We start from the raw sequence: 57,671 nt of genomic DNA on the forward strand, positions 1-57,671 counted from the left end.
CGCATCCCCACCGCCAACGGCCGCCAGATCAAGGGCACCTTCAACTCTGACCGCACCGCCTGGACGAGCGTCGAGCCCTTCGGGTTCGACCGCACCTACACGTTGTCGGCCGATGTCGCCGGCATCACCGGCACGTCGTCGACCAAGCTGTCGTTCACCACCCGGGCCCCCAACAACGTGACCGACACGTTCCTGTTGCCGGAGAACAACTCCACGGTGGGTATCGGTCAGCCTGTCGCCATCCGGTTCGACGAACCGATCACCGACAAGCTCACCGCCCAGCGCGCCATCAAGGTGACCACCAACCCGCCGGTCGAGGGTGCCTTCTACTGGCTCAGCGATTCGGAATTGCGTTGGCGCCCACAGAATTTCTGGAAGCCCGGCACCAAAGTGCACGTCGATGTCAACACCTACGGCATCGATCTCGGCGACGGTCTGTTCGGCGAGCAGAACAAAACGCTCGACTTCACCGTCGGCCGCTCGCTCATCGCCACCGCCGACGATCGCACCAAGCAGGTCGTGGTGAACATCAACGGCAAGACTGTGCGCAGCATGCCCACGTCCATGGGCAAGGACTCGACGCCGACCAACCGCGGCACCTACATCGTCGGTGACCGGGTCCCGAGCATCATCATGGATTCGTCGACCTACGGCGTGCCGGTCAACTCACCGGGCGGATACCGCGAGACCGTCTACTTCGACACCCAGATGTCGTGGAGCGGTATCTATCTGCACGCCGCACCGTGGTCGCTGTATGCCCAGGGCAACAGCAACGTCAGCAACGGGTGCCTGAACCTCAGCCCTGAGAACGCCGAGTGGTTCATGAACACCTCGCTGCGTGGGGACATCGTCATCGTCAAGAACACCGTCGGCGACATCCTGCCCGGCAACGACGGCCTCGGTGACTGGAACATCCCATGGGACGTGTGGAAGCGCGGTAACGCCGGCCGCGACTGATCGCGTCTGGAAACCCCGAGACCAGGGTATGTCGTCGAAGTGGGCGGTCGTGAAGTAAAGCTGCCATCCGACGGTGTTACGCTCGCTGATGTAATGGTCGGCTGTCGAGCCGATCTGCCGAGCACCAGAGAGGCCACCGTCGATGCCCACCACATCACCCTGGATCACCGATGAACTGTCCGACCTGCGAGACATGGCGCGCTCGTTCATGAGTCGAGACCTCGCGCCCAATGTCAGCAAATACCTCGATCAGCATCACGTGGACCGAGACCTCTGGAATCGTGCCGGTGAACTGGGATTGCTGTGCATGTCCATCCCCGAGGAATACGGCGGCGGCGGTGGCACCTTTGCCCACGAGGCTGTGTTGCTCGAGGAGCAGGCGGTCATCGGTGACTCGTCGTGGGGTGCGGCGGTGCACAACGGGATCATCGCCCACTACTTGCTGGCGTACGGCAGCGAGGAGCAGAAGTCGGCGTGGCTGCCGAAGATGGCATCGGGGGAGGTGGTCGGAGCCATCGCGATGACCGAGCCGGGTACCGGTTCGGATCTGCAGTCGATCACCACCCGCGCCGTCCGCGAGGGTGACGAGTACGTCATCGACGGCTCGAAGACGTTCATCACCAACGGTTCTCAGGCCGACCTGATCATCGTGGTGACCAAGACCGACAGCGCCGAAGGGGCCAAGGGGATCTCACTGATCCTGGTCGAGGCAGATCGGGCGGGGTTCCGGCGGGGCCGCATCCTCGACAAGATCGGCCAGCGCGGCCAGGACACCTCCGAGCTCTTCTTCGACAGCGTCCGGGTACCAGTGTCCAATCTGCTCGGTGCCGCTGAGGGGTTGGGTTTCATTCAACTGATGCAACAGCTTCCGCAGGAACGGCTCCTCATCGCGGTGGCCTCGGTGGCCGGTATGGAGTCGGCGGTGGCCCAGACCATCGCTTACACCAAACAGCGAGAAGCGTTCGGGCGCCAGGTGTTCGGCTTCCAAAACACCAAGTTCAAGCTCGCCGAGGCCGCCACCGAGACGAAGATCGCGAGGGTGTTCGTCGATGACTGCATCGTCAAACATCTCGCCGGCGAACTCGACATCCCCACCGTCGCGATGGCCAAGTGGTGGACCACCGAGCGGGCGATGGCCGTGCTCGACGAGTGCGTGCAGCTGTTCGGCGGCTACGGCTACATGAGTGAGTACACCGTTGGTCGGATGTGGGCGGACGCGCGCGTGCAGAAGATCTACGCGGGCACCAACGAGATCATGAAGGAGATCATCTCGCGCTCGCTCTGAGGCGTGAAAACCACGAATGCCCCTCCCGAACGGGAGGGGCATTCGTCGTCGGGGTGGATGACGGGACTCGAACCCGCGACAGCCAGGATCACAACCTGGTGCTCTACCAACTGAACTACATCCACCATCGGTCCCGGTGTCGCCGCGACCAGGACCACACTCTATCCGCTGCGTGCCACCGAATACCAATCGCACCGCTTCCGCCCAGTCGACACCGTACTTCCGCCCACTCGACGGGGTTTTGCGCCCAGTCGACACCGTACTTCCGCCCACTCGACGGGGTTTTGCGCCCAGTCGAGGTGTCAGGCCTGGCCCAAGTCGGTGACCACCTTCTCGATGGTGGCGGTGTCCGGGCCGGGTGGGGCGACGAAGGCGGTGGCCCGGTAGTACCGCAACTCGCGGATCGATTCGCGGATGTCGGCCAGCGCGCGATGGGCGAGGCCCTTTTCGGGCTGACCGAAGTAGATCCGCGGATACCAGCGTCGAGACAACTCCTTGATCGAGCTGACGTCGATCATCCGGTAGTGCAGGTAGCTGTCCAATGCGGTCATGTCGCGGGCGATGAACCCGCGGTCGGTGGCGATCGAGTTGCCCGCCAGCGGCGCTGCGCCAGAGGAGGTGACGTGCGTGCGCACGTAGTCCAGGACCATCTTCTCCGCCTCGGGCACGGTGACGGTGGACGCGCGCACCTCGTCGGTCAGACCAGACGCCGCGTGCATCTTCTTGACCACGTCGGGCATGGCGTCGAGGTCGGCGTCATCGGCGTGGATGACCACGTCCACCCCGTCGCCGAGGATGTTCAGGTCGCTGTCGGTGACCAGCGCGGCGATCTCGATCAGCTTGTCGCGCCGAAGGTCCAGCCCGGTCATCTCACAGTCGATCCATACGAGTTTGTCCTGCACCCGACAACCTTAGCCAACAGGACGATCGGAGATATTGTGTTGCCGGACGTGCGTCGTGGGGGCGCGCGGCGGCAGACGCCGACGACGGAGAGGTTCGACAGACGTGACCGAAGCGGGCAGCACACAACCACCGGCAACCCCGAGCGCCAGCGGACCGGCGCAGGAGATCGCCGCCGGCTACAACTTCGACGGTGCTGCCCTGGAACTCGGCGCGGTCAGTGTCGACGGGGTGATCGACGCGACCGCGCAGGTCCGCATCCCGCTGGCGATGATGAATCGTCACGGCCTGGTCGCTGGTGCCACCGGAACAGGAAAAACCAAGACGTTGCAGGTGATCGCCGAGCAACTGTCCACCGCGGGGGTCCCGGTGGTGATGGCCGACATCAAGAGCGACCTGTCCGGACTGAGTGCGCCCGGTGCGGCGAACGATCGGATCACCAAGCGTGCGAACGACATCGGCGACGCATGGCAGCCGAGCGCGTTCCCGTGTGAGTTCGTCTCGCTGGGGACCGAGGGGATTGGCGTACCGATTCGGGCCACCATCACCTCCTTCGGACCCATCTTGTTGAGCAAGGTGTTGGGACTCAACCCCACTCAGGAGTCCACCCTCGGGCTCATCTTCCACTGGGCCGACGCCCGCGGGCTGGCGCTGCTCGATTTGAAAGATCTGCGGTCGGTCATCACCCACCTCACCTCCGATGAGGGCAAGGAAGACCTGAAGTCGATCGGCGGCGTCTCCTCGGCCACCGCCGGAGTGATCCTGCGGGCCTTGACCAACCTCGAGGCCGACGGCGGCGACACGTTCTTCGGCGAGCCCGAGATCGAACCGGGCGACCTCATCCGGCTCGGTGCCGATGGCAAGGGCATCATCACCCTGTTCGAACTCGGCACCCAGGCAGCACGTCCTGCGCTGTTCTCCACGTTTCTCATGTGGATCCTGGCCGACCTGTTCGAGTTCCTGCCCGAGGCCGGTGACATCGACAAGCCCAAGCTGGTCTTCATCTTCGACGAGGCGCACCTGCTGTTCACCGACTCGTCGAAGGCGTTCGTCGAGCAGGTGGTGCAGACGGTCAAGCTCATCCGATCCAAGGGGGTCGGGGTGTTCTTCTGTTCGCAGCTGCCCACCGACATCCCCAACGAGGTCCTCTCGCAGCTGGGCGCGCGCATCCAGCACGCGTTGCGCGCGTTCACCCCCGATGACCAGAAAGCGTTGTCGCGCACGGTCAAGACCTATCCGACCTCCACCGCATATGACCTGGAGAAGGCGCTCACCTCGCTGGGCATCGGCGAGGCGATCGTGACCGTGCTCTCGGAGAAGGGTGCGCCGACCCCGGTGGCGTGGACGGTCATTCGTCCGCCGCGGTCGTTGATGGACACCATCGGCCACCCGGCGATCACTGCGGCGGCGACCGCGAGCCCGCTGCACCAGAAGTACGGCCAATCCATCGATCGCGAATCGGCCTACGAGAAGTTGAACGCCAAAGTGCTTGCCCCGGAACCGGATCCGGTCGCACCGCCGTCGGCTCCACCGGCACCTGCACCGGCACCCAAGCCGAAGAAGGAAGAGCCGGGGATGGTTCAGGAGGTACTGGGCAACCCTGCGGTCAAGAGCTTTCTGCGCTCAGCCGGCACCGCCCTGGGCCGGGAGATCACGCGGTCGCTGTTCGGGGCGGGGCGACGCAAGCGATGACGCTCATCCTCCTGTTCCTGTGCGCGATGGTCTTCGCCGCGGTGGTGGCAGGCGTGGTCGTAGTCGCGATCAAAGCGGCTGGCCGCAGCACCTCGAGCCATCCCCGGCCCGGTGTCGCAGTGTTGCCGGGCTGGCACCCCGACCCGCATGACCCCAGGCTGACGCGATGGCATGACGGCACCCGGTGGACAGAGCGCTCCAGGCCGATCGACTCACCGCGCGGCTGAGCAACCGCGCCGAGCGGCACACGCAACCATTGGTGACCGCGTCGAGTCGGTGATCAGTCGCCGAGTTTGCGGTAGAAGCTGCCGACGATCGGGGCGACGATCTTGCGCGGGGTGTACCCGCCGGCCACCGACATCGCCTTTGACAGGACGCCGGGTACAACGCGCATCTTGTTGCGCGCCAACGCATCCAGGCTCAGACGCGCGACCCCGGCACTGTCATCCCACAGGAACCCAGGGACCATCTTGTCGACGATGCTCGCCTCGTCGGGGGAGGGTTCCTCGGTGCGCACCGGCCCTGGTGCCAGCAACGTCACATGCACGCCGTGGGCGGCGACTTCCCCACGCAGTGATTCGCTGAACGTGTTGACGAACGCCTTCGATGCGGCATAGGTTGCGTTGTTGGGGATGGGCATGTTGCCCGCGGCCGACCCGACCATCAGGATGCCACCGGCCCGACGTGACACCATGCCCGGCAGCACGGCCAGGGTGAGGTCATGCACCGCAGTGGCGTTGAGCCGCAGCTGAGCCCGCTCGTACTCGGGGTCGAGATCGATCAGCGGACCGAAGGTGGCGATCCCGGCGTTGTTGCACAGGATCGACACCTCGCGGTCGGCTAGTTGCGCACACAACATCTCCAACGCACGGGTGTCGGAGAGGTCGGTGGCGCGCACCTCGACGGTGATGCCATGCGTGGCGCGCAGCTTCTCTGCGGTCGCCTCGAGGATGTCGCCGCGGCGCGCCACCAGGATCAGGGAGTGGCCGCGTCGGGCCAGTTCCCAGGCGAGGGCTTCGCCGATACCTGAGGAGGCTCCGGTGACGACAGCGCGAGCGGACGGGGTCGGAAGTGGTACCGGCATGGGCCCGATCGTATCGGCCCGGCCGCTGCGTCGATGACCGTGCCCGCAGGTCGGGCACCTCCCGCTGGTGCCGTGCGCGCGGCGTCAGAGTCCGGCGGCCACCTCGGTGCCCTGGCGGATCGCCCGCTTGGCGTCGAGTTCGGAGGCCACGTCGGCGCCGCCGATAACCGTGACCTGCACGCCGGCGGTGGTCAGCGGCGCGACGAGGTCGCGCACCGACTCTTGTCCGGCGCACACCACCACCGAGTCGACCGCCAGCACTCGAGCCGGGGTGTCGGAGTCAGGAAAGCTCAGGTGCAGACCTTCGTCATCGATGCGGTCGTAGCGAGCTCCCGAGATCTGTTCCACACCTTTCATCTTCACCCCGGCACGATGGATCCAGCCGGTGGTCTTTCCCAGTCCGCGTCCTTGGCCACCGGCCTTGCGCTGCACCAGGTAGACGGTGCGGGCCGCCGGTGCCGGTCGTGGTGTGGTGACGAAGCCGGGAACGGTGAGGTCTTCGGACACCCCCCACTCCTGCTCCCACTCCTTGAGGTCGAGAGTGGGCGAGTCCTCGACGGTCAGGAACTCGGTCACGTCGAATCCGATGCCACCCGCGCCGATCACCGCCACCCGCGCGCCCACCTCCCGATGGCCCAGCACCGCATCGGCGTAGGTGAGCACCGAAGGATGGTCGATGCCGGGGATGTCGGGGATACGCGGGGTGACGCCGGTGGCGACGATGACCTCGTCGAATGCTGCGGCGATCAGGTTCTCGGCGGTGGCGCGGGTGGACAGGTGGACCGTCACGCCGCGGACCTCGAGCTGCCGGGTGAAGTAGCGGATGGTCTCGGCGAACTCCTCTTTGCCGGGGATGCGGGCAGCGATCGCGAACTGGCCGCCGATCGCGGCACCTGCCTCGAACAGCTCCACCCGATGCCCGCGTTCAGCGGCCGACACCGCCGCGGCGAGCCCGGCTGGACCTGCCCCGATGACCGCGACCCGGCGGGCAATCCGGGTGGGGGACAACACCAGAGTGGTCTCACGACCTGCACGCGGGTTCAGCAGACACGACACCTTCTTGCCGACGAATGCGTGGTCCAGGCAGGCCTGGTTGCACCCGATGCAGGTGTTGATCTCGTCGGCGCGGCCGTGCTGGGCTTTGACGGGCAGTTCGGGATCGGCCAGCAGCGGGCGGGCCATGGAGATGGCGTCGACCCGCCCGCGGCGCAAGATCTCCTCGGCGACATCGGGAGCGTTGATCCGGTTGGAGGCGATCAGTGGGATGTCCACCTCGTCGCGCAGGCGCTCGGTGAACTTCACGAACGCAGCGCGCGGCACCGAGGTGGCGATGGTGGGCACGGTGGCTTCATGCCACCCGATGTCGGTGTTGATCGCGGTCACCCCGTGCGCCTGCAGAGCGCGTGCGAGGCCTGCGATCTCATCCCAGGTCTGACCGCCCTTGACCAGGTCGGCAATCGACTGGCGCACGATGATCGGGTAGTCGGGCCCCACCGCCGCGCGGATGGCGTCGATGATCTCGAGGACGATGCGCTGGCGGTTCTCCGTTGATCCGCCCCACCGGTCGGTGCGTTGGTTGGTGCGGGGACACAGGAAGGTGTTGAGCAGGTAGCCCTCACCGGCCATCACCTCCACCGCGTCGTAACCGGCGCGGCGCGCCAGTTCAGCGCTGCGTCCATAGCTGCGCACGATGTGGCGAATCATGAAGTCGTTCAGCTTGATCGGCTGAAACGGGTGAATCGGTGATTTGTCCCAGGAGACGTTGAACTTGAACGGGGTGTAGCCGTAGCGGCCGGCGTGCAGGATCTGCATGGCGATCAGGCCGCCCTCGGCGTGTACCGCGCGGGTGACGCGACGGTGTCGCCACGCGTCGAGGCGATTGGTCATCTTGGCGCCGAACGGCAACAGCAACCCGGTCCGCGACGGCGCGATCCCGCCGGTGATCATCAGCCCGGCGCCGCCGCGAGCACGCATGGCGAAATAGGCGGCCAGACGCCCGGTATCCCAGAATCGCTCTTCGAGTCCGGTGTGCATCGAGCCCATGACGATGCGGTTGCGCAGGGTGATCGGTCCCAGGTGCAACGGTTCGAACAACTCCGGGTGGTGGCCGGTCGGTTCGGTCATGAGGATGCCCTTTCGGTGGGGGTGGTCGAGAACTGTTGGTCACGTTCGGATTCCAACGCGACGGTCACCTCGTCGAGCCAGTCGACGAAGGCCTGCTCGGTGCGGATGCCCCCGCTCAGCACCAGGTACTGGTGCAATCGCCGACCGGAATCAGGCGGTCCGCCGGGGTGGTCGCGCTCGGCGAAGCTGCGGTAGAGGCGTAGCTGTTCGGCGTGCAGGTCGCGGTGTCGACGGATCTCGGTGATCAGATCCCCGAGGTCACCGTGGCGGGCGGCGCGCAGCTTCACCGACAGTTCGTCACGTAGCCGGGGGATGGGTGCGGGCTGTGACACCCAGTCCCGCAACGCGTCTCGGCCGCGCTCGGAGAGGGTGTAGACCTTCTTGTCCGGGCGGGAATCCTGAGTGATGGCCTCGAACTCGACGAGACCGTCGTCATGCAGCTTCTTGAGTGTGCGATAGATCTGCTGGTGGGTGGCCGACCAGAAGTAGCCGATGGACCGATCGAATTGTCGACCGATCTCGTAGCCGGTGCCGGGCCGTTCGGCCAGCGACACCAAGATCGCGTGCTCGAGGGCCATGGTGATGACGGTAATACGCAATCACGCACTGTGCAACAAAGTGCATACGACGGATCGACACGTTCACGCGTGCGGATCTACGTGGAGTACTCGACGGGCTGCCGAATTCCAGCGCACTGTTTCCCGACGTTCTCCCGACGGCGACGACCGTGATGCCGTCCGGTCAGCACTCGGTGGCCCGGCCGGTCGAATTCGATGCGAACTGGGACAAGCTGCGCCGCAAGGGTGTGTGGGACGTGCCGTCGAACATCCTCATCACCGGACCGATGGGCACCGTCGACCTCGATTTCAACCAACGCAGTCCTGCCTGGACCTCTGATGACGGTGCAACTGCAGGTGTCGGCAACCACGGTGACGCTGCGCGTGTGATGAATCACCGTGTGACCGATCGCGCCGGAAGGTGGTTGGGCAGCCACGTGATCAGCCACGTGAGGGCGAGGATCATCGCTGCGACACCGGTGCCCGCGATCGCCACCCCCAGATACCCGTGGCTGCTCGGGTTCAGGAATGGATAGGGATACCAGTCCACGATCGGGCCACGGATCAGGCTGTAGGCGACATAGGCCAGCGGATAGGCCAACCACCACAGTGCATTCGGCAGCCGAGGTGGCGAGGCGGGTGGGTCGAGTAACCAGTCGACGACCATCACCACCGGCATCACGTAGTGCAGCATCACGTTGTCCCACGGCACCGTGGTGAAGGTCGCGTTCTCGATACCCGCGAGCAGGGTGGCGAACACGATGCCGGTGGTGGCCAGATACGTGGTCGCCGCACCGCGTAGCTGGGGCAGCCACGTGGTGTTCGACGGCGCTGCCGCCGTGATCAGCAGGGTCGCGCCACCCAGGATGTTGCTCTGGATGGTGAAGTAGCTCAGGAAATTTCCGGCGTCGAAGGTGCCCCGGTGCACCAACACGACCACCTCGGTGATGACCGCGGCCGGACCCGCCAGCCCGGCGAGCAGCCGGAACCCGATCAGCCACGTTGTGCGCGCCCGCATGGCGAGACTGTAGTTCAGATCCACTGTGCGATCGCGTGATACGGGCAAAACGAGCAGCCGGACGGGTGCCCCCGGCAGGACTCGAACCTGCGACCTAGGGATTAGAAGGCCCTTGCTCTATCCACCTGAGCTACGGAGGCGTACGCGCCACGTGACGCGGCCGATCATATCTCGGCGCTCGAACGCCCGGGATCGGTGGCGCGGCGATGGTCGGCCAGGAGTAGGTGTTTGCGAGCGTGAATCTGAGAAACGTGATTGTCACTTCAATACGGTTTCACGAAATGATGATTCAAAATAGTGGATGAGTCGTACAGTGCGGACGTCGGACTCGTGCTGGTCACCTCGGTGGTCGTTGCCCGATTCGGCCTCCCTTTCGCAGCACTGACCGCGTCCGCTTCGGGGGCGCAGACGAGGACCATCGATGAACAAGAAGACCAAAGGTGTGTCGGCCGCTGCGGCGGCGTCGGCTCTCCTGCTGGGTGGCGCCGGCTCACTGGCCTACTGGAGCGATCAGGAAACTGTGTCCGGCGCGAACATCACCTCCGGCGCGTTGAGTCTGCAGCCCGCCGGTGCCGGTACGTGGAAAGACGGCACCGGGGCGACCATCGACACGACGACCTTCAAGATCGTGCCCGGGGACACGCTCACCTACACCGCCACCTACACCGTCGAGGCCGCAGGCAACAACCTGCAGGCGAACCTCACCGCCGACACGACATCGATCACCGGAACGCTCGTGGGCAAGGTGACCACCACCGTGACCGCCACCATCCGAGGCACCACCACTGTGGGTACCACCGCCGTCCCGATCACCGGCGCCAACAATGGCGACCAGATCGCTGTCTCGGTGGCCATCGATTTCCCGTTCGGGACCGTCGTCGACAACACCAGCCAGAAGAGCACCCTCGATCTCACCGGGCTGAAGGTGTCGCTGGTCCAGATCGACAACCCGGGCGCCTGATCCGGCGGTGTCCGACCGTCGACGCCGCGCCGATCGCGTCGGGGTCGCCACCGACCCCGAGGCGACTGCGGTCCTTCCCCGTATCCGCGACGAGGGTGAGGTGGATCCTGCTCATCTGCTGCGTGATCGGGTGCGCACCCCGGCTTCACCTCGGGTGACCAGCCAGAGGTCCGGGTCTCACACCTGGGCCATCAGCCCGCTCCACGCGGACACGGCAACACCTGATTCGCTCGATCCCACCGCACCCGAGCCGCTGCTCCCCGCTTCGGCCGACCCCGCTCGGGATCGACGGAGATGGCGCAGATTCGCCTTCGACGCAACGGTTGTCGTGGTGATCGTGGCCGTGTTCGGTGTCCTGCTCGTCGGGGTCGTGATCCCCAGGGTCGCCGGCGCCACGCCCTACACCATCACGACGGGCTCGATGACCGGCACCTATGACCCTGGTTCGTTGGTCGTCGTGCGACCTACGGCGACGTCGAAGCTGCGACCAGGACAGGTGGTCACCTACCAACTGCGCTCGGGACGTGCTGCCGTGGTCACCCATCGGATCGTCTCGACCTACGCAGACGGTGCCGGCCGGCTGCGATTCATCACCAAAGGCGATGCCAACCCCACTCCTGATCCTGATCCGGTTCTCCCCGAACAGATCCGAGGTGTGGTGTGGTACTCGGTGCCCTACCTCGGGCGGGTGAACGCCATGCTGACCGGAACGGTCCGCACGGTGGTCATCGGGCTGGTGGTGGCGACGCTGTTCACCTACGCCGGCGCGATGATCATCAGTGGCGTACGAGACGACCGACGAGCCAAGGCATCTGCCGCCGCCGTCTCGAGGCCATGACGACAACAACTCGCCTACCTCGGATGTCGCGACGGGCTTGGGCGGTGGTGATCGCGACCGCTGGTGTGGTCATGCTGCTGGCAACACTGGCGACCCGCGAGACGATGGCGTCGTGGTCACGTACCCAGACGACCACCGGGGCCACCATCACCTCGGGCATCCTGCGGCTCACCGCCAACGGATCCGACACGGTCGATCTGGCCGCGCTCGGCGGATCCCAACTGCGGCCAGGGGCCATCCGAACACGATCGTTGACCCTGGCCAACGCGGGCGATGCCCGGCTGGCATGGAAACTCACCTCGGCCACCGCATCATCGCCGAATCTGACGTTGTCGGCCTCGGCGTTGTCCGGAGGGGCCGGCCAGGGCGCATCAGACTGTGACGGGTCGTCGGCGGCCACCCTGCCAGGCACTGCGCTCACCACGGCCTCGCCCGCCCGGACGCTCACCAAAGGGGCTTCGACCCTGGTGTGTCTGCGCGCGACGATCTCGGCCGCAGCCACCTCCGGTGCCACCTACACCGCCACCTTCACCTTCGGTGGAGTGCAGACATGAAGACGTGGCGCCACCGCCCGTGGGTGCGGCTGCGTGCAGTGTTCGCCGCCGGGTTGATGCTCGGAGTCGGATCCGTGGGCACCCTGGCCTACTGGTCCGACGACACCAGTGCCAGCGCCACTTTCACCATCGGCTCAGTCGACCTCACCGTCGACGGACAGCGCGCCGCCACCTTCTCCGGGCTGACGCTGACCAACATCGCACCCGGCCAGAGCCGCGCAGCGGTGTTCACCGTCGCCAACGCCGGGGCATTCAACCTCACCTACACCGCCACGCTGCGCTTCGACTCCGCCGACCTCACGGGGGCGGCCGGGCTGATCTACTTCTCCAAGTTCGCACTGTTCCCCGGGGGAACCGCCACCAACGCCAACGGGGTCGGCACCTGCACGGGTACGCAGCTGCAGAGCATCGGTCCCACCGGTGCCGCCCAGGTGAACTACCCCTGGATCGTCACCGCCCGGCCGCTGGCGGTCGGGCAGAGTGAATCATTCTGTGTGGTCTACAGCGCTGACCTCGGACTGCGGGATCTCGACCAGAGCAAGAGCTTCTTCGCCGACATGACCTTCACCGGAACCGAGGCCGCGTGATGACCGCCGTCGCCGAGCGTCGACCCGACGACGTACCGCTGCGGCCGGCAGATCGGTCCGGTGCCCCGCGCACGTCTGGCCTCTCGCGCCCCGCCGACATCGCGCTCACCCTCGCTGCGGTCGGGGGGTTGTTGTGTCTGCTGATGGCAGGCGCGGGCGTGGTGTTCGGCCTGACGACCCTCATCGTGCGCACCGACTCCATGACCCCCACCGCGCCGGCCGGGTCGATCGCACTGGCGCAGAAGGTTTCCGGCCCGCAGCTGCAGGTCGGTGACATCGTCTCGGTCCGCTCGCCCTACGGTCCGCGAGTGATGCACCGCGTGGTGGCGGTGACCGCCCGGTCGCAGGTCGCGGCAACGGTCGTGCTCAAAGGTGACGCCAACGCCGCCCCGGACCCGGCGCCCTATGTGGTGGGCACCGGAGACCGGGTGTCCCTGGTCATCCCGGGAGCCGGCTACGTCCTGAGCTGGGTGTCGAGTCCGGCCGGTCGTGTCCTCGGGGCGCTGGTGGCAATCGCGTTGCTCGCGTGGGCCTTTGGGCGTACTCGAGCGCCCGAGGAGGAGCGTGGTGGCCCCCGCCCGGTCGGCCGCCATCGGGCGACTCCCGCCGCCACATCGACCGCAGTGGCGGTGACGGTACTGGTGGCGGTGACCGCGATGACGGTGCAGGCGGCACCGGCGCGAGCCGCGCTCACCGTGACCGCGACCACCCGATCCACCCACGCCAGCAACGGGTTCGCGGCGTTCATGCCCGCCGGATTGCGGTGTTCGACGACCAGCGTCCTCACCCTGAGTGATGCGGTGCTGTCATGGACCGGAGTGGGACCCGGCTACGCATACCTGCTCACCTTCTACACCGGGCCAGGCGCCACCGGACCGGTCAAGACCAATCAACTCCTACCAGCGGCGGCCGCGGGTGCCACCGTGAGCTACACCCCGACCGCAGCCGATGTCACCCGCCTCGTCGGGACGGGCGAGCAATACGTGTGGCTACGCACCGTGCGGCTCTCCGACGGCATGCTCTCGGGCCGGGTGCTGTTCACCGGGATGTGGGTGGTGCCGCTGACCGGTCGGCGGATCTGCACGATCACGGGCAACGTCGCCACCACTGCGGCACCCCCGCAGAGCTACACCGTCACCTCCTCGGCGGCTGCCCTGCGTTTGGCGCAAGCAGCCCCGACAGTGGAGTCGACCGGTTCACCGGGGACATCGACCGGTTCACCGGGGACATCGACCGGTTCACCGGGGACATCGACCGGTTCACCGGGGCCGTCGACCGAGACCACCACCCCCACGAGCACCACCGGCAGCACACCGACGACCACCCCCTCGGATGCCGTCACATCGACCACCTCAAGCAGCACCACCCCGCCGAGCAGCAGCACGCCGCCACCGGGTGACTCGACGACGTCCATCCCCGGCTCGACCTCCGGCGACGCCCCGGCCAGTGCATCGCCCCCTGACACCGACCCGATCTCCGGCGGCTCGCCCAGCCCGGTGTCGACGGTGGTCTCAGGGTCGGGTCGGTTCATTGCCGAGCTGGCCCAGACCGGGCTGTCAGGCACCCTCGTCATCCGATCTGCGCTGCAACCGACAGCGCTGTTCACGCGCGCGGTGCCGGCGGATGCGGCCATCGCATGGGCGGGCGATCGCTTGTTCATCACCGATTCGCGTGGGGTCGAGGTGCTCGAGCAGTCGTCGTCCGGGTGGACGGTGGTGGCTGCCTCAGGCTCCGATGCGCCGGCTCCGACGGGTCCGAGCACCACGGCGGGCGAGCCCGCATCCACCCCGGTACAGGTGGCCCCTGCTGCGGCTGCGACCTCGTCCGATCCCCCGGGCTCGGGGTGATCGCCGCGCGGTGGACCCGAGGAGGTGTTCTGACCGCGGCCTCGGGGTCAGTAGGCTTGAACCCCGGAGACAGGTCGCGACATCGCGGCATCGAGCAACGACCGGGCCACTGATCTGCCCGGCAGGAGGACCGAACAGTGCCGGAATTCATCTACACCATGAAGAAGGTCCGAAAGGCACACGGGGACAAGGTGATCCTCGATGACGTGACCATGTCGTTCTATCCGGGCGCGAAGATCGGTGTCGTCGGACCCAACGGCGCCGGAAAGTCCTCGATCCTCAAGATCATGGCTGGCATCGACCAACCGTCCAACGGTGAGGCGTTCCTGGACCCACAGGCCACCGTCGGCATCCTCATGCAGGAGCCCGAACTCAACGAGGACAAGACGGTTCGCCAGAACGTCGAGGAGGGCATGGGACAGGTCAAGCGTGATCTCGACCGGTTCAACGAGATCGCCGAGCTGATGGCCACCGACTACTCCGATGAACTGATGGAGGAGATGGGCAAGCTTCAAGAGGCACTCGATCACGCCGACGCCTGGGACCTCGATTCTCAGCTGGAGCAGGCGATGGACGCGCTGCGGTGCCCGCCCGCCGACGAACCCGTCACCCACCTCTCCGGTGGCGAGAAGCGCCGGGTGGCACTGTGCAAACTGCTGCTCAGCAAACCCGACCTGCTGCTGCTCGACGAGCCCACCAACCACCTCGACGCCGAGAGTGTGCTGTGGCTCGAACAATTCCTCGCGAGCTACCCCGGCGCCGTGCTCGCCGTCACCCACGATCGGTACTTCCTCGACCACGTCGCCGGCTGGATCTGTGAGGTCGACCGCGGCAAGCTGCACCCCTACGAGGGCAACTACTCCACGTACCTGGAGAAGAAGGCCGAGCGCCTGGAGGTCCAGGGCAAGAAGGACCAGAAGCTGCAGAAGCGCCTCAAGCAGGAGCTCGAATGGGTGCGCTCAGGGGCCAAAGCACGTCAGACCAAGAACAAGGCCCGTCTGAGCCGCTACGAGGAGATGGCCACCGAGGCGGCCAAGTTGCGCAAGCTCGACTTCGAGGAAATCCAGATCCCCACCCCGCCGCGGTTGGGCGACGTGGTGGTCGAGGTGAAGAACCTCGACAAGGGCTTCGACGGGCGCGTGTTGATCAAGGATCTGTCGTTCACGTTGCCGCGCAACGGCATCGTCGGTGTCATCGGCCCCAACGGGGTCGGTAAGACCACCCTGTTCAAGACCATCGTCGGTCTCGAGGAGCCCGATTCGGGCACCGTCAAGATCGGTGAGACGGTCAAGCTCAGTTATGTCGATCAGGGTCGGGCCAACATCGACCCCAAGAAGAACGTCTGGGAGGTCGTGTCCGAGGGCCTGGACTACATCGAGGTCGGCCAGAACGAGATGCCCTCGCGCGCCTACGTCAGCGCTTTCGGTTTCAAGGGACCCGATCAGCAGAAGAAGGCCGAGGTGCTTTCCGGTGGCGAGCGCAACCGCCTCAACCTGGCCCTGACGCTCAAAGAGGGCGGCAACCTGATCCTGCTCGACGAGCCCACCAACGACCTCGACGTGGAGACCCTGGGGTCCTTGGAGAACGCGCTCGACTCGTTCCCCGGCTGTGCGGTGGTCATCTCCCACGACCGCTGGTTCCTGGACCGGACCTGCACCCACATCCTCGCCTGGGAGGGCAATGTGTCCGAGGGCCAATGGTTCTGGTTCGAGGGCAACTTCGAGGCCTACGAGGCCAACAAGATCGAACGGCTGGGCGCCGACGCCGCGCGGCCGCACTCGGTCACCCATCGCAAGCTCACTCGGGACTGACGCCAGAGTGTCTACGGCGGCGTCGATCTCGGCCACAGACATCGTTGACCACTACTACGCACCGCTCGGCGTCGCCGACCACGGCGCCAGCGCGGCGCCCGACGGCGCCCCGCTTCGATCGCTCGAGGCCGACGGTCGTCGATTGGACCGGATCGAACGCCACCTGAGGTTGGGGCGCGTACGCACCGAATCCGAACCGCTCCTCGACGTGTCGGTCGTGGACGGTCGCACCTCGGTTCAAGTGGTCCTCGACGACCAACCACTGTTGGTCGAGGCGATCGTGGGCGCGGTCGAGCGGGTAGGTGTCGTGGTCGCCCGGGTCGATCACCCGATCCTCTCGGTGGAGCGGTCGGCCGACGGCGAACTGCTGCGGGTACACCCGCTCGGTCAGCGGGAGGGTCGCCGTGAATCGTGGATCTCGGTGGAGCTGGCGGGGACCGGGGCGGTCGATCAACTCGACGCAGCGGTACGCACGGTGCTCGGTCGGGTGCGCCACGCCCGGGTCGACGCCGAGGCGATCAGTCGCCGGCTGTCGGATCTGGCGCATCGTGTGCGACAGGTCGACGCCGGGCACACCACCGGTGAACACGCCGACCTGATCGAGTGGCTGCTCGACGACCATCTCCTCGTGATGGGAAGCCTGCGTGGGGACGGTACGGGCTGGAGTGAGCCGCGTGGTGTGTTCCGAGACGCGCAGATGCCGCTGCCGCCCGTTGCCGTGGGTACGCGGGGCGAGGTACCGGTCTGCATCGCGCGCACTCATCTGGTGACCGGGTTGACGCGCGCCGAGTATCCGTTGGTGGTGCGCGTCAACGATCCCGATGACCCCGGCGCGGTGATCGCGGTGGTGGGGGAGTTGACCGTTCGCGGACGGACCGCATCGCCGCTGGAGATCCCGGTGCTGCGCGATGTGGTGCACGCGGTGCTCGCCGGTGCCGACGACGACTCCTACACCGGATCAGAGCTGCTGGGGCTGCTGCAGAACTATCCGCGCTCGGAACTGATCTCCGCGCCGGTGGAGCCCCTCCGAACCGCCCTGCTCGACGTGTTGGACTCGACGGCAGGCCGGTCGGTCCGGCTGTACCTACGTGCCGACCCGGCTGCCGAGGTACTCGTGGCCGACGTCTACCTGCCCCGTGACCGCTACACCACGCGGCTGCGAGAAACCATGCAGGCCATACTCATCGACGCCTTCGACGGCGACGACGTCGAATACGCGGTTCGTATCAGCGATTCGGCGATGGCAGTGGTGCACCTGCTGATGCGGGTGCACCACAGCACTGCTGAACAGATCGCCGTCGCATCATTGTCCGACCCGCGGCGGCTGGCGGTGCAGTCGGAGTTGGCTGCGGCGGCGCGCAGCTGGGACGAAGACCTGGCCGCAGTGGCCGAACAACGCAGCATCCCAACCGGACTCGACATCGATGCGGTCGTCGCGTTGGCCGCGGTGATGCCGGAGTCCTATCGCAGTCGACGTGATCCGCAGGCGGCCCTCGACGAACTGGAGGTCATCGCGCGACTGTCGCCCGAGGGTTTCCACGTGTCCCTCGACTGCGCCGAGGACGGGGCGTGGGAACTGCGCCTACTCCTGGGTGGCCGTTGCGCCACCCTCACCGACATCCTGCCGGTGCTGGGCAGCCTCGGCGTCGACGTCATCGATCAATACCCCACCGCGATCGTCCGGCCCGACGGGATCCGTTGTTGGATCTACGATCTCGGTGTGCGGCCGACGGCAGGCGTGAGCGTGGCACCCGACGCCGAGGACGTGTCGCGCCGGTTCACCGATGCGTTCGCCGACATCTGGTCGGGTGCGGCAGACGTGGACCCGTTCAACGAGTTGGTGTTGCGCTGCGGACTCGACCACCGTGGGGTGGCCATGTTGCGCGGGTACGCGCGGTACCTGCGGCAGTGCGGTTTCGGCTACGGTGCCCGGCGGATGGTGAGCGTGCTGGGGTCACGTCCCGACATCACCGCCGCCCTGGTCGAGTTGTTCACAGTGTCTCTGCACCCGCAACGGGCCGATGAGGCCGCGCGCACCCAGGTACTCGCCCGACTGACCGAGATGGCCTCGGGCGTGTTCAATCTCGACTCCGACCGGGTGATCTCGGCGTTCATCGATGTCATCTCGGCCACGGTGCGGACCAACTTCTACACCTCGCAACCAGATTCGGCAGCAGGTGCGGCACCGTCGACGCTGTCGTTCAAGCTGGCCCCACGCGATATCCCGCAGACCCCGCAGCCACGGCCCGAGCACGAGATCTTCGTGACGTCGCCTCGGGTGGAAGGCGTCCACCTGCGCTTTGGGGCGGTGGCCCGCGGAGGACTGCGCTGGTCGGACCGGCCTGAGGACTTCCGGACCGAGATCTTGGGCCTGGTGAAGGCGCAGGCGGTCAAGAACGCGGTCATCGTCCCCGTGGGCGCAAAGGGTGGATTCGTCGATCGTCGCCCACCGGTGCCGACCGGTGATGCGACCGTCGATCGTGACGCCGCGGGGACCTCAGGAGTCGCCTGCTATCGCGAGTTCGTCTCTGCCCTGCTCGATCTCACCGACAACCTGGTCACCTCGACCGACGCACAGACCGCAGAGTCAGGCGAGCCGGTGCAGTCGGTGCGTCCACCTGCCGGGGTCCATCGTCGCGACGGCGATGACCCGTACCTGGTGGTCGCCGCTGACAAGGGGACGGCGAGCTTTTCCGACATCGCCAACGCGGTGGCCGCCGACCACGGATTCTGGTTGGGTGATGCCTTCGCCTCGGGTGGCTCGGTGGGGTACGACCACAAGGCGATGGGAATCACCGCCCGGGGCGCCTGGGAATCGGTGCGACGTCACCTCGCCGAGATGGGGGTCGACGTCGACACCGACACCGTGACCGCGGTGGGTATCGGTGACATGAGCGGCGACGTGTTCGGCAACGGGATGCTGCTGTCCGAACACCTCGAGCTGGTGGCCGCTTTCGATCACCGAGACATCTTCATCGACCCTGAACCCGTTGCGGCCCAGGCTTTCGCCGAGCGTCGTCGCCTGTTCGACCTGCCTCGTTCTTCCTGGGCCGACTACGATCCGAGCCTCATCTCCGTCGGCGGCGGGGTGTTCTCGCGCGAGGCCAAGGCGATCGATGTGTCCCCGCAGATGATCCGGGCTCTGGGGTTGCCCGCGCACACCACCACCCTCAGCCCACCGGAGTTGATCCGGGCCATACTTCTGGCTCCGGTGGATCTGCTGTGGAACGGCGGCATCGGTACCTATGTCAAGGCATCCACCGAAAGTCATGCGGCGGTGGGGGACAAGGCCAACGACGCCATCCGGGTGGACGGTCGCGAGCTGCGAGCCCGGATCGTGGGCGAGGGTGGAAACCTGGGTGTGACCGAGCACGGTCGGATCGAGTTCGCGGTGTCGGGCGGTCGCATCAACACCGATGCGCTGGACAACTCGGCCGGCGTCGACTGCTCCGATCACGAGGTGAACATCAAGATCCTGCTCGACACCCACCGGGACGCCGGCCGGTTGGCTGCGGGTGAACGCGACGCTTTGCTGCACTCGATGACAGACGAGGTGGCCCGACTCGTCCTCGCCGACAATCGGGCTCAGAATCTTGAGCTCGGATATGCACGCGCGCAATCAGATTCGATGGTGGAGGTACATGCTCGGTTGCTCGAGCACCTGGCGTCGGTGGAGGGGGTGGATCTCGAACTCGAGGCGTTGCCGCTGCCCGAGGGGTTGCGTGCGCGCGGTAACCCGCTCACCTCACCTGAGTTGGCCACATTGATGGCGCACGTGAAGCTGGCACTCAAGCGCGAGATGCTGGCCACCGACCTGCCCGATCACGAGGTGTTCGCGCCGCGACTCGTCGAGTACTTCCCGCAACCGTTGCGCCAGCGATTCGCGCAAGCATTCGCCACCCATCCGTTGCGTCGCGAGATCGTGACCACGACCCTGGTCAACGACGTGGTCAACACGGCCGGCATCGCACACGTGTTCCAGCTGGTCGAGGCCACCGGATCCAGCTCGGTGGATGCGCTGCGCGCATATGCGGTGGTGACCGAGGTATTCGGCCTACCGGCGCTGTGGCGTCGGATCGTGCAGGCGCGGGCGCCCATCCCGTTGCAGGACGAGATGATCGGATACACGCGACGGTTGGTGTTCCGGGCGTCACGCCGTCTGCTGCTCACGCGGCCGCAGCCGCTGCCGGTGGCATCCGAGGTCATCCGCTACCAGCATCGGGTGGCGGCGTTGGACCCCGAGCTGGCCGGCTGGTTGCGGGAGTCGTCTACCGCAGAGGTGTCGGAACGTGCCGATCGATGGCGGGCCGCGGGCGTACCCGACGACCTGGCCGACGAGGTCGCGGCTTGCCTGCACCGATACGGGCTGCTCGACATCATCGACGCGGCCGAGATCGCCGATCGAACCGAGATCGAGGTGGGCGAACTGTATTACGCGCTGCTAGATCATCTGGGGATCGAACGACTGCTCTCGGCCGTGTCCGGTCTCGACTCGGCTGATCGCTGGCAATCGTTGGCCCGCTTGGCGTTACGCGATGACCTGTTCGCCGTGCTGCAGGGCGTCACCCTGGCGGTGTTGGACGTGGACGAACCAGGGGAGTCGGCGGCGGAGAAGATCGCCGAATGGGAGACGCACAGCTCGTCGCGACTGGCCCGCGCACGCACGATCATCGCCGAGATCGTCGAATCCGGACGACACGACATCGCCACCTTGTCGGTGGCGGCTCGGCAACTGCGCAGCATGCTGCGATGATCGTCTTCGCGCGTTCAGAGGACCGAAACGACCTGTACGCCTTCCTGTCTCATGCATTGCGGGTGGATGACACGGCGCTGGTACGGTTGCGGCGTCGCGGCGACGGGTCGGTCGGAGCGTGGGTTCAGACCCCGTTCGACGTGCTCGCCACCCGGGTGGTCGCGCTGCAGATCGAGGCCCTCGACGTGGTATTCGACGCAGCCACTTTGCAGACGGAGCTGCGCCCGTCCACCGCAGATCTCACGGTCGATCCGGGATACTCCCTCGACAGTGCGTGGCAGGGGGCGTTGCCGCCGGAACGCGGATTCGTCCACATCGACGACGTCCCGGCGCGTAGCGTAGTCGAATTGTCCAGGGGTGGAGCGACATTGGCGCGCACCGAGGCCGGACCGCTGGGCCCGCCGACCGAATTGCTCGACCACACGGTGTTGTCGGTGACCGGCGCGGGCGTCGATCGGCCGGTGGAGATCAGCCTGCGTTCGGTGTTCGCCCTCACGGCGATGGGATTCGTCGTCGATGCCGCCGGGGGAGCGGTGACAGCGACCTCGCCGCTGGCCGACATCGCCGCCGACGAGCCGGTCCGGGTGCGGGCCACCACCGTGTGGGCTCGCCTCGACGCCCGCTACGGATCGGTGTATCAGCGACGCACAGCGGCCATCCCGTTGTTCACCTGAGGTCCTCAGACCAGCCAGGCGGCAGCGTCGGCAGCGAGCATGCCGTCGATCAGCGGCGCGCTGGCCAGCAGCACCTCGCCCTCGGGCAGCCCGACCGGCTCGTCGGTGGTGTTCACCGCGCAGGTCAGTCGACCCAGTGCCCGGCGGAACGCCAGACACCCGGCCGGCGCGCCGTACCACTGGATGTCGGTCCCACGGAATTCCGGTCGGGTCTTTCGCAGTTCGATGGCCATGCGATATAGCGAGAGCGTCGAGTCGACATCCTCGAGCTGGCGTTCGGCGGTCAACTCCGACCACTGCGCCGGCATCGGCAGCCAGGTCTCGGCGGCGGTGCTGAACCCGAACGGTGGCTCAGTTCCCTCCCACGGCAGCGGGACCCGGCATCCGTCGCGACCACGTTCGGTGTGACCGGAGCGTTCCCACACCGGGTCCTGGAGTGCCTCGTCGGGGAGGTCGACGTTGGGTAGGCCCAATTCGCTCCCGTTGTAGAGGAACACTGTCCCCGGCAGCGCCAACTCCACCAGGATCATCGCCCGCGCGCGTGCCAGACCGCGCGACTGATCGCCGTTGCCGTAGCGGGTCACCTCGCGTTCGATGTCGTGGTTGGACAACGTCCACGTGGGGTTGCCGCCCACGGATTCGACTGCGGCCAAGGAGTTCTCGATCGCCGACCGGATGGAGTCGGCGTCGAAGTCGGTTTCGGCGAGTCGGAAGTTGAAGCCCAGATGCAACTCGTCGGGCCGCACGTATTCGGCGAAGCGTGCGTTGTCACGCACCCAGATCTCGCCGACGGTGACCGCGTCGGGATACTCGTCGAGCACCGATCGGATACGTCGGTGGATGGCGTGCACGCCAGGGTTGTTGAAGCGCGGATCGTCGTCGTCGTTGATCAGCAAACCGGTCCGCTGATCGTCGTCCATGTCGGGCAGGCCTTCGGGTTTGGCCATGCCGTGCGCGACGTCGATGCGGAAGCCATCCACCCCTCGGTCGAGCCAGAACCGCAGTGTCTCTTGGAGATCGGCGAAGATCTCCTCGTTCTCCCAGTTGAGGTCTGGCTGTTCGGGGGCGAAGATGTGCATGTACCACTGACCGGGGCTGCCGTCGGGTTCGGTGATCCGGGTCCAGGCCGGGCCACCGAAGATGCTCGGCCAGTTGTTGGGTGGCTCGCCTCCGTCGGCCCCGCGACCGTCGCGGAAGATGTAGCGATCGCGCGCCGCGCTGCCCGGTGCCGCGGCCAAGGCTTCGACGAACCAGCGGTGCTGATCGCTGGTGTGATTGGGCACCAGATCCATCGTCACGCGGATGCTGCGTGCGTGCGCCTCCTCGATCAGCGTGTCCATCGCCTCGATTCCCCCGAACAGCGGATCGATGTCGCGAGGATCGGACACGTCGTAACCGTGATCAGCCATCGGTGAGCGCATCACCGGACTGAGCCAGAGTGCGTCGACACCCAACAACTCGAGGTAACCGAGTTTCTCCACCACACCAGGTAGATCACCCACCCCGTCGCCGGAGCTGTCGGCGAACGACCTCGGGTAGATCTGGTAGAAGATCGCGGACTTCCACCACGGCGTCTCGACCGCCGAGACCGCTGGGGCATCAGAGGATTCGGGTCCGGTGGTTTCGTCGGCGGCTGATCCGGATTCGATCTCGCGGGCTGCGTCGGTCACCGAATCATTGTGCACCACCGCGACATGCCGACCTCGTCGGCGCAGTGCGGCGTCGGGATCACCTCGTCAGAGTGGGGCGTTGACCATGGACTGCGCGGCCATCTCCATGTAGTCGATCAGCGCACGGCGATGCTCGTCGTCGAGTCGATCGGGGCCGATCGACTCGATCGCGATGTGCATACAGCGCAGCCACGCGTCGCGTTCGATGGGGCCGATCCGAAACGGCTGGTGTCGCATCCGCAGCCGAGGATGTCCACGCTGCTCGGAGTAGGTCCGTGGTCCGCCCCAGTACTGCTCCAGGAACATGCGTAGTCGCCGTTGCGCCCCCTCGAGGTCGTCCTCGGGATACAGCGGGCGCAGGACGTCGTCGGCGGCCACCTCGGCGTAGAACCGTGCGGTGAGCGCGTCGAAGGTGGCCGCGCCGCCCACCGCGTCGTAGAAGGTCGATGCACCATCGGTCACCTCCCCAGTGTTCCTCATCGTCACGTCGATCCGCGTTCGGACACCGGGGGTTCACCGATGCACGGCGTCGATTCACCTGATGGCCACCACCGGCGGCCGGTTAATCCTGTGCAATCAGGGCAGATCCGTGGTCAACTGGAGTCGACGACACACTCGGAGGTCGGATGGCTCGGATGCGAAAGAGATCGGAGCGGGTGAACCCGCTGGTTTCGGTTTCGGCTGCGTCGGGCGCGTCGCTCGGTGGTGAGTCGGGTTCACCGGGCACCGCTGCACCATCGGCCGGCGCCTCGACCACTGCGGTCTGGGGAAAGCATCGGGTTCTGCTCCTCAACGCCACCTACGAACCGCTCACCGCGATATCCATCCGTCGCGCGGTGGTGCTGGTCCTGCGCGAACGCGCCGACGTGGTGCACACCGACGCCGAGGGCCCGGCCATCACCTCCGCCGACCTGTCGATGCCGATCCCGTCGGTGATCCGCCTGCGCACCTACGTGCGGGTGCCGTACCGGGCCAAGATCCCCATGACGCGGGCGGCGCTGATGCATCGCGACCAGTTCCGGTGCGGGTACTGCGGGGCCAAGGCCAACACCATCGATCACGTCATCCCACGTAGCCGCGGCGGTGCGCACAACTGGGAGAACTGCGTGGCCTCGTGTGCGGCCTGCAACCACAAGAAGGCCGACCGGTTGCTGTCGGAACTCGGTTGGACGCTGCGGGCGTCGCTGACCCCGCCCAAGGGCCGACACTGGCGGTTGCTGGCCACGGTCAAGGAGATCGACCCGGTCTGGACTCAGTACATCGACATCGGTGCTGCCTGAACCACGGCACTGGGCGTCTCGGTGTCGAGGCGTCGCCGCGATCGATCTGCAACGACGCTGTGTCGTACCCGACTACGCCCAGAGCGTGCCCGTCGGTTAGATTTTCCCCCAGCAGATCTCGAAGTCAGCTGAAGGGTATGGGACGTGAGTATGGAAGATTGGATCGTCTGGATCGGGTTCCCGATCGTGGTCCTCTGCGGAATTTCGGTTCTGGCCTGCATCGTCTCGATGGCATACGCCTTCGGTGTGAAGCATGCGAAGTCGGAGAACTACACCCTGGACCAGGAGTGGAAGCGGCCGCCGCTGCTGCTCAGCGCAACCGAGGTCTCGCCGGTCGCGCCGCCTGCGCACCACGCGGGCCACGACGATCTGATCGGAGGCTCGGCAAGTGGCAAGTGGTGAGATCAAGCAGGTCTCGGGCAATCTGGACAACCTGCCCGTCGGCGCGGTCGTCACACCGAGTGGTCGAGTGTCTGCGGCCCGCTGGCCGGGCTCGCTGCCCGAGACGCCGCCGTTCGCCGTCGACGAACTCGTCGCACTCGACGAGGCGCTGATCGCCGCGACCGAGAAGACCCATGTGCGCTTCTCCATCTACATCGGTGATCTCGGTTCTGACCCGTTGGCCGCTGCGACCGCAGTCCTGCCCAGCGTGCTCGAGCCGGCCCATGCGGCACTGATCGCGGTATCGCCCGACACCAAGGACATCGTCGTCGTGTCGGGTGCGCAGGTGGCCTCGCGGGTCAACGACCGCGTCGCGCAACTCGGCGTCACCGCCGCCATCGCGAGTTTTCGTGGCGGCGACCTCGTGGACGGCCTGATCGCCGCCCTGCGAGTGATGGCCACCGCTGTGGAACGTTCCTGAGCAGAAGACCGCACTCGGGCGTGATCCCGAACCATCGGCCGCACCCGTGACAGGTGCGGCCGATGTCGTCTGCTCAGTGCGTCATCGCCCGATGACGGGGTCGCGGTCGAACGCGCGCGCCGCCATCGCCCGATCCAGCTCGGCGCAGCCGTCGAGGACCGTTCGACGCACCGTGTCGGACAACTCGCCGGACAGTGCGGCGTCGATGCGGGTGCGGTCTGCGGCGTCCTGTGCCCACACCGGGAACAGGCCGGCCGCGATGGTCAGTGCCACCTCGGTGCCCCGGCGTTCTTGCAGCGATCGGATCGCCACGAGATAGTCCGTCGTGTACGGGGCCAGCAGCGTCGCCTGGCCTGGACGGACGAACCCGTCGACCATCGAGCGGATCAGGGCGCTGGAGCGGTCCTCGCAGTGCACGATCTGATTCCAGGCCCACGCCTTGGCTGCTGCCGTAGGCAGCGCTGCGCGAGCTGCTGCCGCCATTCGGACGCCGGTTGCAGTCGGGTCGTCGGCGGCGTAGCGATCGATGATCGCGTTGTCCGGCGCGCAGTCGGGACCAATGTCGACAGCCGGTGTGTGCTCGCCGGCGAGGTGACCAGATCCAGCCAACGCCACCACGATCGCACCGCGCAGATCGGGATCGACGGCCAGGCCGGGCAATCCCACCCGCGCAGGGTCGGCGCCGTCGAGCAGAGACCGCGCCAGGGCAGCGGCGGAGCTGTCGAGGACGCCTGCGAGCACAGCCGTGACGAAGGCACGCTGATGGTCGGAGCCGGGTGCGGCCGAGCGCGCCAGATCGGTGAGCTGGTCACACCACCGCGACCAGCCGACGGTCCAGGCCCACGCTCGATCGCAGTACCGATCGAGCGCCACTGCGGCGTGCCCGAGAAGCGCTGCGATGATCGGGATCTGGGTCTCGGTGCCCACCGCGGCGAGCACCGCCGCCACGAAGTCGCGGGCCCGGACCCGAGCCGACCGGGTCATCTCCCAGCACGACGTCCAGATGACGCTGCGGGTCAACGGATCTGTGATGTCACGCACCCGACGCATCGCGGTACCGACTGCGTCGCCGAGGTCGACGAGGCAGTAGCTGAGGTCGTCGTCGTTGAGCACGCTGAGCACCCCGACGGCCACGCCGTGCAGTTCTGGCACCGGGGTGCGATCGCCACGTACGTCCACCTCGGTGCGCGCCACGCGGACCAGGCGCCCCTGTTCGGACCCGGCACCACCGGGGTGATCGTAGACACCGACGGCGAGACGATGCGGCCGCCGATGCTCACCTCCTTGGGTGCGGACGATGTCAACCGAGGTGAATCGGCCTGCTGTGCATTGAGTCTCGAGTCGGAACTCGTCGACTCCGGTGGTGCTCAACCAGCGCTGCGCCCAGTCGTCGAGGTCACGACCTGATGTCTCCTGCAGGGCTGCGAGCAGATCGGCGAAGGTGGTGGAACCGAAGCGGTGGCGATCGAAATAGGTTCGCAGGCCGCGAAGGAACCGCCGCTCGCCCACGTGCGCGACCAGTTGACGGATGACCGCCGCGCCCTTGGCGTAGGTGATCCCGTCGAAATGGGCGTCCACCACCGCCACGTCGCTGATCCGGGTGGCCACCGGGTGCGTCGTGGGCAGCTGATCCTGTCGATAGGCCCAGACCTTCTCGTCGATGGCGAAGGTGGTCCACGCGTTGACGTATTCGGTTGCCTCGGCCTGACACCATGCCGCTGCGTAGGTGGCGAAGGATTCGTTGAGCCACAGGTCATCCCACCACGCCATGGTGACCAGATTGCCGAACCACATGTGCGCCAACTCGTGGAGCAGGGTGGCTGCCCGCCGTTCGACGACCGCCGCCGTCGCGCGGGAGGTCAGCACGTACCGGTCGTCGACGGTGACCGCCGCGACGTTCTCCATGGCCCCGGCGTTGCACTCGGGAACGAACAACTGGTCATATTTGCCGAACGGATAGGCCACCCCGAAGTGCCGGTGAAAGAACGCGAAACCCTGCCGGGTCTCGGCGAAGATGCGCTCGGTGTCCAACGAATCGGCAAGGGAGGCGCGGCAATACAGCCCGAGCGGCACTTCGGCCAACTCGTCGCGATAGGTGTCGGTGAACCCGACGTAGTGTCCGGCGACCACCGCCACGAGGTAGGTGGCGATGGGTTCGGTGGTGGCGAACACGTGTCGGCCAGGACCGCTGCGAGCGTCATCACGACGCGCATTCGAGACCACCGACCAGTCCGGCGGTGCACTCACCGAGACCGATACGGCCGCCTTCAGGTCGGGCTGATCGAAGCAGGCGAACACGCGTGTGGCGTCGGCCGTCTCGAACTGGGTGTGCAGATAGATCCGTGCGTCCACCGGATCGACGAAACGATGCAGTCCCTCGCCGGTGCTCGAGTACTCGCAGTCGGCCACCACGGTCAGGCGATTGTGCGCCCGCAGGTCCGCCACGACGAGCCCGGATTCGGCTGTGTAGCCACAGACGTCGAGCGCCACGCCGTCGAGCTCGGCGGAGACGACTCGGCGGGCGATGAGATCGATGAACGTCGAGGCCCCGGGAGTGGCCGTGAAGACGACCGTGGTGGCGCTTCGGAAGGTCGCTGCGTCGGGCTCGGTCAGGTCGAGATCGATGTCGTAGGACTCGACGGTCACCGTGGCACTGCGCTCGATCGCCTGCTCGTGGGTCAGGTTCGGCCGACCCAGACCTGATCCGGGGCTGTCGTGGGAGGGGTCGACGGGTGCCATTGCTCCATGATCGTCGGTCGGGATGGTGCACCGGTGGTCGGTGTCCGGGAATTATCGGACCGAGGTGGGCGGTTGCACGGATGTCTGACCCGACGCTGATCGCCACCGCAACCCTCATCCGGGATGAGCGGTCTCGGTCAGCGCCCGACTTCGTCGCTGAGGAGCTTGCATGAACGCCACCGCCGCCGCACCCGACACCTCCGCCAACACCACCCGCGACCGGGTCGACTTCTGGTTCGACCCGCTGTGCCCGTGGTGCTGGATCACCTCGCGGTGGATCCTGGAGGTGGAGCAGGTCCGCGACATCGACGTGCAGTTCCACATCATGAGCCTGGCAGTGCTCAACGAGGGCAAGGACATCCCCGCCGACTACGCCGAAGCACTCAAGAACGCGTGGAAACCGGTGCGGGTCCTGGCCGCTGCGGTGGCCGCACACGGACCCGAGGTTTTGGGCCCGCTGTACACCGCGATGGGAACCACCATCCACAACAACGGGATCAAAGACCATGACGAGGCGATCGGGGTGTCGTTGCAGGAGGCCGGGCTGCCGGCCGACCTCGCCGCAGCCGCCGATTCCACCGAGTTCGACGAGGAGATCAGGGCCAGCCACCATCGCGGCATGGACAAGGTGGGTGACGACGTGGGCACCCCCACCATCCACATCAACGATGTCGCGTTCTTCGGCCCGGTGCTCTCGCGTATCCCCCGTGGTGAGGATGCCGGTCGCGTGTGGGACGGGTCGGTGCTGTTGGCCGGCTACCCGTATTTCTTCGAGCTCAAGCGCAGCCGCGACGAGGGTCCTCGCTTCGACTGACCGCGATGGTCACCGGGGCGTGGGCACCTGACACAATCGACGACATGCGCGTTTACCTCGGTGCCGACCATGCCGGATTCGAACTCAAGAACCTGATCGCCGACCACTTGAAGGCGGCCGGGCACGACGTCGTGGACTGCGGTGCACACGTCTACGACGCCCTCGACGACTACCCGGCGTTCTGTATTGCCGCGGCCGCAGGTGTCGTCGCGGATCCGGGAAGCCTCGGAATCGTGTTGGGCGGCAGCGGAAACGGCGAACAGATCGCGGCCAACAAGGTTCCCGGGGCCCGATGCGCGCTGGCGTGGAGTGTGGAGACCGCACAGTTGGCGCGTCAGCACAACAACGCTCAGCTCATCGGCATCGGGGGTCGGATGCACAGCACCGACGAGGCTTTGGCCATCGTCGACGCCTTCCTCGCGACACCGTGGTCGGAGGAGCCAAGACATCAGCGGCGCATCGATATCCTGGCCGAGTTCGAGAAGACCGGGGTAGCGCCGGAGCTGCCGGCGTCCTGACGACATGCCCGAAGGACACACGATCCACCGGCTCGCCCGGCTGCATCAGCGGCGCTTCCGCAACCAGCAGGTGGCGGTGTCGAGTCCTCAGGGCCGATTCGCCGAGGAGGCTGACGAGCTCGACGGACAGGTGTTCACCAAGGCGGAAGCCTGGGGCAAACACCTGATCCACCACTACGATTCGGGCGCGATGGTGCATGTCCACCTTGGGCTGTTCGGTCGCTTCTCGGATGTCAAGGCCCCCATGCCGCCACCGGTCGGCGAGGTGCGGATGCGGATCGAAGGCGACACCCACGGCGGCGATCTGCGCGGGCCGACCGCATGTGAGCTGTTCACCGAAGAGGACCTCGACGCGCTGGTTTCTCGGTTGGGTCCCGATCCGCTGCGTGCCGATGCCGAACCCGAGCGTGCGCTCCGCCGGATCAGCCGGTCCACCCGCGCGGTCGGGGCCTTGCTGATGGACCAGAAGGTGATCGCCGGTATCGGTAACGTCTACCGGGCCGAGGTGTTGTTCCGCGCCGGGGTGAACCCCATGCGTGAAGGAAAAGCGTTGGGGGAGCGTGATTTCAACGCGATATGGGATGACCTGGTCGACCTGATGGCCCTCGGGGTTCGCAAGGGCAAGATCATCACCATCCGCCCCGAGGACGATCACGGTCCCGGTGGCCCGCGCGGACGTCCGCGCAACTACGTCTACCGCCGCCGGGGTCAGCCGTGTCGGGTGTGCGGCAACACCATCCTCGGTGAGGTGATGGAGGGGCGAAACCTGTTCTGGTGCCCGAGCTGTCAGCCGGACTGATGGCGCCGACCATTCGGTAAACCACGCTTCACCTGGAAGAAACATGCGGTGCCAGGCCGTTTGCCACACTGGACGCGCCCCATCCGCCCCAGGCATCGGAGTTGAGAACAGTGGACCATTTCGATCTGGTGGTCATCGGATCCGGCCCAGCCGGGCAGAAGGCCGCGATCGCTGCGGCCAAGCTGGGCAAACGCGCCGCGGTGATCGAGCGCCGGGACATGGTCGGCGGGGTGTGCATCAACACGGGCACGGTTCCGTCGAAGACCATGCGCGAAGCGGTGCTGTACCTGACGGGATTGTCGCAGCGGGAGCTCTACGGTCAGTCCTATCGGCTCAAGGCCGACATCACCGTCGCCGATCTGTCCGCTCGCACCCAGCACGTCGTCGGCAAAGAGATCGACGTCATCCAGAATCAGTTGGCGCGCAACCGCGTTGCCCTGTTGATCGGCAGCGCGCGGTTCATCGGCCCCCATCAGATCGCAGTCGACGGTGTCGACGGTGACTGCACCACCGTGACCGCCGAGAACGTGGTGATCGCGGTCGGGACCCGTCCCGCCCGACCGAGCTCGGTCGATTTCGACGGCGCCACGATCGTCGACTCCGATCAGATCCTGGGCATGGACCATGTGCCGCAGTCGATGGTGGTGGTCGGTGCCGGGGTGATCGGAATCGAGTACGCGTCGATGTTCGCTGCGCTGGGCACCAAGGTGACGGTGGTGGAGAAACGTCCCACCATGCTCGACTTCTGCGACAAGGAGATCATCGAGGCGTTGCAGTATCAGCTGCGCGATCGCGGAGTGACCTTCCGCTTCTCCGAGTCGGTGAAGACGGTGGAGACGCATTCCGGCGGCACCATCACCGTGCTGGAGTCGGGGAAGAAGATCCCCGCCGACACCGTGCTGTATTCGGCTGGGCGCCAGGGCGTCACCGACGAACTCGACATCGACAAGGCAGGCCTGTCCGGCGGTGAACGCGGTCGGTTGGTGGTGAACGAGAACTTCCAGACCAGCCAGCCCCACATCTATGCCGTGGGCGACGTGATCGGCTTCCCGGCGTTGGCGGCCACGTCGATGGAACAGGGTCGCCGCGCGGCCTACCACGCGTTCGGTGAACCGGCGGGCGGTGACTGCGGGGTGCAACCGATCGGGATCTACTCCATCCCCGAGGTCAGCTACGTGGGAGCCACCGAAGACGAGCTGACCACCGACAACGTCCCGTTCGAGGTGGGTGTGGCCCGCTACAAGGAGCTGGCCCGCGGGGCCATCATGGGCGACTCGTACGGGATGCTCAAACTGTTGGTGCACGCCACCGACCGCACCCTGCTGGGCGTGCACGTGTTCGGTAGCAACGCCGCGGAGTTGGTGCACATCGGCCAGACGGTGATGGGCTGCGGTGGCACGGTGGACTACCTGGTCAACGCGGTCTTCAACTATCCGACGCTGGCCGAGGGGTACAAGGTGGCCGCACTGGATGCGGTCAACAAGATGCGCGCCATCTCCCGGGTGATCGGGGCGAGCCAGGAACACGAGTTGGGGGTCTGACCGCCCCCTGAGGGGTCAGCTGCCGGGGACGTACTGCCCGCCGATGGTGCCGCGCACCACGATCGGGGTTCCCGACGGGAAGTTCTCGTAGGCCCACCGCGCGTTGTCGAGGTTGACGTTGATGCACCCGTGGCTGACGTTGGACCGGCCCTGCTGTTCGACCGACCACGGTGCCCCGTGCAGGAAGATGCCATCCCAGCTCATCCGGATGGCGTACTCGACGTAGGTCCGGTAGCCGCCGGGCGAGTCGATCGGGACGCCGTAGGTGGACGAGTCCATGTACATGTCGCGGTACTTCTCCTTGGTGAAGTACACGCCGTTGGGGGTCGGGTGGTTGCTCGACCCCATCGAGATCGGCATGGTCCGCACGACCTTGCCGTTGTGCCACACCGTGAGCTGGTGGGAGGCATCGTCGGCCAACGCAACCCAGCCGGTCTTGGTGGCCACCGGGGGCGCGGGTTGTGCCGGATCCGGCGCCGGCGCGGGCGCCGGCGGCTTCGGAGCCGGTGTGGGGGCGGGTTTGATCGGGGCCGGGAACAGCGGTCGCAGGAAGTCCGGCAGGGGGACGCCGGGCAGCCCGGGCACCGTGGGTGGGGGAGCCGTGGGTGCGGCGTCGGCGACGGCGGGGGCGACGCCGAGGACCACCGCACCGCTCACCGCGATGGTGACGGTGCGAAGAGCGATTCGGTGAGATCGGGAGGACCTGGTGGGTGACACTTCGGAGAACCTGACTTTCGGGTGGCGGCAATGTCAACGCCCATCAGCGCGCGTCGGGACCTCATCGTGGCACGGGGCCACCGGGGACCCAACCCGACGCTCCGATGACTGAGGCGAAACACGGTCAATGAGGCTGTTGTGGCCGATGTGTCGCCGTCGGTCCCGCGAAACGCCGGCCGATACGCACCCGGCCCCGGTGTCCGAACTGCTCGGACGCCGGGGCCGGGTGGGTGGAGCGGGTGACGGGAATCGAACCCGCGTAGCTAGTTTGGAAGACTAGGGCTCTACCATTGAGCTACACCCGCGGAGCACGCTGCGTCCGGTGGGATCGCCTCCGGGCCGCCGCATGCGCCTGCAAACGCTACCGCACTGCGAACGCGGATCGAAACCCGCACCTCGCGGACTCCTGCCCTGCGGCTGACCGGGCTACTCCGGTGACCGATTCTCCGCGGTGCGCGGCCTACCCGTACTATTCGTGTGTTGCCTTGCCACGGTGTCCGGCCCTCGTCGAGCCGCCGGTCACGACCGCCGTCTGCGGTCATGCGCAGGGTTTCCGGGATGTGGCGCAGCTTGGTAGCGCATCCGCTTTGGGAGCGGAGGGTCGCAGGTTCAAATCCTGTCATCCCGACCCTCGAACCGCTGCCCGTGAGGCATGCGGTCGAAACCGATGTCCGCCGTTCGGTCGACATCGTCACCAGCTAAGGAGTCAAGTTCGTGAAGAGCACCGTCGAGCAGCTGAGCCCGACGCGGGTGAAACTCAACGTCGAGGTCCCCTTCGAGGAGCTCGAGCAGGATTTCGCACGTGCCTACAAGTCGCTGGCCCAGCAGATCCGCATCCCGGGCTTCCGTCCGGGCAAGGCGCCCGCGAAGCTCATCGAGGCTCGGGTCGGGCGCGACGCGGTGCTCGCGCAAGTGGTCAACGACGCCATCCCCGGCAAGTACTCCGAGGCGGTTGCCGAAACCGAGACCAAGGCAATCGGTCAGCCCGAGATCGACCTCGCCGAGCTCGAGTACGGCAAGTCGATCACCTTCACCGCCGAGGTCGACGTGCGTCCGGAGATCACGCTGCCCGATTTCGCCACGCTGAGCGTCGAGGTCGAGCCCATCGAGGCCGATGACGCAGCGGTCGACGAGCAGCTCGAGTCGCTGCGCGCCCGGTTCGGCACGCTCGTCGGTGTTGAACGGCCGGTCGCTGACGGCGATTTCGTCTCGATCGACCTCAACGCCGAAATCGACGGCGAGGAGGTCCCCGAGGCCTCCACGACCGGCCTGTCGCACGAGGTCGGCTCGGGAGAACTCATCGACGGTCTCGACGAGGCCCTGATCGGATTGTCCTCGGGCGAGACGGCGACGTTCACCACCACTCTGGTCGCCGGTGAACACGCCGGCGATCAGGCCGAGGTCACAGTCAAGGTGAACTCGGTCAAGACCCGCGAGTTGCCCGCCGTGGACGACGACTTCGCCCAGCTGGCAAGCGAATTCGACACCGTAGACGAGCTGAAGGCCGACCTGCGTGAGCGCGTCGCCCAGTCGAAGAAGATGGAGCAGGCCTCGGCCGTTCGCGACGCGGTGCTCGACAAGCTGCTCGAGGTCGTCGAGGTCCCGTTGCCCGAGAAGATCGTCGCCGAAGAGGTCGACGGTCAGCTACACCAGGTGCTGCACTCGTTGAATCACGATGAGGAACAGCTCGCTTCGTTGCTCGAGGCCCAGGGCACCACCCGGGAGAAGTTCGAGGCCGAGGCACGCGAGTCCGCCGAGCGCTCGGTGAAGACCCAGCTGCTACTCGACGCCATCGCCGAGCAGCGCGAGACCGAGGTCAGCCAGGATGAGCTGACCCAGCAGATCCTGTTCCAGGCCCAGCGTTACGGCATGGCACCTCAGGACTTCATCGGTCAGCTCCAGCAGGCCGGACAGGTCGGATCGATCTACGCCGACGTACGTCGCAACAAGGCTCTGGCCGGCGTGATCGGTCTGGTCAGTGCTACCGACACCGCCGGGGCCACCATCGACACCACCGAGTTCTTCGGCGGTGCCGACGAATCCGAGGCGACCGGGACCGACGCGACCGGGGCTGGGACCGACGAGACCGAGGCCGAGGCCGCGAAGTAGCGAACACGGTCGCGGGTCGCGCACATCGATCCGCTGTCAGCGAATACAGGCGGCACCGACGCATCGGAGCCGCCTGTGTTCGTTAGTGTCGTTGTCAGGCGACCGCACCGATGCAGCGGTCGCACACCACCGTCCGGACCGAGCAGGGTCCACGAATGTCGAAGGTAGGAACTGTGGCCGAATCGAACATCCACCTCCCAGCGATGGGTACCGGCGTCAGCGCCAGCTCGGGCGTCGCGGGTCTCAACCTCTCCGACTCGGTCTTCGAGCGGTTGCTGCGCGAGCGGATCATCTTCCTCGGCACCCAGGTCGACGACGACATCGCCAACCGGTTGTGCGCGCAGATCCTGCTGCTCGCCGCCGAGGATCCGACCAAGGACATCAGCCTCTACATCAACTCACCCGGCGGATCGGTGACCGCAGGCATGGCCATCTTCGACACCATGCAGCTCGCGCCGTGTGACGTGGCCACCTACGCGATGGGGATGGCGGCGTCGATGGGGCAGTTCCTGCTCGCCGCCGGGGCCAAGGGCAAGCGTCACGCTCTGCCGCACGCGCGGATCATGATGCATCAGCCGTCGGCTGGTATCGGTGGTACCGCCGCCGACATCGCCATCCAGGCCGAGCAGTTCGCGCAGACCAAGAAGGAGATGAACCGGCTCAACGCCGAGTTCACCGGCCAGCCGTTGGAGAAGATCGAAGCCGACGCCGACCGCGACAACTGGTTCACCGCAGCCGAGGCCAAGGAGTACGGCTTCGTCGATCACGTGATCAGCCGGGCCTGATCCGACCGTCCGCCCCCACGCACACCACTCGGTTACCCAGACTTCTCGGTCACCCCAGATTCTTCGGAGACATTCATGAGCAACCTGTTCGGTTCATCTGCCAGCCCCGCCGGTCCGGCCCTGCCCGCGCCGGGTGGATTCGCCCCGGCCGGCGCGCAGAGCCGCTACATCCTGCCCTCGTTCATCGAGCACACCCCCAACGGCATGCGTGAGTACAACCCGTACGCGAAGCTGTTCGAGGAGCGCATCATCTTCCTCGGAGTGCAGATCGACGACACCTCGGCCAACGACGTGATGGCGCAGCTGCTGGTGTTGGAGTCTCAGGACCCCGACCGCGACATCACCATGTACATCAACTCGCCGGGTGGCAGCGTGCCGGCGATGCTGGCGATCTACGACACGATGCAGTACGTGCACTGCGACATCGTCACCGTCTGCCTCGGTGAGGCGGCGTCGGCGGCGGCTGTACTGCTGGCCGGTGGCACCCCGGGCAAACGGGCGGCGCTGCCGAACGCGACCGTGCTGATTCACCAGCCCCGCACGGGCGGCTCGTACCAGGGCCAGGTCTCCGACCTCGAGATCCAGGCCGCCGAGATCGAGCGGATCCGTCGTCGCCTCGACGAGATCCTGTCGATCCACACCGGTCAGGACGCGGAGAAGATCCGCAAGGACACCGACCGCGACAACATCCTGACCGCCGCCGATGCCAAGGAGTACGGGATCATCGACGAGGTGTTCGCCTACCGCAAGAAGTCGGCCAAGAAGTCCTGAGCCGAGATCTCCCGCGACACGCCGCGCACCCGGGCATCCGCCGGGTGTCTCGTGGGCCGGGAGATCCTGTAACCCCGGGGCCGCGTGGTCACGGGCCAGGTGGGGGCGAGAGCTCGCGCTGGATCTGACAATGCGTTTATCGGTCGAAGTTCGGTCGGCTCGCGAGTACGGTCAGTGATACTGGCGAGCGGGGTGGACCGCCCGGAGCGAGGCACACGCGCCGGTGCACTAGGAAGAGGTAGAAGCACACGATGGCCCGAATCGGAGACGGTGGCGACCTGCTGAAGTGTTCTTTCTGTGGGAAGAGTCAAAAGCAGGTCAAGAAGCTCATCGCGGGCCCCGGCGTGTACATCTGCGACGAGTGCATCGACCTGTGCAACGAGATCATCGAGGAAGAGCTGGCCGAGACCAGCGACGTCAAGCTCGATGAACTTCCCAAGCCGTCGGAGATTCGCGACTTCCTGGAGAACTACGTCATCGGGCAGGACACCGCCAAGCGCACACTGGCCGTCGCGGTCTACAACCACTACAAGCGCATTCAGGCCGGTGACCGCAAGGATGCTCGCGGTGGGGAGCCGGTCGAGCTGGCCAAGTCGAACATCCTGATGCTGGGTCCCACCGGATGCGGCAAAACCTATCTTGCGCAAACCCTGGCGAAGATGCTCAACGTTCCCTTCGCGATCGCCGACGCCACCGCGTTGACCGAGGCCGGCTACGTGGGTGAGGACGTCGAGAACATTCTGCTCAAGCTGATCCAGGCAGCCGACTACGACGTGAAGCGGGCCGAGACCGGGATCATCTACATCGACGAGGTCGACAAGATCGCCCGCAAGAGTGAGAACCCCTCGATCACGCGCGACGTCTCCGGTGAAGGTGTGCAGCAGGCGCTGCTCAAGATCCTCGAGGGCACGCAGGCGTCGGTTCCGCCGCAGGGCGGCCGCAAGCATCCGCATCAGGAGTTCATCCAGATCGACACGACCAATGTGCTGTTCATCGTGGCCGGCGCGTTTGCGGGCCTCGAGCGCATCGTGTCGGATCGAATCGGCAAGCGCGGCATCGGGTTCGGCACCGAGGTGGCCAGCAAGTCCACCGACGAGGTGGTCGACCACTTCGCCGAGGTGATGCCCGAAGACCTGATCAAGTTCGGACTCATCCCCGAGTTCATCGGCCGCCTACCGGTTGTGGCCTCGGTGACCAACCTCGACAAGGAGTCGTTGGTCTCCATCCTCTCCACTCCGAAGAACGCGCTGGTCAAGCAGTACGTTCGACTGTTCGAGATGGATGGGGTGGAGCTGGAGTTCACCCCCGATGCGCTCGAGGCCGTGGCCGATCAGGCCATCCATCGCGGCACGGGGGCTCGTGGCCTGCGCGCCATCATGGAAGAGGTCCTGCTGCCGGTCATGTACGACATCCCTGGCCGCGACGACGTCGCCAAGGTCGTCGTCACCGGAGAAACCGTGCGCGACAACGTCCTTCCCACCATCGTCCCCCGTAAGCCGCGCCGCGACGAGCGCCGCGACAAGACCGCCTGAGGCGGTCGAGAAGGGTCGGTCGGTTCGACGGCCCGACGATGATCTGTCCTCACCTCGACCGTCGTCGTCGGCTTCGGCCTGGCATGATCGCGATCACCCGTAGCGGCGTGGCGCGGCGGCAGTCGTTGCGAATCGTACGAGTCGGGTAAAACCTTCGCTATACTCGCTAACTGGGCGCACGATTTGCTTGATTAAACGTCGAATCGCCTTCTGACACGTGCGTTTTGCGCGTGCCACGCTGTCGCGTACGCTCGCGGAGTGACCCAGGCGAAAAGCATCGACTCCGAAATCCTGCGGCGGATGAACTACCGGCATGGCGAGATCTCCTATTTCGCCAACGACATGTACATCGGTCGCGCGCTCGAACTCTACGGCGAATGGTCTGAGGGCGAGGTCGACCTGTTTCGCCAGATCCTCCGCCCGGGAGACCACGTGGTGGAGGCGGGTTCGAACATCGGCGCTCACACCATAGCCCTGGCCAAGATGGGCGTGAATGTCCTCGGCATCGAGGGCCAACCTGTCGTGAAGGCGCTGCTGGATCACAACCTCGCCGCCAACGGGATCACCACGGTCCGTACCGAGCTGGCGATGGTGTCGTGTGCTCCCGGCGAGATCCATCTGCCCCTGCCCGACTACGCCGAGGCTGTGAACGTGGGCGGAGTGAGCGCGCATGCCGCCACCCGCGTCCTGTCGGAGATGGGTGAGGCCGTCGGTGTGGACAAGCTGCCCGCAGTCACCCTCGACGAGCTCGCGCTCGCCCGAGTCGACCTCATCAAGGCCGACATCGAGGGTTTCGAGATCCCGTTCCTGATGGGTGCCGAGGGCACCATCAGCCGAACCCGCCCGCTGCTGTACCTCGAAGCCAACCCGGGACCCACACGACCTGCACTGATCGCGCTCACCCGCGCGCTCGACTATCGCGTGTACGCCCACGAGGTGCAGATGTTCAACCCGGACAACTTCCTGGGCAATCCGGAGAACGTGTTCGTGAACCTGGTGTCCCACAACATCCTGTGTGTGCCCAAGGAGCGTCCGGAGGAGTTCACGGGACTGCTCGAACTCGCCTGACGTTCTCGCTGGATCTCGCCGGCGACCGGCCTACTCGTCGTCGTCGGGACCTGCGGCGTCGCGGCGCGCGCGCATGGTCGCCACCACGGCCGCCGTGGCACCGGCCACCATGCCGATGACGGCGCCGAACCACAGCTCGCCGGGCACCGAATCGGCGAGGTGAACGACCAGCCCGAACACTGCCGCAGCGTAGAGGGTGAGAACCAGAGCCGTTCGGGGGCGGCGCCACCGCGCTGAGGCGTGGGGATCGATCCGGCTGCGCATCCGGAAGTATCGGACGACGGTTGCTGAGATCGATCCCGCTGCGACGAGCAGCCCCAAGGCCGTCCAACAACCGGCCGACCCGCCGATCCAGGGCAGAATGGCCGCCGCGATCAGCGCCGACCACAGCCAGAGCTGAAAACCGATCGCAGATGCTTCATTCCAGGCGTCACGCTGGAACTCCTCGGCGTAGAAGTCGTCGTCGAGATCGCCGATGGCGCGCAGGGTGGCGTGGAATCGTGTCATTCGTCAGTCCTCGTGGGTGAGCGGGAAGAGCTCTTCGACATCAGTGCGCAGTACCCGCGACAGTCGGATGGCCAGATACACGCTGGGCGCGTAGTCGCCTCGTTCGATCGAGACGATGCTCTGGCGACTGACCCCGACCAACTCGGCCAGCTCGCGCTGGGTGAGCGCTGCCCGTGTTCGGGCCAGGCGTACGTGGGTCTCCGACGGTGGGCGGTGCACGGGTGAAGACAAGCATCCTTGACGCCTTGGTGTCAAGGATGCTTGTCACCGATGTTCAGGTCCCACTGGTTTCGGCTGCGCGTGCAACGGCCTGGCGATAGTGTTGAGCACGTCAAACGACCGGCGATCGGCGCCGGATCGACTTCTATCGTGGAGAAACCGATTGCCCCACAACGTGTTCACCGACCTCGCCGAGTTCGTCGCCCTGTCTCGGATCACCTCTCTGACCGGTTCGCCGGATGGGTCGCGCTTGGTTGCCGAAGTCTCCGCACTGAACGAGAAGAAGACCGGTTACGTCACATCGCTGTGGCAGATCGATCCGACCGGCTCGACGTCGGCAGTGCAGCTCACCCAGGGGACCGACAGTGCCACCGGCCCGGTGTTCGACGGCGACGGCGCATTGTGGTTCCTGCGCACATCGACCACGCCGGCGGCCGGGGCCGACTCCGATCACTCCGATGCCAAAGCGACTGCGCTGTGGCAACTTCCGGCGGTCGGTGAGGGTCGCTGCGTGCTGACCCGGCCCGGCGGATTCGGGTCGTTGGCCGCCGCATCGAGCGCGCCGCGCGTACTGGCTCTGGGCGATGTCCTCGGTGGATCACCCGACCGAGACGCCGCGATCCGCGCAGACCGTTCGAAGACGTCGGTGACCGCGATCCTGCACGACAGCTATCCGGTTCGGTACTGGGACCACGACATCGGTCCGGACCGCACGCATCTGTTCTCGGTGTATCCGCAGGCCGAGACCGATCCCACGGCGACATCACTGCTGGCCGATCCTGGTGTGGCCCTGCGCGAGTCGCAGGTCGCGGTGTCGCCGGACGGATCGTTTGCCGTGGTCACCTGGACCGTCGGTGCCCCGCTGGCCGCTCAGCGGAGCACCCTGGTGCGCGTGGACCTGGGCACGGGCGCGCGCACCGTTCTCGTCGACACCGACGACGCCGAGTACGGCGCTCCGATCGTGTCCCCGGACGCCACCCGTGTGGCGTTCATCCGAGAATCGATCTCCAGCCCCGATCACGCGCCGCGGATGACCCTGGGGGTCTGCGACGCAGCCGGCGGTGACCGAACCGAGTGGGCCGGTGACTGGGATCGTTGGCCCAGCAGCGTGGCATGGTCAGCCGACGGCACGTCGCTGATCGTCACCGCCGACGACAACGGACGCGCACACATCTTCGACGTCGCCGAGTCCGGGGCGGTGCGCGCCATCACCTCCGGTGACCACGCTTACAGCAGCGTCGTGGTCCACCCAGATGGCGCAACGCTGTTCGCCGTCCGATCAGCTATCGCGCAACCGCCCCACATCGTCTCGATCGACATCGCCACCGGCGCGGTCACTGTGCTCGACAACCCGGTCTCGCTGCCCGAGGTGCCCGGGGCGGTCGAGGACGTCGTGGCCCAGGCGGCCGACGGGACGACCGTACGTGGCTGGTTGGTGTTGCCCGACCATGCATCTTCCGACGCTCCGGTCCCGCTGTTGCTGTGGATCCATGGCGGACCGCTGGGCTCGTGGAATGCGTGGTCGTGGCGATGGACCCCGTGGCTGATGGTCGCCAAGGGCTATGCGGTCCTCTTGCCCGACCCGGCTCTGTCCACCGGCTACGGCCAGGACTTCATCGAACGGGGCTGGGGCCGTTGGGGTGCCGAGCCGTTCACCGATCTGATGGCCATCACCGACGCCGTGGTCGCAGACCCTCGGATCGATGCCGAGCGAACCGCCGCGATGGGCGGCTCGTTCGGTGGCTACATGGCCAACTGGGTGGCCGGCCACACCGACCGGTTCAAGGCGATCGTCACTCACGCCAGTTTGTGGGCGCTCGATTCATTCGGACCCACCACCGACGCTTCCTATTACTGGGCGCGTGAGATGACACCGGAGATGGCGGTGGCCAACTCGCCGCACCTCTTCGTGGCCGACATCAGGACTCCCATGCTGGTGATCCACGGTGACAAGGACTATCGCGTGCCCATCGGCGAAGGGCTACGGCTGTGGTACGAGCTGCTGGCGGAGTCGGGATTGCCTGCGGCCGACGACGGAACCACCGAGCACCGGTTTCTCTACTTCCCCGACGAGAACCACTGGATTCTCAAACCGCAGCACGCCACCGTCTGGTACCAGGTCGTGGAATCGTTTCTCGCCCATCATGTTCTAGGCGAATCGGTGCCGCTGCCGGCCATCCTCGGCGGTTCGGGGGACATCGCGCCGCCAGGGGACCCCGACTGAGCCGACACGTCGATGCGGTGGTGGTGGCTGTAGACGTTCATCGAGGCTCCCCGTAGGAAACCGACGACCGTCACCCCAAGGGTCTCACCGGCCTGCACCGCCAACGACGACGGCGCTGAGACCGCGGCCATGATCGGGACACCGGCCACCGCGCACTTCTGCACCAGTTCGAACGAGGCGCGGCTCGACACCATCATCACCGTGGCGCGCAACGGTACTCGGTCCTGGCCCAGAGCCCACCCGAGTACCTTGTCGACCGCATTGTGGCGACCGACGTCTTCCCGGACGGCGAGCAGCGTGCCCGCGAGATCGAACAGCGCAGCGCCGTGGGTTCCGCCGGTCCGGGCGAAATCGTTCTGCGCGTTTCTCATCTGATCTGCCATGGCGCTCACCGCAGCCGGAGTGAGGGTGGTCTCGTCGCCCCCGACGGCGTAGGTGGCGGTGGTGCTCAGCGCGTCGATGCTCGCGGTACCGCACACCCCGCACGCCGATGTGGTCGTGGTGGTGCGGGGACGAACCGGACGCTCGCGTCCGGGGGTCCACGTGACGTCGACGAGGTTGTAGGTGTTGGCGCCGGAGGCGTCCACGCCGTCGCAGTACCGGATCTCGGCGATGTCGTCTCGATGGGCGATGATGCCCTCGGACAACAGGAATCCCCGCACCAGGTCCATGTCGGCACCCGGCGTGCGCATGGTGGTGGTGACGGTGACGCCACCCACTTGGATCTCCAGGGGCTCCTCGACCGCGAGGGTGTCGGGTCGGTCGGATACGCCGCCATCGCGAATCCTGCGGACCCGGACCCGAGTCGTCCTGCGCCCCATCAGGATCGGGGTTCGATGCGGATGGTCACGGCCTTGGAGACCGGCGTGTTCGACTTGGCCGCCACATGGTCCAACGGCACCAGTGGGTTGGTCTCCGGGTAGTAGGCGGCGGCGTTGCCGCGTGGTGTCGGGTACCCGACCACGGTGAAGTCATCCACCCGGCGTTCCTCCATTCGGCCGTCGGCCGCCCGGAACTCCGAGACGAGCGAGACCGACTGTCCCTCATGGAGTCCGAACGCGGTGATGTCGTCGGGGTTGACCATCACGACGCGACGATTGCCTGTGATGCCGCGGTAGCGGTCATCGTGACCGTAGATGGTGGTGTTGTACTGGTCGTGGCTGCGTAGGGTCTGCAGGATCAGCCGATCTGAGGGCACCGGAAGCCAGGTCAGTGGGTTGGTGCGCAGGCGGGCCTTGCCGGTCGTGGTGCCGAACTCGCGTCGGTCGCGTGGTGGGTGAGGCAGCAGGAAGCCATCGGGTGCGCGGACTTTGGTGTTGAAGTCGGCGAAGCCGGGGATCACCCGTGCGATGTGGTCGCGGATGGTGTCGTAGTCGGCGGCCATCGCCGACCAGTCGACCGGGTGCTCGGCCCCGAACACGGTGGCCGCGAGCTCGCAGACGATGCCGACCTCGCTGCGCAGCTGATCGCTCGCCGGCGGCAGCGAACCCCGCGACAGGTGCACTGCCCCCATCGAATCTTCCACCGTCACCTTCTGTTTCACGCCACCCCGCACATCGGTGTCGGTGCGACCCAGCGTGGGCAGGATGAGCGCGGTGCGGCCGCCGTACAGGTGAGAGGCGTTGAGTTTGGTACTGACCTGCACCGTCAGCCGGCAGCCACCCAGGGCTGCGCGCGTCGCCTCGGTGTCGGGCGTGGCGGAGACGAAGTTGCCTCCCATGGCCATGAACACCTTCGCCTTGCCGTCGCGCATCGCTCGGATGCTGTCGACGACATCGAAACCGTGGGTGCGCGTAGTGGTGATGCCGAACTCGGAATCGATTGCCGAGTGGAAGGATTCGGGCATCTGCTCCCAGACGCCCATGGTGCGGTCGCCCTGGACGTTGGAGTGACCGCGCACCGGGCACACCCCGGCTCCGGGTTTCCCGATCATCCCGCGCAACAGCAGGGTGTTGGTCACCTCTTCGATGGTGGCCACGGCGTGAGCGTGCTGGGTCAGACCCATGGCCCAACACACGATGATGCGTTGCGAGGAGATCCAGCGATCGGCGAGATCATCGATCTGTTGCATCGACAGGCCGGTGGCGGTGAGGATCTCCTCGAAGTCGACATCGGCCAGCGACGCAAGGTACTCATCCACCCCGTCGCAGTGTCGTTCGAGGAACTCGTGGTCGAACACCGTTCCCGGGGCGGCCTTCTCGGCACGAAGCAGCAGTGCCGCCAGGCCGCGGAACAGGGCCATGTCGCCGCCGAGGCGGATCTGCAAGAACTCGTCGGCCATCGTGATGCCCTTACCCAGCACGCCGTTGACGCGTTGGGGATCCTTGAACCGCAGCAAACCGGCTTCGGGGAGCGGGTTGATCGCGACGATGGCGGCGCCCGTGCGCTTTGCCTCCTCGAGGATCGAGAGCATGCGGGGGTGGTTGGTGCCAGGGTTCTGCCCGGCGATCACGATGAGGTCGGAGTCGATGATGTCGAGCACCGACACCGAGCCCTTGCCGATCCCGATCTGGGTGGACAGTGCGTGCCCCGACGACTCGTGACACATGTTGGAACAGTCGGGCAGGTTGTTGGTGCCCAGGCTGCGCGCGAAGAGCTGGTAGACGAAGGCGGCCTCGTTGCTGGTGCGTCCCGAGGTGTAGAAGACCGCCTCGTCGGGGGAGTCCAGGCCGTTGAGCTCATCGGCGATGAGCCGATATGCGGCGTCCCACTCGATGGGCTGGTAGTGGGTGTCACCGGGGCGCAGCACCATCGGGTGGGTGAGACGTCCCTGCTGTGAGAGCCAGTACTCGGACTGGTGTCGCAACGATTCGACGCTGTTGGCGGCGAAGAACTCCGGGGTGACGGTGCGCTTGGTCGCCTCCTCGGCAACGGCTTTGGCGCCGTTCTCGCAGAATTCGGCGTGTTTGCGGCCACCCGGTTTCTCCGGCCATGCGCAGCCGGGGCAGTCGAAACCGTCACGCTGGTTCAGTGCCAGCAGCGTCTTGGCGGTGCGCATCGGTCCCATCTGGGTGAACCCACGTTGCATCGACACCAGGACTGCGGGCACACCGGCGGCGTAGGACTTGGGGTGGGTGACGACGTTGCGGGTCGGTTCCTCGACGGCGGTTCCGGTCGCCGGGTGGGGTTCGTGCGACGGTCGGCCGCTCGATTCGGCGTTGCCGCGGTCGGATTCGGTTGATGCCATTCCTCCATAGTGGCCCCGCGCCGGTGTCGCGTCACGCAAACTTGGGCGATGACTGATGTTGCAGGCGTTGTGCTGGCCGGTGGAGCGTCCCGGCGGATGGGCTCGGACAAGGCGGGACTGGACTGGAACGGCGAGCCGATGCTCGCCCGGATCGTCGGGCAGCTCTCGGGCCGGTGCCAGCCCATCGCGGTCGTCGCGGCCGCCTCGTCACCTGCCTACCGGACACTCAAGGGCACCGGTGGCCCCGAGGCGCACTGGGTGACCGACGAACAGGCCGGAGCAGGTCCACTGGGCGCCCTGGCCGCCGGGCTGGCCGACGCCGCAGCCGCCGGCCACGAGATCGCATTCGTCTGTGCCACCGACATGCCACTGATCTCAGCGATGATCGTCGACGAGTTGCTGGTCGGTCTGCGGGCAGGCGACGACGCGGCCATCGCCGTCGACACCCATCGGGTGCACCCGTTCGCGGGCGTGTACCGCACGTCGTGTGCCCGACGCATCCGGGATCTCGCTGCCACCGGTGAGCGCCGGATGTTGGCCGCGGTGGACTCGCTGACCACCAACCGGGTGGCCATCAGCACCCCCGAGTGGCTGACCAACGTCAACGCCCCCGAAGACCTACATCGGCTGCGCACCGCGGCCGCCGGCCGCTGACGGTGCCATCGCGGCAGTTCCCGCGCACCGTCGCGCCACCGGCGTTACCTAGAATCGGGTGGTGACCACTCCGCTGCCCAAGGCCTGGGATCCTGCCGACCACGAATCGGACCTCTACCAGAGCTGGATCGACGGTGGCTACTTCACCGCCGACGCCACCAGCGGCAAGCCCGCGTACTCGATCGTGTTGCCTCCGCCCAACGTCACCGGTTCGCTGCACATGGGACACGCCCTCGACCACACCCTGATGGATGTGCTTGCCCGCCGTCGCCGTATGCAGGGCTATGAGGTTCTGTGGCTGCCGGGCATGGATCACGCCGGTATCGCCACCCAGTCGCTGGTGGAGAAGAGCCTCGTCGCCGAGGGGGTCACGAAAAACGACCTCGGCCGGGAGAAGTTCATCGAGCGGGTGTGGCAGTGGAAAGCCGAATCCGGCGGCACCATCGGCGACCAGATGCGTCGACTCGGCGACAGCGTCGACTGGTCGCGTGAGCGGTTCACCATGGACGAGGGTCTGTCGAACGCGGTGCAGACCATCTTCAAACGCCTCTACGACGACGGGTTGATCTACCGGGCCGAGCGGCTGGTCAACTGGTCGCCGGTGCTCAAGACCGCGATCAGCGACATCGAGGTGTCGTATTCCGACGTCGAGGGTGAGCTGGTCAGCTTCCGGTACGGCTCGATGGACGACAGCCGACCACACATCGTGGTCGCCACCACGCGGCTGGAGACGATGTTGGGCGACACCGCGATCGCGGTGCATCCCGACGACGAGCGCTACGCCCACCTGGTGGGTACCGAGCTGACCCACCCGTTCGTCGATCGGATGATCCCGGTGATCGCCGACGATTACGTCGATCCCGAATTCGGTTCCGGCGCAGTGAAGATCACCCCGGCCCACGACCCGAACGACTTCGCGATCGGCCAGCGCCACAATCTGCCGATGCCGACCATCATGGACACGTCCGCCCAGATCACAGGCACCGGAACACGATTCGACGGGATGGACAGGTTTGTCGCCCGCACCGCCATCCGTGAGGCGCTGGCCGAGCAGGGGCGCATCGTGAAGGAGGTCCGGCCTTACGTGCACAGCGTCGGCCACTCCGAGCGCAGCGGCGAACCCATCGAACCTCGCCTGAGCATGCAGTGGTGGGTGCGCGTGGAGACGCTGGCCAAGGCCGCAGGCGACGCAGTCCGCAACGGGCAGACAACCATTCATCCGGCGGCGATGGAGCCGCGCTGGTTCGGGTGGGTCGATGACATGCACGATTGGTGCATCTCGCGGCAGCTGTGGTGGGGACACCGGATCCCGATCTTCTACGGCCCTGACGGTGACGTGGTGTGCGTGGGACCGGGGGAGGAGCCGCCCGCAGGCTACGAGCAGGATCCCGATGTGCTCGACACCTGGTTCTCGTCGGGGTTGTGGCCGTTCTCGACGATGGGGTGGCCCGAGGACACGACCGATCTGCGGACGTTCTACCCGACCAGCGTGCTGGTCACCGGATACGACATCTTGTTCTTCTGGGTGGCGCGGATGATGATGTTCGGGACCTATGTCGCCGCCGATCTCGGCCCCGACGCACCGGTACCGTTCCGAGACCTGTTCCTGCACGGCCTGGTTCGTGATGAGCACGGGCGCAAGATGTCGAAGTCGAAAGGCAATGGCATCGACCCGTTGGACTGGGTGGACCGCTACGGCGCCGACGCACTGCGGTTCACCCTCGCGCGGGGCGCGACCCCCGGTGGTGACCTGTCGGTGGGAGACGATCACGCCGAGGCGTCGCGCAATTTCGCCACCAAACTGTTCAACGCCACCAAGTTCGCGTTGATGAACGGGGCCCGCATCGGCGACCTTCCCGAACCCGAGCAGTTGACCGACGCCGACCGATGGATCCTCGGTCGGCTCGACGAGGTGATCGCCGACGCCGACTCTGGTTTCGAGAGTTACGAGTTCGCGCGCGGGTGCGAAGCGCTGTATCACTTTGCGCGCGACGAGTTCTGCGACTGGTATCTGGAATTGGCCAAGGTGCAGGTTTTTGCCCGCCCCGACGGCACCGTCGACGAGCCTCGCGCTGCCGCCACGGCCGTGGTGTTGGGCACCGTGCTCGACGCCATCTTGCGGATGCTGCATCCGGTCATGCCGTTTGTCACCGAGGTGTTGTGGACCAGCCTCACCGGCAGGCCCACGGTGGTGCGCGCCGACTGGCCGACCGTGAGCGGGCGAACACCCGACACCGTTGCCGCACAACGGATCGCTGACACCCAGAAGCTGATCACCGAGGTGCGCCGGTTCCGTAGCGATCAAGGTCTGCGGGATTCGCAGCGGGTGGCGGCCCATCTGGAGGGGATCGGGGCCGCCGACCTGCTCGACGCGCGCCCCTACGTGGACTTCCTGGCCCGCCTCGACCCACCTGCCGAGGGGTTCGCGGCGACCGCGACCGTGGAGGTGCGGTTGAGTGCCGCCACGGTGACCGTCCAGATCGACACTTCGGGTTCGGTCGACATCGAGGCCGAGAAGCGGCGCGCGGCAAAGGATCTCGCGGCAGCCGAGAAGGAGCTGGCGCAGACGTCGGCGAAACTGGGCAATGAACAGTTCCTGGCCAAGGCGCCGGATGCGGTGGTGGACAAGATCAAGGGCCGGCGACAGATCGCCGCTGATGAGGTGGCCCGGCTGCAAGCCAAGCTGGCTGCCCTCGGTGAGTCGTGACCAGCGTCGACGACGGCGCACCTGGGATGGCCCCGGATCGGCCTACCGCTGCCGATCTGGCTGAGTTCGCCGATGTAGAGGCCGAACTCGACACCCGCTGGCCCGAGACCAAGATCGAGCCGTCGCTGGATCGCATCACCGCGCTGATGGATCTGTTGGGCTCGCCTCAGCGTGGGTATGCCTCGATCCATGTGGCCGGTACCAACGGTAAGACATCGGTGACTCGGATGATCGACTCGCTGCTGACCGCGTTGCATCGTCGGACCGGTCGGATCACCAGTCCGCACCTGCAGTTGGCCACCGAACGCATCGCCGTGGACAACACGCCCATCAGCCCGCGCCGTTACGTCGAGGCCTACCGCGACATCGAGCCGTTCATCACCATGGTCGACGACTCCTCGCTGGCCGCCGGTGGCCCTCGGATGAGCAAGTTCGAGGTGTTGGTGGCGATGGCCTACGCGGTGTTCGCCGAGGCTCCGGTGGATGTGGCCGTGGTGGAGACCGGGATGGGCGGCACCTGGGACGCCACCAACGTCATCGACCCGTCGGTCGCGGTGATCACCCCGATCGCCATGGACCACGCCGACTACCTCGGTGACACGATCACCGCGATCGCCGGCGAAAAGGCCGGGATCATCAAGAAGGCTCGCGAAGACCTGGTGCCGGTGGATCCGGTGGCGATCCTCGCCGCCCAGGATCCCGAGGCGGCGGCGGTCCTGATGGCCAGGGTCGCCGAGACCGAGGTGCTCGTCGCCCGCCAGGATTCGGAGTTCCGCGTACTCGAACGCAGCCTGGCCGTCGGCGGACAGGTGGTGACCATCCAAGGCCTCGGTGGCGTGTACGAGGACATCTTCGTGCCGCTGCACGGGGCACATCAGGCGGCCAACGCAGCGCTGGCCCTGGCCGCCGTCGAGGCGTTCTTCGGGGCCGGTGCCCAGCGCCAACTCGATGCCGATGCCGTGCGTGCCGGTTTCGCGGCCGCCACATCTCCCGGCCGGCTGGAGCGGGTGAGGTCGGCACCGACGGTGTTCCTCGATGCGGCTCACAACCCGCACGGTGCGCGAGCTCTGGCCGCCGCCCTGGCCGAGGAGTTCGACTTCCGGCGGCTGATCGCGGTGGTCGGAATGCTTGGCGACAAAGACGCGGCCGGCTTCCTGGGCGCGTTGGAGCCGGCCGTGGACGCGATCGTGGTGACCGACAACGGTTCCCCGCGTGCGCTGGACGCCGAGGTGCTCGCCGATCTGGCCCGTCCCATTTTCGGGGACGATCGGGTGGAGGTGCACCCGTTGCTCCCCGACGCCGTCGAGGCCGCGATCGTCGCCGCCGAGGACTCTGGTGACGACCTTGATCAGATCTCGGGGGCCGGAGTGGTGGTCACCGGCTCGGTGGTCACCGCCGGCGCGGCCCGCACACTGTTCGGAAAGGAACCGGCATGACCGGAGCACGCGGAGACACCGGATCACCCGGAGCGCAGCGGTTCACCCCGCCGGCCAACGACCCGTGGAAGGGTCTGCGCGGGGTGATGGCGGGAACCCTTGTGCTGGAGGCGATCGTGATCCTGTTGGCGCTGCCCATCGTGGCCAAAGTGGGTGGTGGACTCACCTGGGCCTCGGGTGGCTTTCTGATCGTGGTCACCCTGGCGATGGTGCTGGGCGCGGGGATGCAGGGGCGGTCCTGGGCGCTGCAGTTCGACCTGGGTCTGCAGGTGGTGGTGCTGGTCGGGGGACTGTTCCATTGGTCGATCGCTGTGGTGGGGGTGATCTTCGGTCTGGTGTGGATCTACATCGCCTACATCAAGCGTGACGTGGAGCAGCGCATGGCCCGCGGCCAGCTGCCGGGTCAGCAGCCCATCGTCGACTAGTGTTCTGTGCGTCACGCCGGGCCAGGTGTGTTCCGTCACCGAGAGGCTGAATCACTTCATGTCGCGTTCCCGCACCGTCCTCGCCGCTGCGCTTGCGATCGGGATCATGTCCACGGGCACGTCCGCAGTCGCCACGGCCGCGCCGACGCCCGCGGTCCCGCCACCTGGTGCCCTCGCCACGATCCCGGTTCCCACTGTCGTGACCCCGGTCGCTCCGGGTAGCCCGGCGATCAACACCGCGCCGCCGTCACTGTCGACGCCCCTGGCCGGGGCGCCCGCCCCGGTGTCGGGTTCGGAGTTCGGCTACCTGGCCACCCATGACCTGACGCGACGCGCCCGACAGATGAACGTCGCCCAGTTCATCGCATCCCTGCCGGTGCCCCCGCAGTTCCGGGCCGCCAACCTCGCGTTCGCGGCGCGGTTCGACGCCACCGTCGACTCGGCCCTGGCCTCACCCGGTGGCTGTCTGCAGATCGTCATCGACCCGCGTCCGGCCGCCGGTCGACTCTTCGACTACGGCTTCTTCGCGGTCGAGGGCAGCTACTGCGACTGACCGGTCGCCAGCAGCGCGCGGTGCCGACGCCTGCGCACCCGATTCCCCGGCGATGCGGTCGGCTACTGTGTGGCGCGTGACCGAACGCACTCTTGTCCTGATCAAGCCCGACGGCGTCGCCCGCGGACTGGTCGGAGAAATCATCAACCGAATCGAACGCAAGGGTCTGTCGCTGGTGGCGATGGAGCTACGCACCCCCACCGACGACGTCGCGCGGGGCCACTACGCCGAGCACGAGGGCAAACCCTTCTACCCGTCGCTGCTGGAGTTCATCACCTCCGGCCCGCTGGTGGCGGCGGTCCTCGAAGGCGATCGCGCTGTGGCGGCGTTCCGACAGCTCGCCGGCGGCACCGATCCGGTCGAGAAGGCAGTCCCGGGATCGATCCGCGCCGACCTCGCACTGAGCACTCAGAACAACCTGGTGCACGGTTCGGACTCGCCCGAGTCCGCCGCCCGCGAGATCGCGCTCTGGTTCCCCTCGTTGGGCTGAATCGGTCCACCGGGCCCGATCTCACCGGCCCGATCTCATGCGGCCGGTGTTCACCCGTCCAGCTGATCGGCACCACCGCCGGTCCTCGCCCGTCGCAGCGGTGTCGTCATCGCTTCGGCGGGCGCTGTCGTTTGCGGTCGTGGCCGATGCCGTGCGATCGGTGACCGGGGCGCGAAACCGACGCCAATGACGCAGTGCGCGGCGCCGCGCGATGTGTGTGGGATACTCGCAGGAGTCGCCGTCGACATGTCGTCGGCGATCACGATGACCAACCGGCTTCACGGTCCCCGTCTGTGCGTTGATCACAACAACGCGACGGCGTCGAGCACACCTGGCGTGGCAGCGTCGATCACAACGGCGCTCTCTGCGGTGTGGATCTCTTGGACCACCGGGTCAGCCATCAGCCATCAGGCGTGGTCCGTCAACGGCACAACCGACGTCGGGCACCGCGAGACCACACAAATCGGGGCGCATGCGTCTCGACACACAAGATCAGCCCTCGTGAGGCCGCGTCGACGTGATGCGCCCGGGGGCTCCTAGGAGACCACGTGTCCGACAGCAACGATCGTGAACAGGAACCGACCACAGACGAGGTCGCCGAGGAACACCAGAACGGGATCGTCTCCCCACAGGAATTCCCCCACAAGATGCGGGTACATGCCTTGGCGCGCATGCTCGGCATCAGCAGCAAGGAAGTGCTGGCCGTCCTCGGCGAGCTGGGCGTCGCCGCGCGCAGCCCACAGTCGAGCATCGATCGCAGTGCCGCAGTCTCGGTCCAGGGTCGACTAGTCGAGCAGGCTGAAACCGGCCCCGAGGTCGACGATTCGACCGCGCCGACGTCGAGCGCGCCTGCAGAGCAGGCCGCCGCACCGGCTCCGCAGACCTCCCTTTTCTCGGCCATCGTCGTCGAGGAGCCCGCGGTGAGCGCGACCGACTCGGCCGCCCAGACGCCGTTGTTCTTGCAGCCGCAGGTACCGGAGGAGCCGCGCCGGGAACCCGGTCGGCGTCGTGGCACCAAGAAGGCGGTCGACACCTCAGATGCGGAGTCGGTTGACTCCGAACCGGCGTCGACCGGTGCAGTGACATCGACGGCCCCCGAGACCACCGAGGCGGACACCACCGCGACCGGTGTGTCCAACGCTGCCGAGTCGCAGACCACAGAGTCGGACAGCGCAGCATCGGGCACCACCGAGTCGGGCGACACCGAACTGAACTCCGGCGAGCAGGGGACCGACGACGACTCAGAGTCCGGCGGCGGCTCTCGCCGTCGACGTCGGGGACGTCGTGGCCGGGGCCGTGGCCGCGGTGACCAGACCGACGCGCAAGGCAGCGACGAGTCAGGTGAGCCCGAGGCAGGGCCGCTGGACGGCGACGAGCCCTCAGAGGAGCAGGCAGGCAGGAAGAAGGCGTCGAAGAAGTCCGACGGCGACGATGAGCAGACCGCCGCCGAGGACGCCGCCTCGGAGTCCGCGAGCGATGGCGATGCCGATGCGGGCGACGATTCTGACGACGACGAGTCGGGAACCGGCACTCGTCGGCGTCGGCGTCGGCGTCGTCGCCGCGGTGGGTCCGATGCCGAGGACACCGCCGGCGGTGACGATCCGCCCAACACCGTGGTCCACGAACGTGAGCCACGGGCCAAGTCGCGGACCCGTGAACGCGATCGCGATGAGGTTCAGGGGATCTCCGGCTCCACCCGCCTCGAGGCCAAACGTCAGCGTCGCCGTGACGGTCGTGATGCCGGACGTCGTCGTCCGCCGATCCTCACCGAGTCGGAGTTCTTGGCCCGGCGTGAGGCCGTCAACCGGGTGATGGTGGTGCGCGAGCGCGCCGCCAATGCGCGTCTGTCCGATGACGCCGAGGGTGTCACCGAGGACTACACGCAGGTCGCGGTCCTCGAAGACGGTGTGCTGGTCGAACATTTCGTCACCACGTCGACCTCGTCGTCGCTGGTGGGCAACATTTTCCTGGGGCGCGTGCAGAACGTGCTGCCGGGCATGGAGGCCGCATTCGTCGACATCGGTCGCGGCCGCAACGGCGTGCTCTACGCCGGTGAGGTGAACTGGGATGCCGCCGGACTCGACGGCGGCAGTCGCAAGATCGAACAGGCCCTCAAGCCCGGTGACCCGGTGGTGGTGCAGGTCAACAAGGACCCCGTGGGTCACAAGGGTGCTCGCTTGACCACGCAGATCTCGCTGGCCGGCCGCTACCTGGTCTACGTGCCGGGTGGATCGTCGACCGGGATCAGTCGCAAGCTCCCCGACGTCGAGCGTCGCCGCCTCAAGCAGATCCTGTCGAAGCTGGTGCCCGATGACGCCGGTGTGATCATCCGGACGGCCTCCGAAGGTGTGAGTGCCGAGGAGTTGTCAGCTGACATCGATCGGCTCAAGGCGCAGTGGGAGCAGATCGAGCAGACCGTCGCCGGTGCCGGCTCGGGCAAGGGTACGTCGCCGCAGGTGCTCTACTCCGAGCCTGATCTGCTGGTGAAGGTGGTCCGCGATCTGTTCAACGAGGACTTCTCCCGGCTGGTCATCGATGGCGACACCGCTTGGCGGCAGGTGCACGACTACGTCGAGGCGGTGGCACCGGATCTCGTGGAGCGGTTGGAGCGGTTCGAACGCCCGCACGCTGACGCACCGGACTCGTTCGTGGTGCACCGGGTCGACGAGCAACTGGCCAAGGCGCTCGATCGCAAGGTGTGGTTGCCCTCCGGAGGCACCTTGATCATCGAACACACCGAGGCGATGACGGTGGTGGACGTGAACACCGGCAAGTTCACCGGCTCAGGCGGCAACCTCGAGGAGACCGTCACTCGCAACAACCTGGAGGCGGCCGAGGAGATCGTTCGGCAGATGCGTCTGCGCGACATCGGCGGCATGATCATCGTCGACTTCATCGACATGGTGCTCGAGTCGAATCGCGACCTGGTGCTGCGCCGACTCACCGAGGCGCTGTCGCGAGACCGGACGCGCCACCAGGTGTCGGAGGTGACCTCCCTCGGACTGGTCCAGATGACCCGTAAACGGCTGGGAACCGGCCTGCTGGAAGCGTTCTCCTCGCCCTGCTCGCACTGCAACGGTCGCGGGATCATCGTGCACGCCACTCCGGTAGAGGTGCGCCCTGCCGAGGAGGCGCCACGCGCCGAAGGTGGCAAGCGAGCGCGGCGGGGTGGAAAACGCAAGGGCGACAACGCAGCCGAGACCAAGTCGGCCCACAGTCCCGCCGAACACCCGATGTTCCGTGCGATGGCAAGCCACGACCACGACGCAGCCGGCATCGACGCCCAGACGGCCGAGCCCTCCGCCACCGAGGCCCCGACCACCGAGGCCCCGACCACCGAGGCCCCGACCACCGACGCCCCGATGACCGAGGTTGCCGACGTGGAGGCTCCCGAGACCGTGACCCCGGTCGGCGAGACTCCCCGGGCCGATGCTCCGGACACCGGTGGTCGGCAGGCCGAAGCTGGGCGCAGTGCGGTCAACGACGCGTCCGCAGGGGTGCGGACCTCCGAGACCGACGCGGTCGCACCCACCGAGGCCCCACCCACCGAGGAATCGACGAGTGGGGCTGCCACCCGGCCGCGGCGTCGCCGAGCCGCACGTCGACCGGCGGCGGCTCCGGTTGCCGCCGTTGCCGTGGCGGGCACCGTAGAGGCGGTGGCCGCAGTCGTATCGAGCGGTCCACCGGTCACCACTGTCGGCGCGGGCGCGAGTGCTTCCACTGGGGTGACGGTCGACGAGTCAGTGGTGGCGGTTCGGCGGCGGCCGCGTCGTCGCGCAGCCGGACGGCCTGCCGGCCCTCCGGTCGAGGACTGAGCGGCAACCCGGTGGCCTGCCCGGTCGATTCCACAAGCCGGGCCGACGGGGCGGCCTACCGGGTGCGACCAGCGGGTTCTCGCAGTTTGACCTGGAGAACGACACTCCCGTAACCTTGGTCGGTCGCCACATGACGATGCTCGAGGCTGCCTTCACGGCGTCTCGGCCCGTCGAGGCAAGGGCGTTCCCGGTTGCCGGGCCCGACCCACAGCGTCTACTGATGCCGTGTTCTCCGCCGAGAACACCGCTGTCACGACGCGCACACGAGAAGTAGCACCGCCAGCGCACCCGCGCGGGCGCGCACGAGACGAGACAGTAAGAGGTAAGGCCGAATGGCAACGTACGCGATCGTCAAGACCGGCGGTAAGCAGTACAAGGTCGCTGAGGGCGACCTGGTGAAGGTCGAGAAGATCGACGGTGTCGTCGGCGCCACCGTGACCCTGCCGGTCACCCTGGTCGTGGATGGCTCCACCCTCACCACCGACGCCGCCGCACTGGCGAAGAAGTCGGTCACCGGTGAGGTCGTCGAGCACGTCAAGGGCCCGAAGATCAAGATCCACAAGTTCAAGAACAAGACCGGCTACCACAAGCGTCAGGGCCACCGTCAGAAGCTGACGGTCCTCAAGGTCACCGGGATCAAGTAGTCCGACGCCCTCACCTTTTCCACTTCTGAACGAGGAGACACGACATGGCACACAAGAAGGGTGCGTCCAGCTCGCGCAACGGTCGCGATTCCAACGCACAACGGCTCGGCGTCAAGCGTTTCGGTGGCCAGCAGGTCAGCGCCGGTGAGATCTTGGTCCGCCAGCGTGGCACCCACTTCCACCCGGGCGTGAACGTTGGCCGCGGCGGCGACGACACCCTGTTCGCCCTGTCGGCCGGTGCGGTGGAGTTCGGCACCAAGCGTGGCCGCAAGACCGTCAACATCGTTGCCGAGCCCGCGCAGGCCTGACCGCGCGGCGAGTTCGCTACGAGCTCGTGGACGCCTCGGGCGTTCATGACCACGCTTCAACCTCCACAGGAGGCGGGCCGGGTGACCACATACCCGACCCGCCTCCTGTGTTTTTTTCACCGATCCTTTCGAGGAAGGCTGACATGTCGAGATTCGTCGACCGCGTGACGATTCACGCCACGGCGGGCAACGGCGGTCACGGCTGCTCGTCAGTGCGGCGCGAGAAGTTCAAACCCCTCGGAGGGCCCGACGGCGGCAACGGCGGTAACGGTGGCAGCGTCACCCTGGTGGTCGATCCGCAGGTTCACACACTGCTCGACTTCCATTTCCGCCCCCACGCCCGTGCAGGCAACGGCAAACCGGGCGCAGGATCCAACCGCGACGGCGCCGACGGCGAGCATCTGGTGCTCCCGGTTCCCGACGGAACCGTGGTTCTCGACAAGGACGGTCGGCTGCTGGCCGACCTCGTCGGCGCGGGCACCGAGTTCGTTGCGGCCACTGGTGGACGTGGGGGACTGGGGAACGCGGCCTTGGCATCTCGCGCGCGCAGGGCCCCCGGGTTCGCGCTGCTGGGCGAGGAGGGTGAGGTCAACGAGCTCGTCCTGGAACTGAAATCAGTCGCCGACGTCGGGCTCGTGGGGTTTCCCTCGGCGGGTAAGTCCTCGCTGGTGTCGGTGCTCTCGGCGGCCAAACCGAAGATCGCCGACTATCCGTTCACCACCCTGGTCCCCAACCTGGGTGTGGTCACCGCGGGCGCCGACGTGTTCACCGTGGCCGATGTCCCAGGGCTGATCCCGGGCGCCTCAGCAGGCAAAGGACTCGGGCTGGACTTCCTACGTCACCTGGAACGCTGCGCGGTGCTGGCGCACGTGGTCGACTGTGCGACCCTGGATCCCGGTCGTGACCCGCTGTCGGACATCGACGCGCTGGAGGCCGAATTGGCAGCGTACACACCGGCATTGAGTGCAGAGCATGGTCTGGCCGACCTCTCCAGCCGACCCCGCGTTGTCATCCTCAACAAGATCGACGTACCCGACGCCGCCGACCTCGTCGAGCTGGTCACCCCCGAGCTGACCGAGCGTGGCTGGCCGGTGTACGCGATCTCGGCGGTCAGTCGCGCGGGACTCAAAGAGTTGACGTTCGCGCTGGCCGAGCTGGTGCGTAGGCATCGGACCGAGAACCCGCCACCACCGCCGCGGCGCGCTGTCATCCGGCCCAAGGCCGTCGACGACACCGGCTTCACCGTGGTCGCCGACCCGAACAACCCTGGTGGTTTCATCGTGCGCGGTAAACGGCCGGAACGGTGGATCCGCCAGACCGCGTTCGACAACGACGAGGCCGTCGGCTACCTGGCCGATCGACTCAACCGTCTCGGCGTCGAGGACGAGTTGGTCAAGCAGGGTGCCACCCCCGGGGCGCCGGTCACCATCGGTGACGTGACCTTCGACTGGGAGCCTCAGCTGCCCACCGGCGATGTCGTCCCGATCACCGGTCGTGGCACCGACATTCGCCTCGACCGCACCGAACGTATCGGTGCGGCCGAACGCAAGGTGGCGCGCTCGGCGCGGCGGGTGCACAGCGACGACATCGACATGGGTTATGTGCCAGGCGGTTTCGCGTCTGGACCTGACGACGGCGATGAGCGCGAGCTGTCG

The 57,671-nt window shown here is 66.7% G+C and carries 48 protein-coding genes and 4 tRNA genes (2 of these 52 cut by a window edge); 36 read left to right on the forward strand and 16 right to left on the reverse strand.

Annotated elements, in window-relative coordinates; all coding sequences use genetic code 11:
* On the forward strand, positions 1-957 hold the 3' portion of the coding sequence (locus KIK15_RS16015) for an Ig-like domain-containing protein (protein ID WP_214245733.1). It extends 270 nt beyond the left edge of the window; the window shows 957 of its 1,227 coding nt (coding positions 271-1,227); its start codon lies beyond the left edge, outside the window; it ends in the stop codon at positions 955-957.
* A gap of 142 nt (positions 958-1,099) precedes the next feature.
* Complete coding sequence (locus KIK15_RS16020) at positions 1,100-2,242, forward strand: acyl-CoA dehydrogenase family protein (RefSeq protein WP_214245734.1); 1,143 nt, start codon at positions 1,100-1,102, stop codon at positions 2,240-2,242.
* Between the two features lie 52 nt (positions 2,243-2,294).
* On the opposite strand, the gene KIK15_RS16025 is transcribed toward KIK15_RS16020, so the two are convergent.
* Positions 2,295-2,367, reverse strand: a tRNA-His gene (locus KIK15_RS16025).
* A gap of 177 nt (positions 2,368-2,544) precedes the next feature.
* Positions 2,545-3,144: an oligoribonuclease gene (orn, locus tag KIK15_RS16030; protein WP_214245735.1), complete on the reverse strand. Its 600-nt coding sequence runs from the start codon at positions 3,142-3,144 to the stop codon at positions 2,545-2,547.
* A 103-nt stretch (positions 3,145-3,247) separates the two neighbouring features.
* On the opposite strand from orn, the gene KIK15_RS16035 reads away from it, so the two are divergent.
* Both KIK15_RS16035 and KIK15_RS16040 read left to right on the forward strand, forming a co-directional pair.
* Entirely contained in the window at positions 3,248-4,834 is a 1,587-nt protein-coding gene (locus tag KIK15_RS16035) for a helicase HerA-like domain-containing protein (protein ID WP_214245736.1), read from the forward strand.
* A complete protein-coding gene (locus KIK15_RS16040; RefSeq protein WP_214245737.1) occupies positions 4,831-5,061 on the forward strand; it encodes a DUF2510 domain-containing protein in 231 nt (76 codons plus the stop codon). The genes KIK15_RS16035 and KIK15_RS16040 overlap by 4 nt, the downstream gene beginning before the upstream one ends.
* Positions 5,062-5,114: 53 nt before the next feature.
* Here KIK15_RS16040 and cmrA read toward each other — a convergent pair whose 3' ends face one another.
* The 5 genes from cmrA to KIK15_RS16065 all read right to left on the reverse strand — a co-directional run bounded on the left by cmrA (position 5,115) and on the right by KIK15_RS16065 (position 9,757).
* Positions 5,115-5,918, reverse strand: coding sequence for a mycolate reductase (cmrA, locus tag KIK15_RS16045; RefSeq protein WP_214245738.1), 804 nt, complete (start codon positions 5,916-5,918; stop codon positions 5,115-5,117).
* An 84-nt stretch (positions 5,919-6,002) separates the two neighbouring features.
* The gene (locus KIK15_RS16050) at positions 6,003-8,042 is read right to left on the reverse strand and encodes an FAD-dependent oxidoreductase (RefSeq protein ID WP_214245739.1); all 2,040 of its coding nucleotides are present in this window, start codon (positions 8,040-8,042) and stop codon (positions 6,003-6,005) included.
* Positions 8,039-8,620: a PadR family transcriptional regulator gene (locus KIK15_RS16055; protein ID WP_214245740.1), complete on the reverse strand. Its 582-nt coding sequence runs from the start codon at positions 8,618-8,620 to the stop codon at positions 8,039-8,041. The genes KIK15_RS16050 and KIK15_RS16055 overlap by 4 nt, the downstream gene beginning before the upstream one ends.
* Before the next feature lie 373 nt (positions 8,621-8,993).
* On the reverse strand, positions 8,994-9,617 hold the full coding sequence (locus KIK15_RS16060) for a Pr6Pr family membrane protein (RefSeq protein ID WP_214245741.1): 624 nt from the start codon (positions 9,615-9,617) through the stop codon (positions 8,994-8,996).
* 66 nt (positions 9,618-9,683) lie between these two features.
* Positions 9,684-9,757, reverse strand: a tRNA-Arg gene (locus KIK15_RS16065).
* A gap of 281 nt (positions 9,758-10,038) precedes the next feature.
* Between KIK15_RS16065 and KIK15_RS16070 the strand changes: the two genes are divergently transcribed.
* The 8 genes from KIK15_RS16070 to KIK15_RS16105 all read left to right on the forward strand — a co-directional run bounded on the left by KIK15_RS16070 (position 10,039) and on the right by KIK15_RS16105 (position 21,642).
* Positions 10,039-10,578 carry an alternate-type signal peptide domain-containing protein gene (locus tag KIK15_RS16070; protein ID WP_214245742.1) on the forward strand — a complete coding sequence of 180 codons (540 nt, stop codon included), beginning with the start codon at positions 10,039-10,041 and terminating at the stop codon, positions 10,576-10,578.
* 7 nt (positions 10,579-10,585) lie between these two features.
* A complete protein-coding gene (locus KIK15_RS18480) occupies positions 10,586-11,416 on the forward strand; it encodes a signal peptidase I (protein WP_214245743.1) in 831 nt (276 codons plus the stop codon).
* A 23-nt stretch (positions 11,417-11,439) separates the two neighbouring features.
* Positions 11,440-11,970 carry a hypothetical protein gene (locus tag KIK15_RS16080; RefSeq protein ID WP_214245744.1) on the forward strand — a complete coding sequence of 177 codons (531 nt, stop codon included), beginning with the start codon at positions 11,440-11,442 and terminating at the stop codon, positions 11,968-11,970.
* Positions 11,967-12,557: a TasA family protein gene (locus KIK15_RS16085; RefSeq protein ID WP_214245745.1), complete on the forward strand. Its 591-nt coding sequence runs from the start codon at positions 11,967-11,969 to the stop codon at positions 12,555-12,557. Before KIK15_RS16080 ends, KIK15_RS16085 begins: the two co-directional genes overlap by 4 nt.
* The gene (locus KIK15_RS16090; RefSeq protein ID WP_214245746.1) at positions 12,557-14,404 is read left to right on the forward strand and encodes a signal peptidase I; all 1,848 of its coding nucleotides are present in this window, start codon (positions 12,557-12,559) and stop codon (positions 14,402-14,404) included. Before KIK15_RS16085 ends, KIK15_RS16090 begins: the two co-directional genes overlap by 1 nt.
* A gap of 137 nt (positions 14,405-14,541) precedes the next feature.
* Positions 14,542-16,215 carry an energy-dependent translational throttle protein EttA gene (gene ettA / locus KIK15_RS16095; protein WP_214245747.1) on the forward strand — a complete coding sequence of 558 codons (1,674 nt, stop codon included), beginning with the start codon at positions 14,542-14,544 and terminating at the stop codon, positions 16,213-16,215.
* A gap of 7 nt (positions 16,216-16,222) precedes the next feature.
* Positions 16,223-20,968: an NAD-glutamate dehydrogenase gene (locus KIK15_RS16100; protein WP_214245748.1), complete on the forward strand. Its 4,746-nt coding sequence runs from the start codon at positions 16,223-16,225 to the stop codon at positions 20,966-20,968.
* Positions 20,965-21,642, forward strand: coding sequence for a hypothetical protein (locus KIK15_RS16105; protein ID WP_214245749.1), 678 nt, complete (start codon positions 20,965-20,967; stop codon positions 21,640-21,642). The genes KIK15_RS16100 and KIK15_RS16105 overlap by 4 nt, the downstream gene beginning before the upstream one ends.
* 5 nt (positions 21,643-21,647) lie before the next feature.
* Here KIK15_RS16105 and KIK15_RS16110 read toward each other — a convergent pair whose 3' ends face one another.
* Both KIK15_RS16110 and KIK15_RS16115 read right to left on the reverse strand, forming a co-directional pair.
* On the reverse strand, positions 21,648-23,291 hold the full coding sequence (locus tag KIK15_RS16110) for a glycoside hydrolase family 13 protein (RefSeq protein WP_307851944.1): 1,644 nt from the start codon (positions 23,289-23,291) through the stop codon (positions 21,648-21,650).
* Positions 23,292-23,378: 87 nt separating this feature from the next.
* A complete protein-coding gene (locus KIK15_RS16115) occupies positions 23,379-23,774 on the reverse strand; it encodes a globin (RefSeq protein ID WP_307851936.1) in 396 nt (131 codons plus the stop codon).
* Between the two features lie 164 nt (positions 23,775-23,938).
* Between KIK15_RS16115 and KIK15_RS16120 the strand changes: the two genes are divergently transcribed.
* From KIK15_RS16120 to KIK15_RS16130, 3 genes are all read left to right on the forward strand, one after another.
* Complete coding sequence (locus tag KIK15_RS16120; protein ID WP_250324834.1) at positions 23,939-24,592, forward strand: HNH endonuclease; 654 nt, start codon at positions 23,939-23,941, stop codon at positions 24,590-24,592.
* A 150-nt stretch (positions 24,593-24,742) separates the two neighbouring features.
* Positions 24,743-24,994, forward strand: coding sequence for a hypothetical protein (locus KIK15_RS16125; protein WP_214245857.1), 252 nt, complete (start codon positions 24,743-24,745; stop codon positions 24,992-24,994).
* Positions 24,981-25,454, forward strand: a complete 474-nt coding sequence (locus KIK15_RS16130) for a DUF5130 family protein (RefSeq protein WP_214245752.1) — start codon at positions 24,981-24,983, stop codon at positions 25,452-25,454. Before KIK15_RS16125 ends, KIK15_RS16130 begins: the two co-directional genes overlap by 14 nt.
* 81 nt (positions 25,455-25,535) lie before the next feature.
* On the opposite strand, the gene pepN is transcribed toward KIK15_RS16130, so the two are convergent.
* The gene (gene pepN, locus KIK15_RS16135) at positions 25,536-28,193 is read right to left on the reverse strand and encodes an aminopeptidase N (protein WP_250324835.1); all 2,658 of its coding nucleotides are present in this window, start codon (positions 28,191-28,193) and stop codon (positions 25,536-25,538) included.
* Between the two features lie 169 nt (positions 28,194-28,362).
* Here pepN and KIK15_RS16140 point away from each other — a divergent pair, with 169 nt between their 5' ends.
* From KIK15_RS16140 to sthA, 4 genes are all read left to right on the forward strand, one after another.
* Complete coding sequence (locus tag KIK15_RS16140) at positions 28,363-29,007, forward strand: DsbA family protein (protein WP_214245753.1); 645 nt, start codon at positions 28,363-28,365, stop codon at positions 29,005-29,007.
* Positions 29,008-29,051: 44 nt separating this feature from the next.
* Positions 29,052-29,525, forward strand: a complete 474-nt coding sequence (locus tag KIK15_RS16145; RefSeq protein ID WP_214245754.1) for a ribose-5-phosphate isomerase — start codon at positions 29,052-29,054, stop codon at positions 29,523-29,525.
* 4 nt (positions 29,526-29,529) lie between these two features.
* The gene (locus tag KIK15_RS16150; protein ID WP_214245755.1) at positions 29,530-30,324 is read left to right on the forward strand and encodes an Fpg/Nei family DNA glycosylase; all 795 of its coding nucleotides are present in this window, start codon (positions 29,530-29,532) and stop codon (positions 30,322-30,324) included.
* 110 nt (positions 30,325-30,434) lie between these two features.
* Positions 30,435-31,865, forward strand: coding sequence for a Si-specific NAD(P)(+) transhydrogenase (gene sthA, locus KIK15_RS16155; protein ID WP_214245756.1), 1,431 nt, complete (start codon positions 30,435-30,437; stop codon positions 31,863-31,865).
* Between the two features lie 15 nt (positions 31,866-31,880).
* Here the strand turns inward: sthA and KIK15_RS16160 are convergent, their stop codons facing one another.
* The gene (locus KIK15_RS16160; RefSeq protein ID WP_307851937.1) at positions 31,881-32,522 is read right to left on the reverse strand and encodes a L,D-transpeptidase; all 642 of its coding nucleotides are present in this window, start codon (positions 32,520-32,522) and stop codon (positions 31,881-31,883) included.
* Positions 32,523-32,813: 291 nt separating this feature from the next.
* Positions 32,814-32,887 (reverse strand) — tRNA-Gly (locus KIK15_RS16165).
* Positions 32,888-33,136: 249 nt separating this feature from the next.
* Here KIK15_RS16165 and KIK15_RS16170 point away from each other — a divergent pair.
* From KIK15_RS16170 to KIK15_RS16195, 6 genes are all read left to right on the forward strand, one after another.
* Positions 33,137-33,210, forward strand: a tRNA-Pro gene (locus tag KIK15_RS16170).
* Positions 33,211-33,296: 86 nt separating this feature from the next.
* Positions 33,297-34,691 (forward strand): trigger factor, encoded by a 1,395-nt coding sequence (gene tig, locus KIK15_RS16175; protein WP_214245758.1) that lies wholly within the window; start codon positions 33,297-33,299, stop codon positions 34,689-34,691.
* Positions 34,692-34,864: 173 nt separating this feature from the next.
* Positions 34,865-35,476 carry an ATP-dependent Clp protease proteolytic subunit gene (locus KIK15_RS16180; RefSeq protein ID WP_374222869.1) on the forward strand — a complete coding sequence of 204 codons (612 nt, stop codon included), beginning with the start codon at positions 34,865-34,867 and terminating at the stop codon, positions 35,474-35,476.
* Between the two features lie 75 nt (positions 35,477-35,551).
* Positions 35,552-36,247: an ATP-dependent Clp protease proteolytic subunit gene (locus KIK15_RS16185; protein ID WP_214245759.1), complete on the forward strand. Its 696-nt coding sequence runs from the start codon at positions 35,552-35,554 to the stop codon at positions 36,245-36,247.
* Between the two features lie 251 nt (positions 36,248-36,498).
* Positions 36,499-37,779: an ATP-dependent Clp protease ATP-binding subunit ClpX gene (clpX, locus tag KIK15_RS16190; RefSeq protein WP_214245760.1), complete on the forward strand. Its 1,281-nt coding sequence runs from the start codon at positions 36,499-36,501 to the stop codon at positions 37,777-37,779.
* A gap of 258 nt (positions 37,780-38,037) precedes the next feature.
* On the forward strand, positions 38,038-38,847 hold the full coding sequence (locus KIK15_RS16195) for an FkbM family methyltransferase (protein ID WP_214245761.1): 810 nt from the start codon (positions 38,038-38,040) through the stop codon (positions 38,845-38,847).
* A 30-nt stretch (positions 38,848-38,877) separates the two neighbouring features.
* Here KIK15_RS16195 and KIK15_RS16200 read toward each other — a convergent pair whose 3' ends face one another.
* Together KIK15_RS16200 and KIK15_RS16205 are read right to left on the reverse strand one after the other, a co-directional pair.
* Entirely contained in the window at positions 38,878-39,354 is a 477-nt protein-coding gene (locus KIK15_RS16200) for a DUF2029 domain-containing protein (RefSeq protein WP_214245762.1), read from the reverse strand.
* 3 nt (positions 39,355-39,357) lie between these two features.
* On the reverse strand, positions 39,358-39,585 hold the full coding sequence (locus tag KIK15_RS16205) for a helix-turn-helix transcriptional regulator (RefSeq protein WP_250324836.1): 228 nt from the start codon (positions 39,583-39,585) through the stop codon (positions 39,358-39,360).
* Between the two features lie 151 nt (positions 39,586-39,736).
* Between KIK15_RS16205 and KIK15_RS16210 the strand changes: the two genes are divergently transcribed.
* The gene (locus KIK15_RS16210) at positions 39,737-41,797 is read left to right on the forward strand and encodes a S9 family peptidase (RefSeq protein ID WP_214245763.1); all 2,061 of its coding nucleotides are present in this window, start codon (positions 39,737-39,739) and stop codon (positions 41,795-41,797) included.
* Here the strand turns inward: KIK15_RS16210 and fdhD are convergent.
* Positions 41,716-42,618 (reverse strand): formate dehydrogenase accessory sulfurtransferase FdhD, encoded by a 903-nt coding sequence (fdhD, locus tag KIK15_RS16215; RefSeq protein WP_214245764.1) that lies wholly within the window; start codon positions 42,616-42,618, stop codon positions 41,716-41,718. The genes KIK15_RS16210 and fdhD overlap by 82 nt on opposite strands.
* Positions 42,618-44,984, reverse strand: coding sequence for an FdhF/YdeP family oxidoreductase (locus KIK15_RS16220; RefSeq protein ID WP_214245765.1), 2,367 nt, complete (start codon positions 44,982-44,984; stop codon positions 42,618-42,620). Before KIK15_RS16220 ends, fdhD begins: the two co-directional genes overlap by 1 nt.
* 48 nt (positions 44,985-45,032) lie before the next feature.
* On the opposite strand from KIK15_RS16220, the gene KIK15_RS16225 reads away from it, so the two are divergent.
* From KIK15_RS16225 to obgE, 10 genes are all read left to right on the forward strand, one after another.
* Positions 45,033-45,638: a molybdenum cofactor guanylyltransferase gene (locus tag KIK15_RS16225; protein ID WP_214245766.1), complete on the forward strand. Its 606-nt coding sequence runs from the start codon at positions 45,033-45,035 to the stop codon at positions 45,636-45,638.
* A 61-nt stretch (positions 45,639-45,699) separates the two neighbouring features.
* Positions 45,700-48,345 (forward strand): valine--tRNA ligase, encoded by a 2,646-nt coding sequence (locus tag KIK15_RS16230; protein ID WP_307851938.1) that lies wholly within the window; start codon positions 45,700-45,702, stop codon positions 48,343-48,345.
* 26 nt (positions 48,346-48,371) lie between these two features.
* Positions 48,372-49,781, forward strand: a complete 1,410-nt coding sequence (locus tag KIK15_RS16235; protein ID WP_214245861.1) for a folylpolyglutamate synthase/dihydrofolate synthase family protein — start codon at positions 48,372-48,374, stop codon at positions 49,779-49,781.
* A complete protein-coding gene (locus tag KIK15_RS16240) occupies positions 49,778-50,206 on the forward strand; it encodes a DUF4233 domain-containing protein (protein WP_214245768.1) in 429 nt (142 codons plus the stop codon). The genes KIK15_RS16235 and KIK15_RS16240 overlap by 4 nt, the downstream gene beginning before the upstream one ends.
* A gap of 58 nt (positions 50,207-50,264) precedes the next feature.
* Positions 50,265-50,759 carry a hypothetical protein gene (locus tag KIK15_RS16245; protein ID WP_214245769.1) on the forward strand — a complete coding sequence of 165 codons (495 nt, stop codon included), beginning with the start codon at positions 50,265-50,267 and terminating at the stop codon, positions 50,757-50,759.
* A gap of 76 nt (positions 50,760-50,835) precedes the next feature.
* Positions 50,836-51,249, forward strand: a complete 414-nt coding sequence (gene ndk, locus KIK15_RS16250; RefSeq protein WP_214245770.1) for a nucleoside-diphosphate kinase — start codon at positions 50,836-50,838, stop codon at positions 51,247-51,249.
* A gap of 548 nt (positions 51,250-51,797) precedes the next feature.
* Complete coding sequence (locus KIK15_RS16255; protein WP_374222870.1) at positions 51,798-55,064, forward strand: translation initiation factor IF-2 N-terminal domain-containing protein; 3,267 nt, start codon at positions 51,798-51,800, stop codon at positions 55,062-55,064.
* Between the two features lie 332 nt (positions 55,065-55,396).
* A complete protein-coding gene (rplU, locus tag KIK15_RS16260; protein ID WP_214245771.1) occupies positions 55,397-55,708 on the forward strand; it encodes a 50S ribosomal protein L21 in 312 nt (103 codons plus the stop codon).
* Positions 55,709-55,752: 44 nt separating this feature from the next.
* Complete coding sequence (gene rpmA, locus KIK15_RS16265) at positions 55,753-56,016, forward strand: 50S ribosomal protein L27 (RefSeq protein ID WP_214245772.1); 264 nt, start codon at positions 55,753-55,755, stop codon at positions 56,014-56,016.
* Between the two features lie 143 nt (positions 56,017-56,159).
* On the forward strand, positions 56,160-57,671 hold the 5' portion of the coding sequence (obgE, locus tag KIK15_RS16270) for a GTPase ObgE (RefSeq protein ID WP_214245773.1). 45 nt of this gene lie beyond the right edge of the window; 1,512 of the gene's 1,557 nt are visible here — the first part of the coding sequence; its start codon is at positions 56,160-56,162; the stop codon falls past the right edge of the window.

This window comes from Williamsia sp. CHRR-6 (assembly GCF_018474015.1).
Taxonomy (GTDB): domain Bacteria; phylum Actinomycetota; class Actinomycetes; order Mycobacteriales; family Mycobacteriaceae; genus Williamsia_A.

Excerpts from the sequence above, each read along its gene's own strand:
- KIK15_RS16020 (WP_214245734.1), top strand. The coding sequence starts at position 1,100 with ATGCCCACCACATCACCCTGGATCACCGATGAACTGTCCGACCTGCGA.
- KIK15_RS16090 (WP_214245746.1), top strand. The coding sequence starts at position 12,557 with ATGACCGCCGTCGCCGAGCGTCGACCCGACGACGTACCGCTGCGGCCG.
- pepN (WP_250324835.1), bottom strand. The coding sequence starts at position 28,193 with ATGGCACCCGTCGACCCCTCCCACGACAGCCCCGGATCAGGTCTGGGT.
- KIK15_RS16085 (WP_214245745.1), top strand. The coding sequence starts at position 11,967 with ATGAAGACGTGGCGCCACCGCCCGTGGGTGCGGCTGCGTGCAGTGTTC.
- KIK15_RS16055 (WP_214245740.1), bottom strand. The coding sequence starts at position 8,620 with ATGGCCCTCGAGCACGCGATCTTGGTGTCGCTGGCCGAACGGCCCGGC.
- KIK15_RS16220 (WP_214245765.1), bottom strand. The coding sequence starts at position 44,984 with ATGGCATCAACCGAATCCGACCGCGGCAACGCCGAATCGAGCGGCCGA.
- KIK15_RS16185 (WP_214245759.1), top strand. The coding sequence starts at position 35,552 with ATGAGCAACCTGTTCGGTTCATCTGCCAGCCCCGCCGGTCCGGCCCTG.
- KIK15_RS16060 (WP_214245741.1), bottom strand. The coding sequence starts at position 9,617 with ATGCGGGCGCGCACAACGTGGCTGATCGGGTTCCGGCTGCTCGCCGGG.
- KIK15_RS16040 (WP_214245737.1), top strand. The coding sequence starts at position 4,831 with ATGACGCTCATCCTCCTGTTCCTGTGCGCGATGGTCTTCGCCGCGGTG.
- rplU (WP_214245771.1), top strand. The coding sequence starts at position 55,397 with ATGGCAACGTACGCGATCGTCAAGACCGGCGGTAAGCAGTACAAGGTC.
- cmrA (WP_214245738.1), bottom strand. The coding sequence starts at position 5,918 with ATGCCGGTACCACTTCCGACCCCGTCCGCTCGCGCTGTCGTCACCGGA.
- KIK15_RS16200 (WP_214245762.1), bottom strand. The coding sequence starts at position 39,354 with ATGACACGATTCCACGCCACCCTGCGCGCCATCGGCGATCTCGACGAC.
- KIK15_RS16070 (WP_214245742.1), top strand. The coding sequence starts at position 10,039 with ATGAACAAGAAGACCAAAGGTGTGTCGGCCGCTGCGGCGGCGTCGGCT.
- clpX (WP_214245760.1), top strand. The coding sequence starts at position 36,499 with ATGGCCCGAATCGGAGACGGTGGCGACCTGCTGAAGTGTTCTTTCTGT.
- KIK15_RS16245 (WP_214245769.1), top strand. The coding sequence starts at position 50,265 with ATGTCGCGTTCCCGCACCGTCCTCGCCGCTGCGCTTGCGATCGGGATC.
- KIK15_RS16140 (WP_214245753.1), top strand. The coding sequence starts at position 28,363 with ATGAACGCCACCGCCGCCGCACCCGACACCTCCGCCAACACCACCCGC.
- KIK15_RS16150 (WP_214245755.1), top strand. The coding sequence starts at position 29,530 with ATGCCCGAAGGACACACGATCCACCGGCTCGCCCGGCTGCATCAGCGG.
- KIK15_RS16080 (WP_214245744.1), top strand. The coding sequence starts at position 11,440 with ATGTCGCGACGGGCTTGGGCGGTGGTGATCGCGACCGCTGGTGTGGTC.
- KIK15_RS16120 (WP_250324834.1), top strand. The coding sequence starts at position 23,939 with ATGGCTCGGATGCGAAAGAGATCGGAGCGGGTGAACCCGCTGGTTTCG.
- rpmA (WP_214245772.1), top strand. The coding sequence starts at position 55,753 with ATGGCACACAAGAAGGGTGCGTCCAGCTCGCGCAACGGTCGCGATTCC.
- KIK15_RS16225 (WP_214245766.1), top strand. The coding sequence starts at position 45,033 with ATGACTGATGTTGCAGGCGTTGTGCTGGCCGGTGGAGCGTCCCGGCGG.
- KIK15_RS16145 (WP_214245754.1), top strand. The coding sequence starts at position 29,052 with ATGCGCGTTTACCTCGGTGCCGACCATGCCGGATTCGAACTCAAGAAC.
- fdhD (WP_214245764.1), bottom strand. The coding sequence starts at position 42,618 with ATGGGGCGCAGGACGACTCGGGTCCGGGTCCGCAGGATTCGCGATGGC.
- KIK15_RS16240 (WP_214245768.1), top strand. The coding sequence starts at position 49,778 with ATGACCGGAGCACGCGGAGACACCGGATCACCCGGAGCGCAGCGGTTC.
- KIK15_RS16235 (WP_214245861.1), top strand. The coding sequence starts at position 48,372 with ATGGCCCCGGATCGGCCTACCGCTGCCGATCTGGCTGAGTTCGCCGAT.
- KIK15_RS16050 (WP_214245739.1), bottom strand. The coding sequence starts at position 8,042 with ATGACCGAACCGACCGGCCACCACCCGGAGTTGTTCGAACCGTTGCAC.
- KIK15_RS16105 (WP_214245749.1), top strand. The coding sequence starts at position 20,965 with ATGATCGTCTTCGCGCGTTCAGAGGACCGAAACGACCTGTACGCCTTC.
- KIK15_RS16125 (WP_214245857.1), top strand. The coding sequence starts at position 24,743 with ATGGAAGATTGGATCGTCTGGATCGGGTTCCCGATCGTGGTCCTCTGC.